General features: G+C 68.8%; 56 protein-coding genes, 1 other RNA gene and 1 riboswitch (2 of these 58 cut by a window edge). Of the genes, 31 read left to right on the top strand and 26 right to left on the bottom strand.

The window, feature by feature from the left end; all coding sequences use genetic code 11:
* On the bottom strand, positions 1 to 534 hold the 5' end (the start) of the coding sequence (locus LKO27_RS08860; RefSeq protein ID WP_227737033.1) for an MFS transporter. Its footprint begins 669 nt before the window's first position; 534 of the gene's 1,203 nt are visible here — the first part of the coding sequence; the start codon lies at positions 532 to 534; the stop codon falls past the left edge of the window.
* A 146-nt stretch (positions 535 to 680) separates the two neighbouring features.
* Here LKO27_RS08860 and LKO27_RS08855 point away from each other — a divergent pair, with 146 nt between their 5' ends.
* Genes LKO27_RS08855 through dapC form a run of 3 tightly spaced genes read left to right on the top strand, consistent with a single transcriptional unit; the run spans position 681 to position 3,867 of the window.
* Positions 681 to 2,405, top strand: coding sequence for a VanW family protein (locus tag LKO27_RS08855; protein ID WP_227737032.1), 1,725 nt, complete (start codon positions 681 to 683; stop codon positions 2,403 to 2,405).
* A gap of 49 nt (positions 2,406 to 2,454) precedes the next feature.
* Positions 2,455 to 2,772, top strand: coding sequence for a ferredoxin (gene fdxA / locus LKO27_RS08850; protein WP_227737031.1), 318 nt, complete (start codon positions 2,455 to 2,457; stop codon positions 2,770 to 2,772).
* 3 nt (positions 2,773 to 2,775) lie between these two features.
* Positions 2,776 to 3,867: a succinyldiaminopimelate transaminase gene (gene dapC, locus LKO27_RS08845; RefSeq protein ID WP_227737030.1), complete on the top strand. Its 1,092-nt coding sequence runs from the start codon at positions 2,776 to 2,778 to the stop codon at positions 3,865 to 3,867.
* On the opposite strand, the gene LKO27_RS08840 is transcribed toward dapC, so the two are convergent.
* The 8 genes from LKO27_RS08840 to LKO27_RS08805 form a co-directional block, all read right to left on the bottom strand.
* Positions 3,857 to 5,023 (bottom strand): serpin family protein, encoded by a 1,167-nt coding sequence (locus tag LKO27_RS08840; protein WP_227737029.1) that lies wholly within the window; start codon positions 5,021 to 5,023, stop codon positions 3,857 to 3,859. The genes dapC and LKO27_RS08840 overlap by 11 nt on opposite strands.
* 214 nt (positions 5,024 to 5,237) lie before the next feature.
* Positions 5,238 to 5,708 (bottom strand): hypothetical protein, encoded by a 471-nt coding sequence (locus LKO27_RS08835; protein ID WP_227737028.1) that lies wholly within the window; start codon positions 5,706 to 5,708, stop codon positions 5,238 to 5,240.
* Positions 5,709 to 5,796: 88 nt separating this feature from the next.
* A complete protein-coding gene (locus LKO27_RS08830; protein WP_227737027.1) occupies positions 5,797 to 7,020 on the bottom strand; it encodes a phosphotransferase in 1,224 nt (407 codons plus the stop codon).
* Positions 7,017 to 7,847 carry a hypothetical protein gene (locus LKO27_RS08825; RefSeq protein ID WP_227737026.1) on the bottom strand — a complete coding sequence of 277 codons (831 nt, stop codon included), beginning with the start codon at positions 7,845 to 7,847 and terminating at the stop codon, positions 7,017 to 7,019. The genes LKO27_RS08830 and LKO27_RS08825 overlap by 4 nt, the downstream gene beginning before the upstream one ends.
* On the bottom strand, positions 7,847 to 8,779 hold the full coding sequence (dapD, locus tag LKO27_RS08820; RefSeq protein WP_227737025.1) for a 2,3,4,5-tetrahydropyridine-2,6-dicarboxylate N-succinyltransferase: 933 nt from the start codon (positions 8,777 to 8,779) through the stop codon (positions 7,847 to 7,849). Before dapD ends, LKO27_RS08825 begins: the two co-directional genes overlap by 1 nt.
* A 40-nt stretch (positions 8,780 to 8,819) precedes the next feature.
* Complete coding sequence (locus tag LKO27_RS08815; RefSeq protein ID WP_227737024.1) at positions 8,820 to 9,671, bottom strand: MaoC family dehydratase; 852 nt, start codon at positions 9,669 to 9,671, stop codon at positions 8,820 to 8,822.
* Positions 9,671 to 11,080: a 3-oxoacyl-ACP reductase gene (locus LKO27_RS08810; protein WP_227737023.1), complete on the bottom strand. Its 1,410-nt coding sequence runs from the start codon at positions 11,078 to 11,080 to the stop codon at positions 9,671 to 9,673. Before LKO27_RS08810 ends, LKO27_RS08815 begins: the two co-directional genes overlap by 1 nt.
* Positions 11,080 to 12,327 carry an acetyl-CoA C-acetyltransferase gene (locus LKO27_RS08805; protein WP_227737022.1) on the bottom strand — a complete coding sequence of 416 codons (1,248 nt, stop codon included), beginning with the start codon at positions 12,325 to 12,327 and terminating at the stop codon, positions 11,080 to 11,082. Before LKO27_RS08805 ends, LKO27_RS08810 begins: the two co-directional genes overlap by 1 nt.
* 92 nt (positions 12,328 to 12,419) lie before the next feature.
* Here LKO27_RS08805 and LKO27_RS08800 point away from each other — a divergent pair, with 92 nt between their 5' ends.
* The 6 genes from LKO27_RS08800 to LKO27_RS08775 all read left to right on the top strand — a co-directional run bounded on the left by LKO27_RS08800 (position 12,420) and on the right by LKO27_RS08775 (position 17,513).
* Positions 12,420 to 13,079 (top strand): TetR/AcrR family transcriptional regulator, encoded by a 660-nt coding sequence (locus LKO27_RS08800; protein WP_227737021.1) that lies wholly within the window; start codon positions 12,420 to 12,422, stop codon positions 13,077 to 13,079.
* Positions 13,076 to 15,028 carry an acyl-CoA dehydrogenase gene (locus LKO27_RS08795; protein ID WP_227737020.1) on the top strand — a complete coding sequence of 651 codons (1,953 nt, stop codon included), beginning with the start codon at positions 13,076 to 13,078 and terminating at the stop codon, positions 15,026 to 15,028. Before LKO27_RS08800 ends, LKO27_RS08795 begins: the two co-directional genes overlap by 4 nt.
* 19 nt (positions 15,029 to 15,047) lie before the next feature.
* Positions 15,048 to 16,133: a succinyl-diaminopimelate desuccinylase gene (dapE, locus tag LKO27_RS08790; RefSeq protein ID WP_227737019.1), complete on the top strand. Its 1,086-nt coding sequence runs from the start codon at positions 15,048 to 15,050 to the stop codon at positions 16,131 to 16,133.
* Entirely contained in the window at positions 16,130 to 16,879 is a 750-nt protein-coding gene (locus tag LKO27_RS08785) for a TIGR00730 family Rossman fold protein (RefSeq protein ID WP_227737018.1), read from the top strand. Before dapE ends, LKO27_RS08785 begins: the two co-directional genes overlap by 4 nt.
* 10 nt (positions 16,880 to 16,889) lie before the next feature.
* Positions 16,890 to 17,264 carry a hypothetical protein gene (locus tag LKO27_RS08780; RefSeq protein WP_227737017.1) on the top strand — a complete coding sequence of 125 codons (375 nt, stop codon included), beginning with the start codon at positions 16,890 to 16,892 and terminating at the stop codon, positions 17,262 to 17,264.
* Between the two features lie 81 nt (positions 17,265 to 17,345).
* Positions 17,346 to 17,513 carry a DUF3117 domain-containing protein gene (locus LKO27_RS08775; RefSeq protein ID WP_227737016.1) on the top strand — a complete coding sequence of 56 codons (168 nt, stop codon included), beginning with the start codon at positions 17,346 to 17,348 and terminating at the stop codon, positions 17,511 to 17,513.
* Positions 17,514 to 17,569: 56 nt separating this feature from the next.
* Here the strand turns inward: LKO27_RS08775 and glgA are convergent, their stop codons facing one another.
* Positions 17,570 to 18,751: a glycogen synthase gene (glgA, locus tag LKO27_RS08770; RefSeq protein WP_227737263.1), complete on the bottom strand. Its 1,182-nt coding sequence runs from the start codon at positions 18,749 to 18,751 to the stop codon at positions 17,570 to 17,572.
* A 95-nt stretch (positions 18,752 to 18,846) separates the two neighbouring features.
* Between glgA and glgC the strand changes: the two genes are divergently transcribed.
* Complete coding sequence (gene glgC, locus LKO27_RS08765) at positions 18,847 to 20,073, top strand: glucose-1-phosphate adenylyltransferase (RefSeq protein WP_227737015.1); 1,227 nt, start codon at positions 18,847 to 18,849, stop codon at positions 20,071 to 20,073.
* A 13-nt stretch (positions 20,074 to 20,086) separates the two neighbouring features.
* Here glgC and LKO27_RS08760 read toward each other — a convergent pair whose 3' ends face one another.
* Entirely contained in the window at positions 20,087 to 20,743 is a 657-nt protein-coding gene (locus LKO27_RS08760; RefSeq protein WP_227737014.1) for an O-methyltransferase, read from the bottom strand.
* An 85-nt stretch (positions 20,744 to 20,828) separates the two neighbouring features.
* Here LKO27_RS08760 and dapA point away from each other — a divergent pair, with 85 nt between their 5' ends.
* The 4 genes from dapA (at position 20,829) to LKO27_RS08740 (ending at position 24,304) form a co-directional block, all read left to right on the top strand.
* Positions 20,829 to 21,707 carry a 4-hydroxy-tetrahydrodipicolinate synthase gene (gene dapA, locus LKO27_RS08755; RefSeq protein WP_227737262.1) on the top strand — a complete coding sequence of 293 codons (879 nt, stop codon included), beginning with the start codon at positions 20,829 to 20,831 and terminating at the stop codon, positions 21,705 to 21,707.
* Between the two features lie 86 nt (positions 21,708 to 21,793).
* Positions 21,794 to 22,390, top strand: coding sequence for an RNA polymerase sigma factor SigE (gene sigE, locus LKO27_RS08750; protein ID WP_227737013.1), 597 nt, complete (start codon positions 21,794 to 21,796; stop codon positions 22,388 to 22,390).
* A gap of 1 nt (position 22,391) precedes the next feature.
* Complete coding sequence (locus LKO27_RS08745; RefSeq protein ID WP_227737012.1) at positions 22,392 to 23,852, top strand: zf-HC2 domain-containing protein; 1,461 nt, start codon at positions 22,392 to 22,394, stop codon at positions 23,850 to 23,852.
* A gap of 29 nt (positions 23,853 to 23,881) precedes the next feature.
* Positions 23,882 to 24,304, top strand: a complete 423-nt coding sequence (locus LKO27_RS08740) for a sec-independent translocase (RefSeq protein WP_227737011.1) — start codon at positions 23,882 to 23,884, stop codon at positions 24,302 to 24,304.
* On the opposite strand, the gene LKO27_RS08735 is transcribed toward LKO27_RS08740, so the two are convergent.
* From LKO27_RS08735 to LKO27_RS08720, 4 genes are read right to left on the bottom strand one after another with little or no spacing between them, the layout of a single operon-like run.
* Entirely contained in the window at positions 24,301 to 25,485 is a 1,185-nt protein-coding gene (locus LKO27_RS08735; RefSeq protein WP_227737010.1) for an Mrp/NBP35 family ATP-binding protein, read from the bottom strand. The two genes, LKO27_RS08740 and LKO27_RS08735, sit on opposite strands and share 4 nt — an antisense overlap.
* Before the next feature lie 31 nt (positions 25,486 to 25,516).
* Positions 25,517 to 25,858, bottom strand: coding sequence for a hypothetical protein (locus LKO27_RS08730; RefSeq protein ID WP_227737009.1), 342 nt, complete (start codon positions 25,856 to 25,858; stop codon positions 25,517 to 25,519).
* Positions 25,851 to 26,360, bottom strand: coding sequence for a DUF1003 domain-containing protein (locus LKO27_RS08725; RefSeq protein ID WP_227737008.1), 510 nt, complete (start codon positions 26,358 to 26,360; stop codon positions 25,851 to 25,853). The genes LKO27_RS08730 and LKO27_RS08725 overlap by 8 nt, the downstream gene beginning before the upstream one ends.
* Complete coding sequence (locus LKO27_RS08720) at positions 26,347 to 27,624, bottom strand: magnesium transporter MgtE N-terminal domain-containing protein (RefSeq protein ID WP_227737007.1); 1,278 nt, start codon at positions 27,622 to 27,624, stop codon at positions 26,347 to 26,349. The genes LKO27_RS08725 and LKO27_RS08720 overlap by 14 nt, the downstream gene beginning before the upstream one ends.
* A gap of 93 nt (positions 27,625 to 27,717) precedes the next feature.
* Between LKO27_RS08720 and LKO27_RS08715 the strand changes: the two genes are divergently transcribed.
* Genes LKO27_RS08715 through LKO27_RS08705 form a run of 3 tightly spaced genes read left to right on the top strand, consistent with a single transcriptional unit; the run spans position 27,718 to position 29,694 of the window.
* On the top strand, positions 27,718 to 28,227 hold the full coding sequence (locus tag LKO27_RS08715) for a general stress protein (RefSeq protein WP_370629993.1): 510 nt from the start codon (positions 27,718 to 27,720) through the stop codon (positions 28,225 to 28,227).
* Positions 28,224 to 28,838 (top strand): cyclopropane-fatty-acyl-phospholipid synthase family protein, encoded by a 615-nt coding sequence (locus LKO27_RS08710; protein WP_227737005.1) that lies wholly within the window; start codon positions 28,224 to 28,226, stop codon positions 28,836 to 28,838. The genes LKO27_RS08715 and LKO27_RS08710 overlap by 4 nt, the downstream gene beginning before the upstream one ends.
* 37 nt (positions 28,839 to 28,875) lie before the next feature.
* Positions 28,876 to 29,694 (top strand): alpha/beta fold hydrolase, encoded by an 819-nt coding sequence (locus LKO27_RS08705; RefSeq protein WP_227737004.1) that lies wholly within the window; start codon positions 28,876 to 28,878, stop codon positions 29,692 to 29,694.
* On the opposite strand, the gene LKO27_RS08700 is transcribed toward LKO27_RS08705, so the two are convergent.
* Positions 29,679 to 31,106, bottom strand: a complete 1,428-nt coding sequence (locus tag LKO27_RS08700) for an aminopeptidase P family protein (RefSeq protein WP_227737003.1) — start codon at positions 31,104 to 31,106, stop codon at positions 29,679 to 29,681. The two genes, LKO27_RS08705 and LKO27_RS08700, sit on opposite strands and share 16 nt — an antisense overlap.
* A 70-nt stretch (positions 31,107 to 31,176) precedes the next feature.
* Here LKO27_RS08700 and LKO27_RS08695 point away from each other — a divergent pair, with 70 nt between their 5' ends.
* Entirely contained in the window at positions 31,177 to 31,917 is a 741-nt protein-coding gene (locus LKO27_RS08695) for a zinc ribbon domain-containing protein (protein WP_227737002.1), read from the top strand.
* Positions 31,917 to 33,356 carry an RNB domain-containing ribonuclease gene (locus LKO27_RS08690; RefSeq protein ID WP_227737001.1) on the top strand — a complete coding sequence of 480 codons (1,440 nt, stop codon included), beginning with the start codon at positions 31,917 to 31,919 and terminating at the stop codon, positions 33,354 to 33,356. The genes LKO27_RS08695 and LKO27_RS08690 overlap by 1 nt, the downstream gene beginning before the upstream one ends.
* Before the next feature lie 3 nt (positions 33,357 to 33,359).
* Here LKO27_RS08690 and rnpB read toward each other — a convergent pair.
* From rnpB to LKO27_RS08665, 5 genes are all read right to left on the bottom strand, one after another.
* Positions 33,360 to 33,721, bottom strand: an RNA gene (rnpB, locus tag LKO27_RS08685) — RNase P RNA component class A.
* Positions 33,722 to 33,759: 38 nt separating this feature from the next.
* The gene (gene map / locus LKO27_RS08680; RefSeq protein ID WP_227737000.1) at positions 33,760 to 34,608 is read right to left on the bottom strand and encodes a type I methionyl aminopeptidase; all 849 of its coding nucleotides are present in this window, start codon (positions 34,606 to 34,608) and stop codon (positions 33,760 to 33,762) included.
* Positions 34,609 to 34,643: 35 nt separating this feature from the next.
* The gene (locus LKO27_RS08675) at positions 34,644 to 35,480 is read right to left on the bottom strand and encodes a DUF2510 domain-containing protein (RefSeq protein WP_227736999.1); all 837 of its coding nucleotides are present in this window, start codon (positions 35,478 to 35,480) and stop codon (positions 34,644 to 34,646) included.
* A gap of 38 nt (positions 35,481 to 35,518) precedes the next feature.
* Entirely contained in the window at positions 35,519 to 36,376 is an 858-nt protein-coding gene (locus LKO27_RS08670; RefSeq protein ID WP_227736998.1) for a DUF2510 domain-containing protein, read from the bottom strand.
* A gap of 5 nt (positions 36,377 to 36,381) precedes the next feature.
* A complete protein-coding gene (locus LKO27_RS08665) occupies positions 36,382 to 37,221 on the bottom strand; it encodes a DUF2510 domain-containing protein (RefSeq protein ID WP_227736997.1) in 840 nt (279 codons plus the stop codon).
* 139 nt (positions 37,222 to 37,360) lie between these two features.
* Here LKO27_RS08665 and LKO27_RS08660 point away from each other — a divergent pair, with 139 nt between their 5' ends.
* Entirely contained in the window at positions 37,361 to 38,653 is a 1,293-nt protein-coding gene (locus LKO27_RS08660) for a glutamine synthetase family protein (protein WP_227737261.1), read from the top strand.
* An 18-nt stretch (positions 38,654 to 38,671) separates the two neighbouring features.
* Here the strand turns inward: LKO27_RS08660 and LKO27_RS08655 are convergent, their stop codons facing one another.
* Positions 38,672 to 39,145 (bottom strand): sterol carrier family protein, encoded by a 474-nt coding sequence (locus tag LKO27_RS08655; RefSeq protein ID WP_227736996.1) that lies wholly within the window; start codon positions 39,143 to 39,145, stop codon positions 38,672 to 38,674.
* A 159-nt stretch (positions 39,146 to 39,304) separates the two neighbouring features.
* On the opposite strand from LKO27_RS08655, the gene LKO27_RS08650 reads away from it, so the two are divergent.
* Positions 39,305 to 40,153: a formate/nitrite transporter family protein gene (locus LKO27_RS08650; protein ID WP_227736995.1), complete on the top strand. Its 849-nt coding sequence runs from the start codon at positions 39,305 to 39,307 to the stop codon at positions 40,151 to 40,153.
* A 24-nt stretch (positions 40,154 to 40,177) separates the two neighbouring features.
* Positions 40,178 to 43,099, top strand: a complete 2,922-nt coding sequence (locus tag LKO27_RS08645) for a bifunctional [glutamine synthetase] adenylyltransferase/[glutamine synthetase]-adenylyl-L-tyrosine phosphorylase (protein ID WP_227736994.1) — start codon at positions 40,178 to 40,180, stop codon at positions 43,097 to 43,099.
* A gap of 12 nt (positions 43,100 to 43,111) precedes the next feature.
* Here the strand turns inward: LKO27_RS08645 and LKO27_RS15230 are convergent, their stop codons facing one another.
* A complete protein-coding gene (locus tag LKO27_RS15230) occupies positions 43,112 to 43,243 on the bottom strand; it encodes a hypothetical protein (RefSeq protein WP_255621900.1) in 132 nt (43 codons plus the stop codon).
* 257 nt (positions 43,244 to 43,500) lie between these two features.
* Between LKO27_RS15230 and LKO27_RS08640 the strand changes: the two genes are divergently transcribed.
* A complete protein-coding gene (locus LKO27_RS08640; protein ID WP_227736993.1) occupies positions 43,501 to 44,166 on the top strand; it encodes a response regulator transcription factor in 666 nt (221 codons plus the stop codon).
* A gap of 7 nt (positions 44,167 to 44,173) precedes the next feature.
* Here the strand turns inward: LKO27_RS08640 and LKO27_RS08635 are convergent, their stop codons facing one another.
* A complete protein-coding gene (locus tag LKO27_RS08635) occupies positions 44,174 to 44,893 on the bottom strand; it encodes a DsbA family protein (RefSeq protein WP_227736992.1) in 720 nt (239 codons plus the stop codon).
* 58 nt (positions 44,894 to 44,951) lie between these two features.
* A riboswitch (FMN riboswitch) is annotated at positions 44,952 to 45,086 on the top strand.
* 76 nt (positions 45,087 to 45,162) lie between these two features.
* Between LKO27_RS08635 and LKO27_RS08630 the strand changes: the two genes are divergently transcribed.
* From LKO27_RS08630 to LKO27_RS08620, 3 genes are all read left to right on the top strand, one after another.
* Positions 45,163 to 46,008, top strand: coding sequence for an ABC transporter permease (locus LKO27_RS08630; protein WP_227736991.1), 846 nt, complete (start codon positions 45,163 to 45,165; stop codon positions 46,006 to 46,008).
* Positions 46,005 to 47,006 (top strand): ABC transporter substrate-binding protein, encoded by a 1,002-nt coding sequence (locus LKO27_RS08625; RefSeq protein ID WP_227736990.1) that lies wholly within the window; start codon positions 46,005 to 46,007, stop codon positions 47,004 to 47,006. Before LKO27_RS08630 ends, LKO27_RS08625 begins: the two co-directional genes overlap by 4 nt.
* Before the next feature lie 209 nt (positions 47,007 to 47,215).
* The gene (locus LKO27_RS08620; RefSeq protein ID WP_227736989.1) at positions 47,216 to 48,583 is read left to right on the top strand and encodes a dicarboxylate/amino acid:cation symporter; all 1,368 of its coding nucleotides are present in this window, start codon (positions 47,216 to 47,218) and stop codon (positions 48,581 to 48,583) included.
* A 137-nt stretch (positions 48,584 to 48,720) separates the two neighbouring features.
* Here the strand turns inward: LKO27_RS08620 and LKO27_RS08615 are convergent, their stop codons facing one another.
* Both LKO27_RS08615 and glnA read right to left on the bottom strand, forming a co-directional pair.
* Positions 48,721 to 49,956 (bottom strand): HNH endonuclease signature motif containing protein, encoded by a 1,236-nt coding sequence (locus LKO27_RS08615; protein ID WP_227736987.1) that lies wholly within the window; start codon positions 49,954 to 49,956, stop codon positions 48,721 to 48,723.
* A gap of 142 nt (positions 49,957 to 50,098) precedes the next feature.
* Positions 50,099 to 51,520, bottom strand: coding sequence for a type I glutamate--ammonia ligase (glnA, locus tag LKO27_RS08610; protein WP_227736986.1), 1,422 nt, complete (start codon positions 51,518 to 51,520; stop codon positions 50,099 to 50,101).
* A gap of 114 nt (positions 51,521 to 51,634) precedes the next feature.
* Here glnA and LKO27_RS08605 point away from each other — a divergent pair, with 114 nt between their 5' ends.
* From LKO27_RS08605 to LKO27_RS15580, 5 genes are all read left to right on the top strand, one after another.
* A complete protein-coding gene (locus tag LKO27_RS08605) occupies positions 51,635 to 52,057 on the top strand; it encodes an RDD family protein (protein ID WP_227736985.1) in 423 nt (140 codons plus the stop codon).
* Positions 52,058 to 52,198: 141 nt separating this feature from the next.
* Entirely contained in the window at positions 52,199 to 53,695 is a 1,497-nt protein-coding gene (locus LKO27_RS08600) for a S8/S53 family peptidase (RefSeq protein ID WP_227736984.1), read from the top strand.
* Positions 53,692 to 54,261, top strand: coding sequence for an RNA polymerase sigma factor (locus LKO27_RS08595; RefSeq protein ID WP_227736982.1), 570 nt, complete (start codon positions 53,692 to 53,694; stop codon positions 54,259 to 54,261). Before LKO27_RS08600 ends, LKO27_RS08595 begins: the two co-directional genes overlap by 4 nt.
* Entirely contained in the window at positions 54,258 to 54,731 is a 474-nt protein-coding gene (locus LKO27_RS08590; protein WP_227736981.1) for a hypothetical protein, read from the top strand. The genes LKO27_RS08595 and LKO27_RS08590 overlap by 4 nt, the downstream gene beginning before the upstream one ends.
* A 1-nt stretch (position 54,732) precedes the next feature.
* Positions 54,733 to 55,361, top strand: partial view of a CHAT domain-containing protein gene (locus LKO27_RS15580; protein ID WP_227736980.1) — the 5' end (the start) only. It continues 1,861 nt past the right edge of the window; only the first 629 of its 2,490 coding nucleotides appear in the window; the start codon lies at positions 54,733 to 54,735; the stop codon falls past the right edge of the window.

Below are 55,361 nucleotides of genomic sequence, written 5' to 3'. Positions count from 1 at the left end.
GGCGAGCATGACCGCGTAGAAGTAGAACGGCGCCTGGTAGGAGATCCCGCCGAGGATGCCACCCAGTGCCGGTCCGGCCATGGAGCCCAGCAGGAAGCCGCCCTGGTAGAGACCCGAGGCCCGTCCCCGGAGGTCCTCGGGCGCCGAGGCGAGCAGGAGGGTGATGGCGGCGATGGTGAACGTCGCTGACCCGACACCACCGAGGCTGCGCAGGAAGATCATCATGGCCAGGTTGGGGGCCAGGGCGGTCGCGACGGTCGAAGCGGCCACGATGAGCATCCCGACGGTGATGGCGTTGCGCTCACCGATCAGGCGGCCGACCCTGGGCGCGAAGGGACTCATCACCAGCCGCATGGCGGCGAACCCGCTGACCACCAGCCCGAGTTGGAAGGTGGAGGCGTTGAACGTGCGTGCGAACGGGGTGAGCACGGGGATGACCACCCCGAACCCAACGGCCACCAGGAAACCGGCTGCGGCGAGGACCCATGTGGTGCGCGGCAGTCCCGTCGCCCTGATCCGATCCCTGAGACCCACTGAAACCTCCTGGAACATGCGCTGGACCCAACGGCAAACCCTACCCCGCGACGGTGGGGACAGCGGCGCGGGGCTTTGGTGGCTGACCACGCCCAACGTAGGATTGGGAACCGAGCGACGGCTGGTCGCGGTGAAGGGATCATGAGTTGAGCAAGAGCAACAAGCCCGGCGGCAGCGCCAGAAAATGGGTTCTGGGGGCAATCGTCGGCCTGCTGGTGCTACTGGCCGGCGCCTACGTCGCCGCGTACTTCATCGCGGGCAACCAGATCCCGGCCAAGGCCGAGGTGGAGGGGGTCGCCATCGGCGGCCTCTCCGCGGCCCAGGCCGAGGAGAAGCTGCGCGCCGAACTGGAGCCGAAGTACGCAGCACCCATCGCCGTGACCGGGCCGGATGACGTCGTGGTGGAACTCCCGCCCCTTGAGAACGGGTTCCGACTCGACTACGAGGGCGCCATCCGCGACGCAGGCGGCGGGTTCAGCTGGAACCCGGCCGACATCCTCAACGTCTTCAACGGCGGAGGCCCAGTCGAGTTGCGCAAGCTGGTGGACACCGAGGTCCTGGACAAGAGCCTCCAGGCGCACGCCGACAAGTTCATGACCGAGGGCAAGGACGCCACGCTCGCCTACGTCGACGGTGAGATCGCGCGCACGGACTCCGTGAACGCCACCGCGCTCGACGCTGCAGCCACGAGTGAGGACGTCGCGGAAGCCTTCGAGAGCCGGGACCTGGAGGTGGAGGCGACGCTGACCGAGACGCCCCCGAAGATCACCACGGAGATGGTCGACGAGGCGGTGGCGACAGTCGCTGCCCCCGCCATCTCCGGCCCGGTGACGATCAAGGCAGGGGAGGGCAGCTTCGAGATCACGCCCGCCCAGATCGCGGAGGTCACCACACTGGCCTTCGACGAGAACGGCGCCTTCAGCCACAGCTTCGACACCGACCGCCTGCTGGAACTGACGCAGGACGCTCGGGCTGAGGCCCTTGACCTGACGGAAGCCAAGGACGCCTCCTACAAGATGTCCGGCGGAGCCATCGTCGTCGTGCCCGCAGTGGACGGTCAGTCCGTCGCCCCGGAGGCGATCGTGGCCGCTTTCGAGGAGACCTTCCTGAAGGAGGGTGACCAGCGCGTCGCCGAGGTCGAGGTCGTCAAACAGGCTGCCGACTTCACCACCGAGGAGGCGCAGGCGGTCGTGCCCAAGGAGGTGATCGGCGAGTTCACCACCAACTACCCCCACGCCGATTACCGCAACACCAACCTCGGCCGAGCCGCGGCGTCGGTCAACGGCACCGTAGTGCTGCCCGACGAGGTCTTCAGCCTCAACGACACCCTCGGCCCGCGGACGGCCCAGAACGGCTACACCGACGGCTACGTCATCAACGGCGGCGTGCTGGTGCGCGAGTCCGGCGGCGGGATCTCCCAGGCCGCCACCACCCTCTACAACGCCGGCTTCTTCGCAGGCCTGGAGGACGTCGAGCACAAGCCACACTCGCTCTACTTCTCGCGCTACCCGGCGGGCCGCGAGGCGACCATCTACTACGGCTCCATCGACATGCGCTTCCGCAACGACTCGGGCAAGCCCATCTACCTGCAGGGCTACATCAACGAGTCCGCGCCCGGCAAGCGAGGCGCCATCACGTTCAAGGTCTGGGGCACCCGGGTCTGGGACCGGGTGGTCTCCACCGAGCTGGTCCGCTCCGATTACTACAACGGCGAGAAGCGTACGGTGACGGCACCGGACTGCGAACCGCAGGCACCCATCCAGGGCTTCACGGTCACCTGGAGCCGGTTGTTCTACAAGGGAGACGCCGTGGCCAAGAAGGAGGACTACAAATGGAAGTACTCCGCGGGCGACGAAATCATCTGTGCCTGAGAACCGCTAGGCTGGTCCGAGCCGAGCCCGCTTCGAAAAGGAGTTCCCCATGACCTACATCATCGGTCTTCCGTGCGTCGACGTGAAGGATCGCGCGTGTGTGGAGGAATGTCCCGTCGACTGCATCTACGAGGGCAACCGCATGCTCTACATCCACCCGGAGGAGTGCGTGGACTGTGGTGCATGCGAGCCGGTCTGCCCTGTGGAGGCCATCTACTACGAGGACGACGTCCCCGCTGAGCAGGCCGAGTACTACGACATCAACGTCCAGTTCTTCGATGAGATCGGCTCCCCCGGTGGTGCCGCCAAGCTGGGCGTCATCGACGCCGACCACCCGAAGGTCGCAGCTCTCCCGCCCCAGGCCTGAGTGATGTCGCTGGCCCGCAGCCTGCCCGACTTCCCGTGGGACTCGCTGCGAGCGGCGCGGCAACGCGCGGCGGAGCACCCCGGTGGCCTCGTTGACCTCTCGGTCGGCACGCCCGTGGACCCCACGCCGGCCCTCGCCCGTGACGCCCTGGCCGCGGCGGCTGACTCACCCGGTTACCCGACGGTGTGGGGGGCGGCCAAGACCAGGGACGCGATCATCTCCTACTTGGAGGGACGCTGGGCGTCGGTGGAGCTGACCGACGAGAACGTGATGCCGGTGATCGGCACCAAGGAACTCGTCGCCTGGCTGCCACAGCTGCTCGCACTCGGACCTGGCAAGGCCGTGGTCTACCCGACGTGCGCCTATCCCACCTACGAGGTCGGGGCCAGGGTTTCCGGCGCCCGCGCCGTCGCGCTGGACGATCCCGCGCAGCTTCCGCCCGACACCGCTCTGGTGTGGATCAACTCACCCGCCAACCCTTCCGGCCGGGTCCTGTCGGCCGACGAACTGCGGGCGTGGGTCGCGGCCACCCGCGCCGCCGGTGCCGTCCTGGCCAGCGACGAGTGCTACGCGGAGTTCGGCTGGGAGGCCGAGGTCTTCTCCGTGCTGGACCCCCGGATCAACGGTGGTGACCTCTCCGGGCTGCTGGCGGTGCACTCCACCTCCAAGCGGTCCAACGCAGCCGGTTACCGTGCCGGGTTCGTCGCGGGCGACTGCGCCGTCGTCGGGGAGCTCATCGCGGCCCGCAAGCACCTTGGGATGATCGTGCCGGCCCCCATCCAGGCGGCCATGCGCGCGCTCCTGGCGGACCAGGCCCACGTCGAGGAGCAGCGCGAGCGGTACCTGTCCCGACGACGCACACTACGGCCGGCGCTCGAGGCGGCCGGCTTCAGGATCGACCACTCCGAGGGTGCCCTCTACCTGTGGGCGACGCGCGACGAGCCGTGCCGCGACACCATCGACTGGCTGGCCGAACGCGGAATCCTCGCCGCCCCGGGAGACTTCTACGGCACCGGGTCACACCAGCACGTCCGCATCGCGCTCACGGCGACGGATGAGCGCATCGCCGAGGCCGCCGCCCGCCTCAGGTCGTGACCGCAGCCGCTGCGTCGTTGACGATCGCCAGGAAGAACGGCCAACCGGTGCGGGTGTCCAGCACGCGCATGATGTAGGGCCGGTCTACGACGAGTTCCATCTCCGTCACGCTGGCGCTCTCCGCGACGGCCACCTCCGTGACGCCGGCGCCGACCGTTCCCTTCGCGGAGACCATGAGCTTGACCTGCTGGCAGAATTGCGCCGCGAACCCGCCGGAGAAAATGCCGTCCAGTTGATCGAACGTCAGCCCCTGTTCGGCCAGCGGCCCCAGCAGGTCCCATTTCGCGGTGAGGTCGCACGGCGGCATGGTGACCGAGACCGAGACCGGAGCGGCTTCGTCGAGGGCCCGCCGGATGTCGTCGAGTTGCTGGGCACTGAGGGAGGCAGGGTCCACGCTCCTGGCGGGCAGGATCACGTCCATGGCGAGGGCATCGTCGTAGGGGAGCCGGACCGCCTCCCAAGCGTCGCCCTCGATGAAGGCGACGTTGAACTCGCCCCGCAACGCCGGCACCGAGGTGAGTCCGTCCGGGCCGTCGAACGGCATCGTGCCCGTGTCGTCGGTGAACACCTCCCGCCAGGCTGCCGCGAACAGGATGGCATCCTGCAGCACCACCTTGATCCGGGGCTCCATGCGGATCCCCGACTCCTCGATGAGACCGGCGGTGTGGGTGCGGGCCCACTCGTCGAGTGCCGCCTTGGCGTCGTCGTAGGCCACGCGCTCGGCCCCGGCGTCGTAGTAGGCGGCCAGGCGCTCGAGGAACCGCTCGCCGACGGGCTTGTCGTCGATGATCACCACTTGGCTGGCCTGGTGGACGACGGGTTCATCGGGCGGGTCGTCGACGTCGACGGAAGCGGGAAGGGAATCGTAGCCGTCCAGCGACTGGCGCAGCGCACCCACCGCTGCGGAGCGCTCGTCCGCTCCCAGTCCGAACAGCGCGTCGAGGCCCGTCAGGGTTTCTCCGGTGGCGCCCTCAGCCAACATCGCGAGCGTGACCCCGAGGGACGACGGCGCGATCACGCGGTTGCGTTCAGCGCCGGCCACCAACAACTCCCAGCCGAGGTCGGCCGTCGTTCGTGCGGCGACGTCGATGCCAGCCGTCGACTCCAGCGGGAGCTCTCGCAGGGAGGCGTCGCTTCGCAGGGACTCGGTTGCCACGGCGCCTCGCGAGCAGGCGCAAAGCCCGACTGCCGCTGCCGCCAGTCCGCCCATGAGTAGAAGTTGACGTCGTGTGAACATTCCCGGGCCCCCCTTGTCGCTGCCTCGAGAGTAGGCTCCGTCGGCGCGCAAATGAACAGTCGGGACACTCTCGTTATCGAATCGACGTCGATCCGTGGGCACCAGCGTTTCCTCGGCCAGGAGACGGGCTGAGTCAGTCGTCGTCACCGTCGGGAGACTGGACCGACTGAGCGGACTGGACGGACTGCGCCGTCTGGACCGTCTGGACCGTCTGGACGGACTGTGTGGTCTGGACGGACTGAGCGGACTGGACGGACTGCGCCGTCTGGACGGACTGTGTGGTCTGGACGGACTGGGCGGTCTGGACGGACTGGGCGGTCTGGACGGACTGGGCGCTGAGCTCGCCAGCCACCTGGGCCAAGGGGCTGTGCAGGGTGGCCTCGCCCATGTTCCCGACCTGCGCGGTGGGGGTGGGGGAGACTGAAGGCGAGGGGGTGGCGGCCGGTGATGAGACGTCCCAGCCGGTGGAGGTCTCAGCGACGGGGCGACGCTCGCTCAGGTCGAGTGGCTCCGGGTTGTTGCCGACGGTGTTGGCGGCCGCGACGCCGATGCCCAGGGCGGACAGGGCGGTGGCTCCGACTGCGATCTTCCAGGTGTTGCTCATGATGTTCCCTCCGGTTGTCGTTGATCCGAGTCTTCCGGGTGGGGATGAGGGGACCCTTACGTCAGGATTAGAGACTTCTCACCGAGGATCAGGCGACGGCATCGGCCGAGTCCAGCCAACCCTCAACCAGGTCCAGGCGGAGGGAGGTCTGCAGGGGCCAGCCGTCCACCTGCGCACGAAACGGGCCCACGGCCAAGGCGAGCAGTCGCGCCGCGACGCGACGTCGCAGGTCCACCGGGTCCAGCTGGCGGTCCCACAACCGCTGCAACTCGAGGGCGTAGGCGCGGACCCTTTGGGGTCGGGATGACATTGCGGACCAGACGCTCAGGTGGGCGAGCATGACGGCGGCGTCGTCCGCGGGCCGGGCCCACCCGACGGTGTCCACGTCGAGCAGACCGACGACGGCGCCGCCGTCGACCAACAACTGGGCCTCGTGGTAGTCGCCGTGCGCGACGACACGCTCGGTAACCAGGTCGCTCCCGATCCGGCCCAGGAGGGAGGTGATGCGATTGTGCTGGGCGGGCAGCAGGTGCGTGAGCAGGTCCGCCATCCGGGGTGCCGCCTCGATCGACGAGGTGACCTCACCCATCCTTGACAGCTCGGGGATCCGACCAGTGAGCCCGACCACCACCTCTGGCGACGGCACCACCTCGCCCGGAGCCTCCAGCGCCTCGCGGAGGGTGGCACCCCGCATGCTGGGCATCACCAGCAGGCCCAACTCGCGCTGGACACCGAGCGGCTCGGGCACGGGGAGGTGGCGGCAGAGTTCGTCGTGACGACGTCGCAGCGACTCCAGCCGATCTGGTTTGACGAGCTTGAGGTAGAGGCGATGGTCTCCCCGTCCGTTGACCTCGATGACGGCGCGACGGGTGGGGCGGTAGGCCTTCAGGTCGGCGCCCGGATCCTCCAGCTCCCCTCCGAGGTCCGCGACGAGTCGCGCGGCCATTCCTGGTGCCAACACCGTCGCCAGGGCGGGCAGGAAGGGGTCGTTCGGGACCTTCCAGACCGTCACCGCCTGGTTGCCGTCACCAACGACCAACGCGCCCGGCGGCGGTTCCAGGGTGGTGGCGACGTACTCGCCGCTGCCCGCGAGCGGTCCGCCCTCGATCTCGGCGAGCCACTGGACGGTGCAGCTTCGCCCGGGCCACCACGTCACCCCTGCCAGGCGGTGGGCGGCGACGGTTCCGCCCGCGGCTGCAGCGGCCGCCGCGAGGGGCCCGGGGATGTCGTCGGTGAGCAGTTCGGCCACGTTCGGCAGCGCTTCGTCCCGGAGAGCCGCCGTCCACTGGGCGCCCGTCCTGGGCGTGATCACTGCCTCAGCCGCAGCTCGGCCACCCCGGGCTGGCCGTCGGGCGAGCCCTCGGTCCAGGCCTGTTCGTTGCCCTGTTCCCAGCGATGCGTCGGGAGTTCGGCTGACACGATTCCGGCGTCGCGGGTGTTCGCCAGCGCGAGGTGGGTGGCGGCCCACAGCGCGGCCTCGTCCTGGGAAGTGAACCTGACCACGTCGCCCTGGACCTCGGTCGACACGCCGGGGACTTGTGCGACCAGCTCCTCGAAGACACCCGGGTCTCCCGGGTTCTCCGTGCGGTCCACGCACACCAACGTCGCCGGCCGCGTGCCGCGCAGGGCACCGGCCACAGCCATGGCATTGGCCTCGTGCTTGCGGTAGGCGTCCGGGTGGCCGCTGCGCTGCACCTGCTGCGCCATCTCGGTGATGTCGCGCTGCTCCCAGTTGTCGAACTTCACCAGTTCCTCGTAGAAGCGCCCCGACGAGTACCACGGGTCCATGAGTTGTTCCTCGGTGCCCCAGCCGTAGGAGGGCCGCTGCTGGAACAGGCCCAGGGAATCCCGGTCGCCGTAGTCGAGGTTGCGCAACCCGGACTCCTGGTACGCGGTGGCCAGTGCAATCACCGCCGCCTGCTCCGGCAGGTCGGCCTTGAAGGAGGCGGCGACGATGATCGCGGCGTTGCGGGACTGTTCCGCGGTCAGGGTGAGGGTTTCCCCGTCTCCCAAGGCCACGTAGCAGCGTTCCCGCACCAGGCGCGTCATCACGTAGTCGTAGCCGAGGTAGGCCCCGATGCCGAGCAGGCCGATCACCAGCAGGACGGCCGTGGTCAGCGCCACCGACTTGCGGCTCATCAGTTGGCGTGCAACTCGGCGTTGAGCTTGACGGGCGCGCCGTGGCGGCTCTTGGCCTGGACGGTGCCCGTGACCGAATCGCGCAGGAACAGCAGGTCGTTCACGCCGGAGAGTTCCCGTGCCTTGACGATCCGGCCGTCGGCGAGGGTGATCTTGGTGCCAGCGGTGACGTAGAGGCCGGCCTCGACGACGCAGTCGTCTCCGAGCGAGATCCCGATGCCCGATTCCGCGCCGAGGAGGCACCGCTCGCCGATGCGGATGACCTCCTGGCCGCCGCCCGAGAGCGTCCCCATGATGGACGCGCCGCCCCCGATGTCGGAGCCGTCCCCGACGACCACCCCGGCCGAGATCCGGCCCTCGACCATGGAGGTCCCGAGCGTGCCGGCATTGAAGTTGACGAAGCCCTCGTGCATGACGGTGGTACCGGCGGCAAGGTGCGCCCCGAGGCGGACCCGGTCTGCGTCGGCGATGCGCACGCCGGTGGGCGTGACGTAGTCCACCATGCGCGGGAACTTGTCCAGGCCGTAGACGATCAGCTGTTCGCCGCGGGCGCGGAGGATGGCGCGCACCCGGTTGACGTCCTCGGGCCGGACGGGGCCACGGCTGGTGAACGCGTTGTTCGGCAGCTTGCCGAAGATCCCCTCGAGGTTCAGCCCGTGCGGCCTGACCAGACGATGGCTCAGCAGGTGCAGGCGCAGGTAGGCGTCCTCGACGCTCGTCGGCGGCTGGTCCAGCGTGATGGCGGTGCGGACCACCTTCGTCTCCACCTGGCGGATGTCGTCGTCGAACTGCGCCTCCACGAGCGCCGACGGCGCGTCGTCGGGGGCGTCGTCGCCGAGCTGCGGCTTCGGGTACCAGGTGTCCAGGACGGCGCCGGTGCTGTGGATGCTGGCGAGGCCCCAGGCGGAGGCGGTGCGGTTCTCGTCTGTCATGCGTCCGATTCTAGGTGACCCGTCCGACGGGGCCACTGCGTCAGGACGTCACCCGGCCCAGCAGATAGGACTTCGTCTCGTCCGAGTTCAGCACCGCGAACGCGAGGTCCCGGTCCGCGGCGAAGCGCACCCTGCCGGGCAATGCGATCGGCTTGGTGAACGCCACCTCGACCGTGTACGCCTCCGGCAGCCGACGCCCCAGTCCGGCCAGCGCCCGCGCGTGGGTCCACATGCCGTGGATGATCGGCCTGTCGAACCCGAAGGGCATGGCCGTCAGCCGGCTCAGGTGGATGGGGTTGGTGTCCCCGGAAACCTTGGCGTACTGCCTCCCCAGGTCCGCAGGCAGCCGCCACTGCTGGCTGGCGGCCACCGCCGGCGCCTCCAGCCGTGGCGTCTGGACCGGCTCGCCGGGCAGCGACTTGCCGACTGCCAGGTAGTTGCTCGTCCCGGACCACACGAGTTCGTCTCCCACCCGGATCTCGCCCAGCAGGTCGAAGGCGACCCCGCGCTTGTGGGGGAGAGCGTTGGCAGAACTCACCTGCAGGCGCAGCACCTCGTCGGCGGTCACCGGCCGGTGGAGCCTCTGCTGGTTGCTGACGTGCACGAGGCCGGCCAGTTGGTACGGGAAATCGGGCTGCGCCATCAGGTACGCGTGCAGGGGGAAGGTCTGGACGTGCAGCCAGGTTGCCGGGACGGCGTCGCGGATGCCGAAGCCGGTGAGCCGCGCGTATTCGGCCAATCGCTCACGATCCTGGTGGAGCGCGCCGACGACGACGCTGCGGTCCGGGAGTCCCGCCGTCGGACCCGGGCGCGAGAGGCTGTTGGCGAGCGCCTTGGCGAACAACCCGCCCAGCCCGGGCAGGGCAGCGAGTTCACGGGTCTCGTGGGCCATCACGCACCCACCAGGTTCTGGCCGCAGACGCGGATCACCTGTCCGTCGACGCCTCCCGAGGCCGGGTCGGCCAGGTACGCGATGGTCTCGGCCACGTCGACGGGCTGTCCGCCCTGTCCCAGTGAGTTCGAGCGCCGGAAGATCTCCCGGCTGACGAAGGGGATGGCCGCCGTCATCTCGGTCTCGATGAAGCCTGGTGCAACGGCGTTCACCGTGACGGGGCGGTCCGAGAGCTCGGCCGCCTCGGCCCGGACCAGTCCCATCACGCCGGCCTTCGAGGCGGCGTAGTTGGTCTGGCCCTTGTTGCCCGCGACGCCGGAGGTGGATGCGATCCCGACGATCCGCGAGTTCTCCGCGAGCCCACCGGGCAGTGCCTGGTCAAGCAGGATCTCGTTCATCCGCAGTTCCGCGGCGAGGTTGACCTCCAACACCTGTGCCCAGCGCTGTTCGTCGAGATTGGCCAGCAGCTTGTCGCGCGTGATCCCGGCGTTGTGGACGATGGCCCAGATCTTCGCTCCGGATCCGTGCGTGCGCACGACGTGCTCGGCGATCCGCCGGCCCGCGTCGGCGACGGTGATGTCGAGTTGGAGGGCCGAGCCGCCCACCTCGTTCGCCACCCTGGCCAACGACTCGCCGGCTGCGGGGATGTCGACGGCCACCACCTTCGCACCGTCGCGGGCGAACGTGGCGCTGATCGCGGCGCCGATCCCGCGCGCGGAACCTGTCACCACCACGATCCTGCCCTCGAAGGGGCGTGACCTGTCGAAGTCCTCGCCGACGGCGTCGCCCGGCTTGCGTGGCCCCACCCGCCAGGTCTGCCCCGAGACGAATGCGGAGCGGCCCTGCAGCAGGAAGTCCAGCGTGGAGTGCAGGTCGGCCGCCCTCGTGCCCTCCCGCAGCAGGACCAGGTTGGACGTCGATCCGCCCCGCAACTCCTTGCCGACGGTCCGGTTGATGCCGTCGATGGCCTGGGCGACGGCGTGGGCCTCCAGCCCCTCGACGGCGGAGGCGTCGGTGGCCACGATGACGATGCGTCCCGAGCGGTCCAGGCCCTTCATCGCGGGGCGCAGCACCTGCCGGAGCAGTTCCAGGTCAGTGATCCTGCGCAGCGCGGTTGCGTCCACCACCAGGGCAGCCGGCCGCGTCTGGTAGGCGGGCGGGACTTCGCGACCCCTGTCGTCCTTCGTCCGGTTCTCCGGCAGGTCGAGCAGGGCGGGCGCCGGTGTGATGCCCAGCTCCGACAACGCCGTGGCGACGACCCCGCCGCCGGACAGCTCGGCCAGCGCCACAGGGCGGAGGTCCACCCGGCCGCGCCGCAGCTTGGGTGGGTCGGCCAGGCCCGCGCGGCGCGCCAGGGCGCGTCCCGGGCCCGTGTTGTAGAGCGTCTCCAGAATGTTGCCGCTGGACATCAGCAGGCCTCCAGGATCGCGGTGACGCCCTGGCCACCGGCTGCGCAGATGGAGATCAGGCCCTTTGACCCCGGACCCTTGGCCGCCAGCAGTTTCGCCAGCGAGGCGACGATGCGGCCCCCGGTGGCAGCGAACGGGTGGCCGGCGGCGAGCGAACTACCGTTCACGTTGAGTTTCGAACGGTCCACGGTCCCCAGGCCCTGCTGTTCCAGGGACTTGATGGTGGCCAGCACCGTCGATGCGAAGGCCTCGTGGATCTCCAACAGGTCGAAGTCGTCGAGAGCAAGGCCGTTGCGCTCCAGCAGCATCGGGATGGCGCGAGTCGGTGCGAGCAGCAGGTCCTCCTCGCCGGTCACGTAGTCGGCGGCGGCCACCGCGCTGTCAACCACCCGGGCCAGCGTCGGCCAGCCCATGGAGCGGGCGTGGCCCTCCTCTGCCAGCAGCACCACGGCCGCTCCGTCGCTCAGTGCGGTGGAGTTCCCGGCGGTCATGCTGGCGTCGGCACCCTTGCCGAAGACGGGCCTGAGTTTCGCCAGCTTCTCGAGCGTGGTGTCCGGCCGCAGGACGGTGTCCTTGGTGACTCCGAGGAACGGCGTGACCAGGTCGTCGAAGAACCCGGAGTCCCACGCCTTCGCGAGGTTCTGGTGTGAAGCGTAGGAGAGTTCGTCCTGGGCCTCGCGCGAGATCTCCCAGCGCTTCGTGGTCAGGGCTTGGGACTCGCCCATGGAGAGGCCGGTGCGGGCCTCGTTCACCGTCGGGGGGACGGGGAGCAGGTCGGCGGGCTTCAAGGTGCCGAAGGCCATGATCTTCTCCGGCAGGGAGCGGGCGGTGTTGGCCTTCAGCAGCGCGCGGCGCAGGCCTTCGGTCACGACGATGGGCGCGTCGGAGGCGCTGTCTGCACCGCCGGCCATGCCGGTGTCGATCTGGCCCAGTCGGATCTTGTTGGAGACGTAGATGACCGCTTCCAAACCGGTGCCACACGCCTGCCCCAGGTCGCACGCCGGCGTGTGGGGAGAGAGGGCGGACCCGAGGACCGCCTCCCGGGTCAGGTTGAAGTCGCGCGAGTGCTTCAACACCGCACCGGCGACGACTTCGCCAAGCGTTTCCCCCGCCAGTCCGAACCGGGCCACGAGTCCGTCGATGGCCGACGTGAGCAGGTCCTGGGCGGAGGCTGTGGCGAACTTCCCGCCGGCCTTGGTGAACGGGGTGCGGTTGCCGCCGACGATCACGGCGCTGCGGCTATCCATGGACATTGCCTCCTGGGGAGCGGTTCTCGGCGTTGAAAAGTGTCTTGCACCGAGAGTAGCAGGTACTCAGAGTTTGGGGTACTCTTGCTCACATGAACACGACGACGGCGTCCGACGGCAGAGCCACGCGCTGGGAGGGTCACAACCTCCAGCGCCGACGCGAACTGGTCGAGGCGACGCTGCGCGCCATCCGCAAGCACGGCCCCGGCGTGGGCATGGACGAGGTGGCGGCCCAGGCCGGCACCTCCAAGACCGTCATCTACCGCCACTTCGGGGGGCGCACGGGCCTCTACACCGCCGTGGTCGAGTCCGTTCAGGACTTCATCCGCTCCAAGCTGGCACCCAGCCTGGATGCCGCCACTGACATCGACCCGTCACGCCTCGTGCGGCAGCTGACCGACACCTACTTGTCGGTCGTCGAGCGGGACCCCGAGATCTACCAGTTCGTCGTCACCCGTCCGCTGGGCACAGACCCCGTCGTGGATCCCGTCACCGGGATCACCGGCAGGATCGGCGACGAGGTGTCTGCGGCCTTCCGGGTCTGGCTGAAGGCCAATGACCTGGACCCGCGGGCCGCCAACACCTGGGGCCACGGCGTGGTGGGCTTCGTCTGGGCCATCGCGGACAAGTGGATCACGACGGGGCACCAGCGGCCCCGGGCAGACATCGTCGAGTTCACCGCACGGCTGTTCGAGCCGGCGTTCGGCAACCAGCGACCAACACCGCGAACCACGGAAGGCAGTACCTCATGATCACCCCTACCGGCCAGGCCCTGAAGGTTGCCCTCGACGGGCGCTTCCACGCACTCAAGGAGAACTGGCGCACGAACGTCACGGCCGAGGACGTCGTCCGCGACCCGTCGCAGCCGATGGCCGAGGCACGCGAGTGGGCGCTGGAGAAGTTGAAGGCCCTGGCGGCGCGCAACTTCGCCGTCGCGGGTTTCCCGAACCATCCCGGTACCGTCGCGGAATCGATCGCCCACTTCGAGATGCTCGCCCTGGGTGACCTCTCGCTCAACATCAAGTCCGGCGTCCAGCACGGCCTGTTCGGAGGTGCGATCACCAACCTCGGGAACTCCTGGCACCACGAGACCTTCATCGACGGCGTCATCGACTGCTCGATCACGGGGTGCTTCGCCATGACCGAACTCGGGCACGGCTCCGACGTGCAGTCGGTGGAGACCACCATCACCTACGTACCGGAGACCGACGAGTACGAGGTGCACTCGCCCACGCCAACCGCGCGCAAGGCCTACATCGGCAACGCGGGCCTGCACGGAAAGATGGCAGTGGTCTTCGGCCAGCTCATCGTCGCGGGCGAGAACCAGGGCGTCCACGCCATCCTCATGGACATCCGCGACGACGACCTGCGCGACCTGCCCGGGGTCGAGACCGGGGACCAGGGGCACAAGGGTGGGCTGCTGGGCGTCGACAACGGGACGATCCTGTTCGACCACGTCCGGGTGCCGCGCCGCATGCTCCTCAACCGCTATGGCGGGGTCAATGACGAGGGGGTTTACGAGTCCCGGATCGAGAGCAAGAACGCCCGGTTCTTCACCATGCTGGGGACCCTCGTGCGCGGCCGCATCTGCGTGGGCAGCGGAGCTGCGATGGCGACCCGGAAGGCCCTGACCATCGCCACCCGCTACGCGCTGCAACGCACCCAGTTCCGGCGTCCGGGGCTGGGGGAGGAGATCGCCCTCCTAGAGTACCAGACGCACCAGCGCAAGCTGATGCCCAACATCGCCCGCGCCTACGCCTACGGCTTCGCGGTCAACGAGGTGGCGGACCAGTTGCAGCGGGTCCACGACGCCCAGGGGTCCGACCCGACGGCGGCCCGCGAGCTGGAGACCAGGGCCGCCGGGCTGAAGGCGACGCTCACGCGCTGGACCAACGACACCTTGCAGGTCTGCCGCGAGGCCTGCGGCGGAGCCGGGTACATGTCGGGCAACGGCCTCACCATGCTGCGCCAGGACGCCGACGTCTTCGCCACCTTCGAGGGTGACAACACCGTGCTGATGCAGTTGGTGGCCAAGGCGCTCCTGCTGGACTACAAGCGCACGTGGGGTGAGATGGACCTCGTCGGTACCGCGCAGGCGGGTGCCAAGCTGCTCGGCGACCGCTTCATGGAACGCACCACCGCCGGATCGACCATCAGCCGGCTGATCTCCAACGCCAGCCTCAAGCCCGAGGCCAGGCAGTTGAGGGCGCGCGGCTGGCAGATCGAGATGCTCGAGTTCCGCGAGCGCCACGTCGTGGCCGCTCTGGCCCGCCGGATGCGGGAGGCGGGCAAGGCCGACGGCGAGGCGGCGTTCCAGGCGGTCAACGCCTGCCAGGAACACATGCTCGAGGCCGCCAGGGCACACACCGACCGCGTGATCCTGGAGGCGTTCGTGGCGGGGATCTCCTCGGTCACCGACGAGTACGTCCGCTCCCTGCTGATCAAGGTCTGCGACCTCTACGCGCTGGGCGTGATCGAGGCCAACCGCGCGTGGTTCATGGAGCACAACGGGTTCGACGGCGGACGCAGCAAGGCGATCAGCGCCGCCGTCGATGACCTGTGCCGCGAGCTGTCCGACAAGGCGCTGGAACTTGTGGAGGGCCTGGGGGTCCCGGAGGAGTGGCTCAACTCGGAGATGCTCCGCCCCGAGCCGCAGCCCGTCCACGACCGGGCGCCGGTCACGAGGGTGTCGGCTGCCTGATCCCGCTAGGCTTCCGGGCATGAGTCTCGACCTTTCCACCGACCTCGTCACGCTCCTGCGCACGATCACCGACGTGGAGAGCGTCTCGGGGGACGAGCAGGAACTGGCGGACCTCATCGAGGAGGCCCTGCGTGCGCTCCCGCACCTGGAGGTGCACCGCGACGGCGACGCCGTCGTCGCCCGCACCAACCTCGGACGCACGGAGCGGGTCGTCATCGCCGGGCACATCGACACCGTTCCGGTGGCCGGCAACCTCCCGAGCAGGCTGGAGGAGGGGGAGCGCGGGCTGCACGTCGTGGGCAGGGGCACCTGCGACATGAAGGGCGGCGTGGCCGTCCAGTTGAAGCTCGCCGCCGAACTAACCGAGCCGAGCCGGGACATCACCTGGATCTTCTACGACAACGAGGAGATCGGCGCCGACGAGAACGGCCTGGGCCGCGTCGCGGACAACTCACCCGAGCTGCTGCACGGCGACTTCGCCGTCCTGATGGAGCCCACCGACGCCCAGATCGAGGGCGGCTGCCAGGGGGCCTGCCGGATCCTGGTGACCGTGCCCGGCAAGGCCGCCCACAGCGCCCGCTCCTGGCTGGGGGTCAACGCCATCCACGGCCTGGCGGAAGTGCTCAACCGACTCAACGCCTACCAGGCGGCGGAGGTCGAGGTGGACGGGCTCGTCTACCGCGAGGGACTGAACGCCGTCATGGTGTCCGGGGGGGTGGCGGGCAACGTCATCCCACCGTCGGCACGGGTGGAGATCAACTATCGCTTCGCTCCCGACAAGCTGCCCGAGGATGCGCTCGCCGAGCTGCGCCGGGTGTTCCACGGCTTCCAGTTCGACGTCACGGACATGTCGCCCGCCGCGCGGCCGGGCCTCGACCAGCCGCTGGCGCAGGACTTCGTGGCCTCCGTCGGTGTCGAGGCCAAGCCGAAGTACGGCTGGACCGACGTCGCGCGCTTCGCCGCCCTCGGGATCCCCGCGGTGAACTACGGTCCGGGTGACCCGGCGCTGGCGCACACCGACCATGAGTACTGCCCGGCCGATCAGCTCGACGCCTGCGCCGAGGGGCTGCGCCGCTGGCTCGGGCACGAGGAGGCGAACCGATGAACGACAGGCGCAGACAAGGTGCGGTAACGCGAAGGGGCCGGGAGAAGAACGCCCCGACCACGGACGAGGCACTGCTGGGCAAGTCCGGTCCTGACTGGATCCACAATGACCCGTGGCGGGTGCTGCGGATCCAGTCCGAGTTCGTCGAGGGCTTCGAGGCGCTCGCCGGGGTGGGGCCGGCCGTGAGCCTGTTCGGTTCCGCCAGGACCAAGGCTGACCACCCGATGTACGCAGCGGCGGAGGAGATCGCAAAGGGTTTGGTCGAGGCCGGTTTCGCGGTCATCACCGGAGGCGGTCCCGGCATCATGGAGGCCGGCAACAAGGGGGCTGCGGAGGCGGGTGGCCACTCCGTCGGACTGGGCATCGAACTGCCTTTCGAACAGGGGCTCAACCAGTACGTACACCTGGGCGTCGACTTCCGCTACTTCTTCGCCCGCAAGACCATGTTCCTGAAGTACTCCCAGGGCTTCATCACCCTTCCGGGCGGCTTCGGGACCCTCGACGAGTTGTTCGAGGCCCTGACGCTGATCCAGACCGGCAAGGTGACGCACTTCCCGGTGGTGCTGTTCGGCAAGGACTACTGGGGCGGTCTGGTCAACTGGGTGGAGGACACCCTCGCAGGGGGAGGCTACGTCTCCGACAAGGACCTGCGGTTGCTGACCCTCACCGACGACGTCGAGGAGGCCGTGGCCGCGATGGGGAGGCCCGGGGCGCCGTCGACGGTTCCCGAGTCCCCGAGCAGCTAGGCTTCGCCTCATGGTTTGGGTGATCGTGGTGCTGGCCATCGTGCTGCTCTCCCTGGGTGCTTGGGCTGGGGCCGGCCGGCTGGGGGAGATGCCCCCGGTGGTCAACGACCGCCCCAAGGGGCGCATCCCGGATGGGCAGGTGGACCAGAGGTTCCTCGACGGGCTGGTCCTGCCGCGGGCCAGTTCTGGTTACGCCCCCTCCCAGGTGGACTCCTTCCTCCAGGGGGTGGCCGAGGGCGAGCACGCCACGGCGGCCGATGTGGTCTTCGACGTCGTCGCCGGCGGCTACGACATGCAGGCGGTCGACGCCGTCCTTGACCGCATCCCCGGCGCACACCAGGCCGCTCCTGTGGAGGAGCCTCCGGCTGAGGAGTCGGAGGCCTGAGGACTGGTCCGCGTGCCCTCAGCGCCAAAGTGCGGAATAATAGGGGACAACCACGCAGAACTCCAAGGATCGAGGTTGGCAATGGCAGCGATGAAGCCACGCACGGGTGATGGCCCCATGGAAGTCACGAAGGAGGGCCGCGACATCGTGATGCGAGTACCCGTCGACGGCGGTGGCCGCCTGGTGGTCGAGATGAACGCGACGGAGGCAACCGCCCTGCTCGATGCTTTGAAGGAAATCGTCGGCTGACGCATCCCAGACTCTGATCGAGCCGCCCCCCGGTGATCCGGTGGGCGGCTCCTTTTTCATCGCCCGGCCAGCGCCGCCTCGTAAACCGCAACCGTCTCGCGCGCGATCTTGGCCCACGAGAACTCCGCGATGCAGCGTTCGCGGCCGGCCCTGCCGTAGCGGCTCGCCAGTTCTGGGTCGCGGGTCAGCAGGTTGACCCGGTCGGCGAAGACCGACTCGAAGTTCTCCACGAACTCCGGGTCGTCGGCGCGGGCCGGGTCGTAGGGGACCAGCAGTCCGGTCTGGCCGTTCATGACCACCTCCGGGATGCCGCCGACGGCGCTGGCGACGACGGCCGTCTCACAGGCCATCGCCTCGAGGTTCACGATGCCCAGGGGTTCATAGATGCTCGGGCAGGCGAACACCGTGGCATGGGTCAGGACCTGCCGCACCGAGGCCCTCGGAAGCATCTCGTTGACCCAGATCACAGGGGCGCTGCGCTGGCGCTTGAGTTGCGCGAAGGCCTCGTCGAACTCCGCTGCGATGGCGGGCGTGTCGGGTGAACCGGCCAGGAGCACAAGCTGGGTGTCCTCGTCGAACTGCGAGGCCGCCCGCAGCAGGTGGACCAGTCCCTTCTGGCGTGTGATGCGGCCGACAAAGACCACCGACGGGCGGTCCGGGTCCATTCCCAGCCCCTCGGCGACGTTGCGGGCGGGATCGGGGCGGAACTCGTCGGTGTCGATGCCGTTGCGAACCACGTGGACCCGTTCAGGGTCCAGGTCCGGGTAGCTCGCGAGCACGTCCTCGCGCATGCCTGCGCTCACCGAGATCACGGCGGCGGCCGCCTCGTAGGCGGTCTTCTCCGCCCACGAGCTGATGGCGTAGCCGCCCCCGAGCTGTTCGGCCTTCCACGGACGGTGGGGTTCCAGCGAGTGCGACGTCACGACGTGCGGCACGCCGCGCAGGAGCCCTGCGAGGTGGCCGGCCATGTTGGCGTACCAGGTGTGGGAGTGGATGATGTCGACGTCGTCGCCCACCGCCGCGGCCATGGAGAGATCCGCGCCGAGCACCCGCAGGGCCGGGTTCGCGCCCGGAGGATAGTCCTCGGCGTGAGCGGTGGCGCCCTCCCTCGGCTCTCCCATGCAGTGCACCTCGACGTCGATCAGCTTGGCCAGTTGGGGCACCAGTTGCGCGACGTGGACGCCCGCGCCTCCGTAGATGGAGGGCGGGTACTCGCGGGTCAGGAGGGACAGCTTCAGGCTCATGGCCCGATCGTGTCACAGTTCGATTTCGCCGGTGGCGTGTTTGTCCCGAACTGGTTGTGAGCGGCATGTCGATGCAATAGGTTCAGGGCATGGCCGCCCGCCCGAAGATCCTGTCCATCGTCCTCGCTGGTGGCGAGGGCAAGCGGCTGATGCCGCTCACCGCAGACCGCGCCAAGCCCGCCGTGCCGTTCGGTGGCACCTACCGCCTGATCGATTTCGTGCTCTCGAACCTGGCCAACTCGGGGCTGACCCGGGTGGCCGTTCTGACGCAGTACAAGTCGCACTCGCTGGACCGGCACATCTCGATGACGTGGCGGTTCTCCACGCTCCTTGGTGCGTTCGTCACGCCGGTGCCGGCGCAGCAGCGGCTGGGGCCGCGCTGGTACCAGGGGTCGGCCGACGCGATCTTCCAGTCGCTGAACCTGATCCGCGACGCGGACCCGGACTACGTCGTGGTCTTCGGTGCCGACAACATCTACCGGATGGACATCTCGCAGATGGTGGAGGCCCACATCGACTCGGGACTGGGGGCCACCGTCGCCGGCATCCGGGTGCCCCGCAGGGAGGCGAGCGCGTTCGGGATCATCGACGCGGCCGCCGACGACAAGATCAAGAACTTCCTGGAGAAGCCCGCGGACCCGCCCGGCCTGCCCGACTCCCCGGATGAGTCCTTCGCGTCGATGGGCAACTACATCTTCAGCCGCCGCGCGCTGGTGGAGGCCCTGCGCGCCGACGCCGAGAACCCCACCGCCAAGCACGACATGGGTGGCGACATCGTGCCCTGGTTCACAGAGCAGGGGCAGGCGCAGGTCTACGACTTCCGCGACAACGTCGTGCCGGGGGCCACGGAGAAGGACATCAACTACTGGCGTGACGTCGGGACCATCGACGCCTACCACGAGGCACACATGGACCTGGTCTCGGTGGATCCCGAGTTCAACCTGTACAACTCCGAGTGGCCCATCCTGACCAACCAGCCGCCCGCGCCGGGCGCCAAGTTCGTGATCCGCGGCCGTGCGGAGGACTCCATCGTCAACCCCGGCTGCATCATCTCCGGCGGCGAGGTGGACCGGACGGTGCTTGGTCCCAACGTCCGCATCGAGAAGTGGTCGCAGGTCGCGGACTCCGTGCTGATGGACGGGGTGCGAGTGGGCCGTGACTGCGTGGTCCGGCGCGCCATCCTCGACAAGTTCGTGACGGTCCCCGATGGCGTCCAGATCGGGGTGGACCATGACCACGACCGCGCGCGGGGGTTCCACGTGTCTGCCGAGGGCGTCGTCGTCATCGGCAAGGGCGTCGAGGTCCCTCGGGACTAGCCCGTCTGCGGGCTCAGTTCTTGACGGCGACCAGCAGGCCGTTGCCGACGGGCAGCAGGGTCTGCTGGTAGGCGTCGGAGTCGCTGACGGCTTGGAGCGCCTCGCGGATGATGATGGCTTCGTCGCCCTCGTTGTCGGGATCCGCCACTTGGTTGTGCCACAGGACGTCGTTGACGACCAGGAGACCGCCACTGCGCAGCAGCCGTTCGGCATTGGCGACGTACTCCACGTACTCCAGCTTGTCGCCGTTGACGAAGACGATGTCGTAGGCCCCGCTGTTCAGTTTGGGAAGAACCTCGAGCGGGTTGCCGGCGATCAGCCGGAAGCGCGACGACGTGTACCCCGCCTCGGTGAGGAGCTTGCGGGCGGGCAGCTGGGCGTCGGTCTCGGCGTCGATGCTGGTCAGGACCCCGCCGTCGGCCATCCCCTCGAACAGCGCCAGCGCTGAGGCGCCCATGGCGGTGCCGATCTCCACCACGAGCTTCGCCTGCGTGGTGGCGGCCAGGACCGTGAGCGTGGCGGCGACGCCGGGGCTGATGGGAGTCAGGCCGCTCAGGGTGGCCTCATCCCGGGCGAGGCGGACACCCTCGGTCAGGGGGACGTAGTCCTCGGCGAACTCCCAGCTCTGCTGGCTCGGTGCTCCGGTGGATTCGGCAGGTGTGCTGTTCACAGGGACACCCTACCGATTGTCCTAGGATGAATGCATGAGCCATGACGCAACCGTCGACACGGGAGACCCTGCTGCGGAGGGCCACATGCCCGTTTTCGGACGGCTGCTGACCGCAATGGTCACCCCGTTCGGCGCCGACGGCGGGGTCAACCACGACGAGGCAGCCAGGCTGGCAGCCCATCTGGTGGACGACCTGGGCCACGACGGGCTCGTGATCAACGGAACCACCGGAGAATCGCCCACCACCTCCGACGAGGAGAAGGCAGCCCTGTTGCGCACCGTCGTAGCGGCGGTCGGGGACCGGGCCAGCGTGGTCGCCGGTGTGGGGACCTTCTCCACCGCCCACACCATCCGGCTCTCGCACGAGGCGGCCGACGCGGGGGCCGACGGCCTGCTCGTCGTCTCGCCGTACTACTCCAGGCCCCCCGTCGACGCGCTGGAGGCCCACCACGTGGCGGTCGCAGACGCGGCGGAGTTGCCGATCATGCTCTACGACATCCCGCACCGCGTCGGGCTGCCGATTCCCGAGGACCTCCTCATCCGGCTCGCCGGGCACCCCAGAATCGTCGCCGTGAAGGACGCCAAGGGAGACGTCGTGTCCTCATCAGCGGTCATCGCAGCCACCGCGCTGGACTACTACGCGGGCGACGACGGCATCATGCTGCCGCTGCTGGCGGTGGGTGGTGCGGGTGTCGTCGGGACGTCCACCCACTTCAGCGGCCGCCAGGCGAGGGCCCTCATCGACGCCTTCGTCGCGGGCGACTCCGCCCGGGCGTTGGCCGCGCACCGGGCCGCGCTCCCGGTCTTCCGCGGGGTCTTCGCCACCCAGGGCTGCATGATGGTCAAGGCTGCGCTGAACGCCAGGGGCTGGAACGTCGGCTCCTGCCGTCCGCCGATGGGTCGGGTGGCCCCCGACAGCCTGCAGCGGTTCCTCGACACCGTGGACCAGCTGCTCGACGCCTGACACCGGGAACATTCCGGGCGCCCGGATCGTTGTACTTGGGTACGGACTCACAGGTTGTTCACAGACAGACCTGTCAGACTTGGACGATGGAGGCGCGACGGGTGTTCAGGGGCAAGGGCAGGAACGCGGCTGCGGAAGCGGCCGGCTGGACTGCGCCCACCTGGTCCGAACTCGTCCGGGACCACTCCGCCAAGGTCTACCGCCTCGCCTACCGGTTGACCGGCAACCAGCATGATGCCGAGGACCTGACACAGGACGTCTTCGTGCGCGTGTTCAGGTCCATCCACACCTTCAAGCCCGGCACCCTCGAGGGCTGGCTCCACCGCATCACCACCAACCTCTTCCTCGACGGGGCGCGCCGCAAGCAGCGCATCCGCATGGACGCGCTGAGCGTCGCTCCGGACCATGTCTGGGGTTCGGCCACCAGCGCCGGAGACCTCCATGCCGACGGGATCCTGGACGCCGACGTCGCCGAAGCGCTGGCCGCCCTGACCCCCGAGCAACGGGTGGCGGTGGTCCTGTGTGACATCGAGGGTCTCAGCTACGAGGAGATCGCCGACGTCCTCGACATCAAGCTGGGCACCGTCCGCAGCCGCATCGCGCGTGGCCGTTCCCAGTTGCGGGAGTCACTGGCCCACCGGGCCCCGGTGGAGGGCCACGAACGTTACCTAGGGGTGTCCTGACGTGACGCAGGCGCATCCACGGGCCGGTTGTGAGAAGTACCGCAAGGACCTCTCGTCGTTCGCCGACCACACCCTGCCTGCCAAGCGGTGGCACCAGGTCGGGTACCACCTCGCGGGATGCGCGCACTGCAGGGACGAATTGGCCGCCATCAAGCGCGTCTGCAGCACCCTGAGCGGTAGCTGCGCCGCGCCGACGTCGGCCACCCCTGACTCCCTGGCCGCACGGCTGGAGCGCATCGCTGGGGAGGCGTCCGACGCGCCGCTGTACATGCCGGCAGGTCCGGGCGGGGCGCTCCCGACGAGGCGCACGGTGCGCCGCAGGCGGATCGGCCAGGGCAGCGTGGCCGCCATCTCGGCCCTGGCCTCCATGTTCGTGCTCGCGCTCCTGTTGGCCCCTGATCCGCCTGCCGTGGCGAATCCGGTGCACCTGGCGCGGGAGGAGTTCTCGCTGTCCATCACCGCGATCAGCGTGAACGAGGCGCTGGGAGCCGTGTTACTGGCACACGAGCGCGGGGCGGTCCTCTCCGATCCCGTGGACCAGCGCCCGCGCAGCAGCATCGTGAGCGCCCCGCGTCGGATCTCTCCCGAATTCGCCGAGCAGGCTCTCTCGGCCGCTCTACGGGCGGACCTGACGTATTCAGGCGTGCAGCGGGTCTGGATCTCCGACGGCGCCGGGGCCTTCTACGTCAACGACGTGCAGATCGACGAGGTCGCAGGGGAGGGTTCCACCCTGCAGGTGTTCGACGCCGCAGGGGACCGTTTCCAGTCCTGGTTCGTTCCGAGCACCGGGTGCTGCGCCTCCAAGAGCCCCGCAGAGTGGAGCTTCCACGAGTACCGGGGCATGGACCAGGTGGCCGGACGCTGGGCGAAGGTCATCGAAGCCCGCGACGGCGACGGTCACAAGGTCTCCCGGTGGTGGGTCGACACCGCCAACGGACTCGTCCTGTGGAATGAGCGTTACGACACCTACGGGCTGCCCACGCTCATCTCCGGTTTCGTGGAGCTGGACCTGGACGAGGCCGACCTCGCGTCCGAGGGGACCGAGCTCATAGTCATGAACTCGACCGCCTCCGCCATCGGCTCGGATCCCAGCTGGTGCATCGGTCTTGAGCATTGTCCCAGCACCCTCGCGGGCATGCCGTTGGTGGCCCATTCCTCCTCCGACGCCGGTGGCCGCGACACGCTCCGCCTGGTCTACTCCGACGGCTTTCGCAGCGTCAGCGTGGGCTGGACCCAGGGGCTGCTCGACGCCGACGGCGCCACCCGCGTGCGCGACGACTCCCGCGGGATGCCAGAGGTCGAGGTCTGGCAGTCGGGCGACGGCGTGGTGTCCGTGGCGACCAACGGCGGACTCGCGGTCCTGAACGATGCCGTGGCCGGCCTCCCGGGCGAGCAGGCCTGGGAACCGACCCTCATGGACCGGTTGTCACAGGGTCTGGCCCGCATGGCCGGGATTAACTGAAACTTCGGCCAGCCGGTAGCCTGATCCACGTGTTTGGCATTGACGCAGTTGAGCTCGTGGTGCTCATCGCGCTTGCCGTGATCCTCTTCGGTCCGGAGAAGCTCCCGCAGTTCTCCCGCAAGGCCGCACGCGTGATCGTCTACCTGCGCGGGATCGCGAACAACGCCCAGACCCAACTGCGCTCGGAGCTCGGTCCCGAGTTCGCGGACCTGGAGATCAAGGACCTCAATCCGAAGGCGTTCGTCGCCAAGCACATGAGCGCGGAGATCCAGGCCATCGAGGAGGCCCGCAAGGACCTCGCCGACGCCAAGAGCACCGTCGCCTCCGCGGGAAGCCTGGCCAAGCGGGAGACGGCCACGGCAACGAGCGAGGCCCAGAAGGCCATCAAGGACAAGGGGTCGCTGTCCACCAAGGAGGACAACCCACCCCCGTTCGACGTCGAGGCGACCTAGTTCGTCGACAGCGGCAGACGCGCGCCGACGAGGCTGCGCCGTCGGCTGCCGAGGGTACGGGCCAGCTCCACCAGGGCCCTCGCGGCGGGATGGTCCGGCGCGGAGACGACGATGGGCTCGCCCCTGTCCCCACCCGCGAGGAGTGCCTCGTCGAAGGGGATCTGCCCGAGCATGGGCACCTCGTACTGGACCCGGTCGGTGAGGGCCTCGGCCACCTGGACGCCACCGCCGGAGCCGAACAGCTCCATGCGGTGCACGTCTGCGCAGTTGGGGCAGGTGTGTTCCAGCCAGCTCATGTTCTCGACGACTCCGATGACCCGCTGCTCCAGGATGTGGGCCATCGTGCCCGCCCGCTCCGAGACCTCGGAGGCCGCCTGCTGGGGAGTGGTCACCACGAGGAGCTCGGAGTTGGGGATCTTCTGGCCGAGGCTCATGGCGACGTCTCCTGTTCCCGGGGGAAGGTCCAGCAGCAGGTAGTCGAGGTCACCCCAGTAGACGTCGGCCAGCAGCTGCGTCAGGGCCCGGTCCAGGATCGGGCCGCGCCAGGCGACCACCTGGTCGCGGCTGGGTTTCAGCATGCCGATGCTGATGACGGCGACGTCGTGGGTGACCTGCGGATCCGCCTCGGAGGGGATCACGGCGGGGACCGGCATGATCATGTCGTCCACCACGGTGGGACGGGCGTCGCCGAGGCCAAGCAGGTCGGGGATGGAGTGGCCGTAGATGTCGGCGTCCAGGATGCCCACCTTGCGGCCCTGGCGCGCCAGCGCCACCGCAAGGTTGACCGTGACCGACGACTTGCCGACACCGCCCTTGCCGGAGGCGACGGCGATCACGTGGGTGAGGTTCCCGGGCTGGGCGAACGGGATCAGCCGCTCCAGCTGGCCGCCGCGCAGCAGCTGGCGCATGGCGTCGCGCTGTTCCTGGGTCATCACACCCAGCTCGACGTCCACCGCAGAGACGCCCTCGACGGCCTGGACGGCGGTGGTGACACGCCCGGTGATCTCGCTGCGCATCGGGCAGCCTGCGACGGTAAGCAGCACGCGCACGAAGACCCGGCCGTCGTCGGCCGCGGTGAGCTCGTCCACCATCCCCAGCTCCGTGATGGGCCGCCGGATCTCCGGATCCTCCACCTCGTGGAGCGCAGCACGGACAAGGGGGAGCAGGGGGTTCTCAGTCACACCCCGTGTCTACGCGGTCGGATCGGCCAAATCAAGTTCGCAGGCGCGAGCGTTCGTTGAGGGCGTCGCACATGATGGCGACGCTCAGCGCCACCAGCGCGGGCAGCCACAGCGATGCGAGGCTGGCCAGGACGACCACCGCCGGTCCCAGCACCAGGTTCAGGGTGAGCCGCTCCTTGTAGCCGAGGCGTCGGGGGGAACCGGGGGCGAGCAGCAGGAGCCAGCTCACGCAGTAGGCCAGGACGAAGACGCCGGCCACGACGGCTCCGAGCCACCAGCCGCCGGCAATCCGCCACAGGGACAGGGCGCCGATCACGACGAGCGCCAGCTGACCGATGAACAGGACGACGGCGTACCAGCGCAGCTCACTCATCGGTCTCGCCGACCTTCTGCAACCGTGCTTCGAGATCACGCAGCTCATTTCGCAGCTCGCCGCGGACGAAGTCGCGCGTCGCCAGTTCTCCGAGGCTCATCCGGATGGCAGCGATCTCACGGGCCAGGAAGTCCATGTCGGCACGGGACTGGCGGGCCACCTCGCGGTCCTCGTCGAGACTCAGCTTGTCGCGCACCTCCTGCCGGTTCTGCGCCAGCAGGATCAACGGCGCCGAGTACGAGGCCTGGGTGGAGAAGAACAGGTTCAGCAGGATGAAGGGGTAGGGATCCCAGCGGAGGCCGAACAGCCCGATCAGGTTGATCAGCACCCACACGATGACGAAGATGGTCATGTAGAGCAGGAACTTCGCCGTTCCCATGAAGCGGGCGAAGGACTCCGCGAACTTGCCGAAGGTCTCCGAGTCCAGCTGGACCGTCGGGAACCAGGAGCGCCGGCGGCCGGGAACCGACAGCAGGTCACGCTCCCGCTCAGGCCCTGCCATCGGTGACCTCCGCCGCGCGCTGGTCGTCCATCAGGACGCCGCGCCAGTCGTCGGGCAGCATGTGGTCCAGCACGTCGTCGACGGTGACAGCACCCACGAGTTGTCCCTGGTCGTTGACCACAGGGGCGACCACGAGGTTGTAGGTGGCGAAGAAGCGGCTCACCTGCGCGAGCGGCGTCGACGGGGACAGCGGCTCCAGGCTCTGGTCCAGCATGGTGGCAACCTGCAGGGTGGGTGCGGAACGCAGCAGTTGCTGAGTGTGACAAGCGCCGAGGTAGCGCCCCGACGGCGCCTCGAGCGGCGGCCGGGTGACGAACACCATCGAGGCCAGGGCCGGGGTGAGCTGTTCCTCACGGCAGCGTGCCAGCGCCTGCGCCACCGTGGCGTCAGTGTCGAGGATCACCGGCTCGGGCGTCATCATGCCACCGGCGGTGAACTCGTCGTAGACCAGCAGTCGGCGGACGTCGGAGGCCTCGTCGGGCTCCATCCTCTGCAGCAGGTCCTCGGCCATCTCACCCGGCAGTTCCCTGATGAGGTCGGCGGCGTCGTCGGGGTCCATCTCCCCGAGGACGTCAGCGGCGCGCTCGTTGTCCAGCACCGAGATCAGTTCGATCTGCTCGTCCTCGGGCAGTTCCTCCATGGCTTCGGCGAGGGTCTCGTCGTCGAGCGCCTGCACCACGGCCGCCAGCCGGTCGGGATCCAGGTCATGGAGTTCCCGGGCGACGTCGGCGGCCTTCATGTCGGAGAACTCGGCGACGAAGTGCGCGGGCGTGCGCCCCTTCGCCAGCACCAGGTCCGGTACCTCGTCCCAGCGGACGACCTCGGTGGTGCTGCGCCCGCCAAAACCGAAGCGTCCCACCTTCGTGCGGCTCTGGAGGGCGACTGAATGGATCTCCCACTCCCGGCTGCGCACCTGCACGATGGACACGTCGTAGATCTTGGTCGGGTTCTCCCGCGGCACGGGCCGATCGAACAGGTCACCGTCGACCAGGAGTTCGGTGTCCCGCTTCTGGAACTTGCGGGTGTCCACCTGGCCGAGGATCGAGACCTGGTTCGCGGTGATCGCGTGCACGCGGATCATGGGTACGAAGATGCGCTGCCGCGCGAAGAGTTCCACCAGCAGGCCGCGGACCCGGGGAGCCAGGGTGCCGGTACGCAAGTGGAAGATCACGTCCTTGACGCGCCCAACCTGGTCCCCGGCGGCGTCGACGAGTGGGAGGCCGATGACGCGTGAGACATAGACCTGCGTGTCCTTGGCGTTCATGGAGCGAAATCTACACGCTCAGACCTCCGGCGAAGGTGGGCGGCGCGGGCGTAGAGTCGGGGCAGGAACCGTGCCTTTGGACCCGAGGAGCAGATCATGAGTGTGAACCCACCACCCGCCGGACTCGGCCTCGAGCTCGAATACCCCCAGCACCTGGCGGAGTTCAGGACATATGCGGAGGCGCAGGAGGCGGTGGACTACCTGGCCGACCAGAAGTTCCCCGTGGAGAACCTGGTGATCCTCGGCACCAACCTGCGCACCATCGAGCGGGTCACCGGGCGCAAGACCTGGGGCAGCGTCCTGGTCAACGGGGCCGTTTCGGGCCTTGGAATGGGCGTGTTCGTGTCCCTGATGCTGTGGCTGTTCTACCGCGGGTTCGCTGCGTTCTGGTTCATGCTCCTGATCGGCCTCGTGATGGGTGCGGTGTTCGGGCTGATCACGGCTGCCATCGGCTACGCCGTCACCGGGGGAAGGCGTGACTTCGACTCCATGCGTCAGACGGTGGCCACGGCCTACGAGTTGCAGTGCGAGCACAAGGTGGTGGAGGAGGCGCGCAGGCTCCTGGCACAGCGCCCCGGTACCCGGGCAACCGCTTTCGAATGAGTCAGGGCCCCGACTTCTGGGACCAGCGCTATTCCCACCCCAACTACGTCTTCGGATACAAGCCGAACGACTTCCTGGCTGCCAATGCCAGTTTCCTGAGGCCGGGGTCCCGGGTGCTGTGCCTGGGTGACGGAGAGGGCCGCAACGGCGTGTTCCTGGCGTCCAGGGGTCACCACGTCGTAAGCCTTGACTTCTCCGCCGTTGCGCTGACAAAGGCCAGGCAACTCGCCTCGGAGAAGGGCGTCGAGCTCGAGACGTGGCACCTTGACCTCGCTGACTGGGTCGGACAGCCGGCACCGGAGCAGCCCTGGGACGCGATCGTGTCCATCTTCTGCCACCTCCCGCCCGACCTGCGCGCCGAAGTGGCGCGGACTGCGACCGCCCAGACCCGTCCGGGCGGGATGCTGCTGCTGGAGGCCTACACCCCGGCGCAGCTGGCGCTCGGCACCGGCGGGCCGAAGGACCCCGACCTGCTCCTCACGCGCCCGGCGGTCCTTGCCGACTGGCAGGGCTGGACGCTCGACGTCAGGCTCCTGGAACGGAGGATCTTCGAGGGGATGGGCCATCAGGGACTCTCCAGCGTGGTGCAGGTGCTGGGAAAGCGGACCTGACGGCGCGTCTGCACACGTCGCCCGGTAGTTTGGCGCCATGAAGCTGACGTTCGACACCTACAACCCGAACGATCCCGCCAAGCGCGTGCTCGTGCTTGGCCCCAGCCTCGGCGGCAACGCCCAGCACCAGTGGACGGCGGTGGCGGAACGGTTGCGCTCGGAGGCGCGCGTGGTCTTCGTCGACCTCCCCGGGCACGCCCTCACACCGGTCTGGGACGACGCCGACGAGCCCACCCTCGATACGGTCGCGGAGGCCGTGATGGAAGTGGTCCGGGAGGTGAGCGAGACCAACGACGGCCTGCCGGTCTTCTACGCGGGGCTCTCCATCTCCGGTGCCGTCGGGCTGCACCTCGCCCGGGACCACGAGGAGGAACTCGCCGGAGTCGCCGTCGCGTGCTCCGCCGCCACCGTCGGGGAGCCGACGGCGTGGCGCAAGCGTGCCGAGGCCGTCGAGGAGCGCGGTACCCAGCACCTCGTCGACGAGACGAGGAAGCGCTGGTTCACCCCGGACTTCCAGGCCCGCCAGCCCCACACCGTCGACACGATCATGGAGGGTCTCGCCGTAACCGACGACCACTCCTACGCCCAGCTGTGCAGGGCGCTCGCCGTGCACGACGTACGCGGGGACCTGGAGAACATCCGGACGCCGCTGCTGCTCATCGCGGGGGAGCGGGACTCCTCGACGCCGATCGGCAACGTGGAACTGGTGGCCAGCACGGTGCCGGGAGCCGAACTGCGGATCATCCCGGAGGCGGCACACCAGGTGACGGTGGCCGAACCCCGGGAGGTGGCCGCGGCCCTGGCGGCGTTCATGAACCGCGTCGAGCGCCCCAGGAAGCCCTACCTGGAGGACTGACCAGCCAGCCAGGCCTCCACGTCATCGGCCGTGCGTGGCAGCGAGGCGCTCAGGTTTTCCGGGCCTTCGGCGGTGATGAGGATGTCGTCCTCGATCCGCACGCCGATGCCGCGGTACTCCTCCGGCACCAGCAGGTCCCCGGCCTTGAAGTAGATGCCGGGCTCGACGGTGATGACCATGCCCTCGGCCAGCGTCCCGTCGCGGTAGACCTCACGGCGGGCCTCGCCGCAGTCGTGCACGTCCATCCCGAGGTGGTGCGAGGTGCCGTGCACCATCCAGCGACGGTGGTAGCCACCCTCGGTTGCCAAGGTCTCGGTCACCGTGCCCGGGAGGATGCCCAGCTCGTGGAAGAACTCGGCCAGGACCCGGATGGCGGCGTTGTGGGGGGCCATGAACGGCGCGCCGGGACGGCAGGCCCGGATCCCCGCCTCCTGCGCTGCCAGCACCGCCTCGTAGACGCGCCGCTGTGGGGGCGTGAACTTGCCGCTCACCGGCAGGGTGCGGGTGACGTCGGCGGTGTAGAGGGACTCCACCTCCACGCCCGCGTCGAGCAGCAGGAGGTCGCCGTCGGCCAGCGCGCCGTCGTTGCGGATCCAGTGCAGCGTGTTGGCGTGGTCACCACCGGCGGCGATGGTGTCGTAGCCGACGGCGTTGCCCAGGTGGCGGGCATGTAGTGCGAACGTGCCCTCCACCCAGCGCTCGCCACGGCCGCCCGCGACGGCGTTGGGCAGTTCCCGGGCCACCGCCTCGAAGCCGACGCGGGTGGCGTCGCAGGCCCGCCGCAGCTCGTCGACCTCGAACGCGTCCTTGACCATGCGGAACTCGGCGATCACGCGCGCCAGGTCGGCGTCGCCCTGTTCCTCGCCGGTGCCGCGGAGCTCGTCGACGATGGCCGTGATGCCGGGATCCGCGTCGCGGACCACCAGGAGCTTGCCGACCGAGGAAAGATCTTCGCGGAGGTTTCGGATGTCGGCCACCTGCAGGCCGGCGCGGGCCCGCATCTCGGCGAAGGAGTCGCGCTTGCCGACCCACATCTCGCCGTAGCGGGCATCGGCGTAGAACTCCTCGTCGGTGCGGGGCGCCCGTGGCCGGAAGTAGAGGGTGGCCACGGCGTCGGGTCCCAGCACGAGGGCGGCGTCCGGCTCCCGGTCCTCTCCCAGGCCGCTCAGCCACGCGAAGGCCGTGTGGGGCCGGAACCGGTAGTCGGTGTCATTGGAGCGGACCTTCAGCGGGCCGGCCGGGAGCACCAGCGTGGCGTCCGGGAACTCGGCGGCCACCTTCACCTGCCTGGCCTGCACCCAGTCGGCCGCGGCGAGGCGTTCGACGGAATCCTCGGATTCGGGGGCCCAGCCCTGCACGATGAACTTCTTGAAGGTTTCCGAGTAGGGGGGCTTGCGATTGTCCGAGGTCATGGGTCCGAGTCTAGGCTGGGTGGATGCTTGTAGATTGGCCCCCAGGACAACTCAACTGGAGGACACGCTGATGCAAGCCGAACCCGCCGACCAGCAGCGACTGCTGCAGCTGGCCGACCTGGACCAGGAGCTGGGGCGCGTCCAGCACACGGCGAAGTCGCTGCCCGAGCACAAGCAGATCAACGAACTCATGGCCGCGCGGCAGCAGGTGACCGACGCACTGGTCTCAGTGACCACCGAGGTGGACGACCTCCAGGTGGGGGTGCGTCGTGCCGAGAACGACCTGGTGCCGGTGAAGGCCAGGCTCGAGCGGGACTCGCGGCGGATCGAGGACGGCTCGGTGACCGACTCCAAGACCCTGCGCGGCCTCATCGACGAGGTGGAGCACATCAAGCGGCGCATCGGCACCCTGGAGGACGAGCAGCTCGAGGTGATGGGGCAACTTGAAGCCGCGGAGGCACGCCAGGCCGAGATCACGGCTCGCAAGGCGGAGATCGAGGCCAAGCTGCGCGAGTTGGTCGCGGCCCGCAACGAGAAGGTCACTGCCCTGCAGGCGGAGGCCGGTGAGCTGGGTACCTCGCGCGCCGCCGTCGCGGCCCAGGTGGCCCCCGATCTGCTCAAGTTGTACGAACGGATCCGGGAGCAGCGCGGGCTGGGCGCCGCCCGGCTGGCCCGGGGCCGCTGCACCGGTTGCCAGCTGGAGATCACCGTCTCCGACCTGGACGACTACCGGCGCGCCCCCGCCAACCAGGTGCTGCGCTGCGTCGAGTGCGACCGGATCCTGGTGCGCACGCCGGAATCGGGGCTGTGATGCCGGCACGCCACATAGAGATCCTCGACGTACCCGACGAGGTACGAGCCGGCCTGCAGCGCCTGCGCCAATCGCTGGAGATCCCCGAAGCCTTCCCCGACGACGCGCTCGCGCAGGCCGAGGCGCTCGCCGCGACCCCGCCGTCGTTCCCCGACCACCGGGACATGACCGACGTCGAGTTCATCACGATCGACCCGCCGGACGCCATGGATCTCGACCAGGCGCTCCACATCCGTCGCGACGGCGACGGCTACCGCGTGCACTACGCGATCGCCGACGTCGGCGCCTGGGTCGAGCCCGGCTCCGCCATCGACCGGGTGGCACATGAGCGCGGCCAGACTCTGTACGCACCCAGCGCGAAGGTACCCCTCCACCCCAAGGCGCTCAGCGAGCAGGCCGCCTCGCTGCTCGCCGACGGCGTCGCCCGCCCCGCGATGGTCTGGACCCACAACCTTGATTCCCGTGGCCTGGTGACGTCGACCACCTTGGTCCGCGCGATGGTGCTCAACCGCGCCAAGCTCAGCTATGAGGGCATCCAGGCAGATCTCGACGCGGGCAACGCCAACGAGACGGTGCGGTTGCTCGCCGAGGTCGGCCCGCTGCGCGAACGGATCGAGGCCGAGCGCGGCGGCATCAGCCTCAACCTGCCGGACCAGGAGATCGTCACCGACGGCAACACCTGGCTGCCGGTGTTCCGCAAGCTTGTGAAGGTGGAGGACTGGAACGCCCAGATCTCACTGATGACCGGGATCGCGGCGGCGCACCTGATGCTCGAGGCGAAGGTGGGGATCCTCCGCACGCTGCCGCCGGCCGAGGACCACGCGGTGGAGAAGCTCCGCCGGGCAGCCCGGACGCTCGGCGTCGAGTGGCCGAAGGGGCAGAGCTACCCGGACTTCGTCCGCAGCCTCGATCCCGCGGACCCGAGGGAACTGGCGGTGCTGGTGAAGTGCACCATGCTCTTCCGAGGCGCGGGCTACCTGGCCTTCGACGGCCGGGTCCCCGACGAGAACGTCGAGCACTCCGCGCTCGCGACGCCCTACGCGCACACCACCGCACCGCTGCGCCGGCTGGTGGACCGCTTCGTCCTGGAGATCTGCCACAGCATTTCCAACGGGCTGGCCGTGCCGGAATGGGCCACCGCCGCCCTGGCGAACCTGCCCCAGCAGATGGCTGACTCCGGCCGCAAGGCCAACTCCTACGAGCGGGGTGTGGTGGACCTGGCCGAGGCGCTGGTGCTCAGCGACCGGGTGGGGGAGATCTTCGACGCCGTGCTGATCGACGTCTATCCGAAGAACAGCATGGGGACCGTCCAGATCAAGGAACCCGCCATCGAGGCGCAGCTCAAGGCCGACCAGCGCGACGTCGGCCAGGAACTCCGGGTGCGGCTCGACAAGGTTGACCTCGTGAAGGGTGAGCTGACCTTCAGCCACCCCAACTGAGGAGGGACGAGCCGGCCGGTAAGCCGGATTCTGTCGAGGATGATCATCCATCTGGGCCCGCCGTTGCCGACGGGCTCGGTGCGACCTACCCGGACACCTCGCGCGAGCAACGCTCAGACGGTGTCCGCAGCCAGCGAGCTGGCCTTCTTGGTCTTGCTCCGGGTGGGGTTTGCCTAGCCACGCAGGTCACCCTGCGTGCTGGTGGTCTCTTACACCGCCGTTTCACCCTTACCCGGCTCTCACCGGGCGGTCTGTTTTCTGTGGCACTTTCCCGCGGGTCACCCCGGGTGGGCGTTACCCACCACCCCGCTCTGCGGAGTCCGGACTTTCCTCAGCGCAAGCGCCGCGATCATCTGGCCGACTCGTCCACCAGCCAGTCTACCGCCGCCTGCGGGTGGGTGCCTCACGGGAGGGTGAGGATCTCCGCCCCGGTCTCCGTGACCACGAGCGAGTGCTCGAACTGGGCGCACCAGGAGCCGTCGAGCGTGACGACGGTCCAGTCGTCGTCCCAGACCTCGGACTCCGGTGCCCCGAGGGTGAGCATGGGCTCGATTGTGAACGTCATGCCCGGTTCCATCACGGTGTCCAGACGCGGCTCGTCGTAGTGCAGGACCACCAGTCCCGAGTGGAAGGCAGTGTGCACGCCGTGGCCCGTGTACTCCTTCACGACGCCGTAGCCGAAGCGTTTCGCATAGGACTCGATCACCCGCCCGATCACCGAGATCGGCCGGCCTGGGCGGACTGCCTTGATCGCGCGGTTCAGCGCCTCCTGGGTGCGCTCGGTCAGCAGGCGCGCCTCCTCGGAGACGTCACCGCAGAAGAAGGTGGCGCAGTTGTCGCCGTGGACACCGTCCTTGTAGGCAGTGACGTCGATCTTGACCAGGTCGCCGTCCTCGAGGGGCCGGGCGTCGGGTATGCCGTGGCAGATGACCTCGTTCACCGAGGTGCAGATGGACTTCGGGAACGCGCGGTAGCCCAGTGCCGACGGGTAGGCGCCGTGGTCCAACATGTACTCGTGCGCGACCGCGTCCAGCTGGTCCGTCGTGACCCCGGGGGCGATCGCCTTGGCCGCCTCCTGCATGGCGTTGTGAGCGATCCGCCCCGCCTCCCGCATTGCCTCGATGACCTCGGGCGGCTGCACGTGCGAGCCCCGGTAGGGCTTCGGGGCCGGCTGGTCGACGTATTCGGGCCGCGCAATCGACCTGGGGACGTCGCGGCGGGGGCTGATGCGGTGGGGGGTGATACGGCTCACGCCTGCCAGTCTAGTTCGCTCCCGACGGCGCGGGCTCAGGCGAAGCTCAGGTCCTGCAGCGCTGCGTCGACCAGGTCGTAGTCGGATTCGGCGCTGTCCGGGACCACAGCCACGGCGATGTGCAGCACGCCGTCGCGTTCTGCCGTGACCACCGTCAGCCAATCCTGCGTCACATCTTCGATGCCGGTGACGTCGATGTCGACGTCCAGCCAGGTGACCTCGTTCTGCGGCTGGCTCTCGATGGCCAGGACAGTGGCCTGTGAGAGGGCATCACCGTAGAAGACGGACCCGATCAGGCATCGGGCGAACCTGACCGCCGCCGCCTCGTGGCCGGCGAAACCCTCGGACTCCTCGAGGTGACCGACGGTCACGCTGGCCATCCACTGATTGTCGTAGTACTTGACCTGGGAGTTGGAGCCGTGCACCCACGGGTACTGCACGTCGTTTGGCTGGAACCCCGGGACTGCGGGAAAGCTGAGTCCGGCAGCGGACTCGTAGCGCCCCCCGGCGTTGGGCTCCCCGGTGGCGTCGACAGCGTTGCCGACGCAGTCCAGGGGGGCCAGGACGTCGCCCTCGGTGACGGCCGGTTCGCTGGGGCTGGGGCTGGGGCTCGCAGCCGGGGTGGTGTCCGGGGTGGTGCTGGTGGTGCCGTCGCGGAAGAACAACAACCAGGTCCCAAGCCCGATGATGAGCGCCACTGAGACCGCCAGCGCGATCCACAGGCCCAGGTTGCTCCTGTCGTGGGGAGGACCCGACGTCGGGGATTCGCCTTGCATCTCCCAGGCGGCGGTGTGGTCGGTCCACCGCGCGCCGTCCCAGAAGCGGAGGCCGGGTCCGCCACGGGGGTCGGGGTACCACCCCGGAACTGACATGGCAGCCATGCTATCCACGCCACGCGTCGACGGGGGCCTCAGCCCACGCGCAGCGACTCCGTGGCCGCGGCCACCTCGGAGAGGTTGTCCCGGTCGTCGATGGTGGCACACGAGATGAACACGGAGAACCTGTCCGCCTCGCCCAGGTCGAGGACGATCACGTCGACGACGTCGCCCCTGATCGGTCCCTGGTTGTCGACGTAGACGTTGGCGGTGATCCGCCAGCCCTGGGCGCCGTCGAGGCTGAAGGCCTCGTTGCTGAGGTCCTCCCTGCCGGTGAACCCGTCGTAGAGCAGGGAGGTGGACATGCAGGACATGATGGACTCCGCGCTCTGGCGGGGCGACGTGAACCCCTCCTCCTTGAGCACCGCCCCTACGCTCAGGTTGCTCATCCAGGTGCCGGTGATGGACCTGGTCTGGGAGTTGTGGTCGTAGAGCCAAGGCAGATACACCGGGATGTTCCGCCAGTCGCGCACCGCCTCGAACGACAGCCCGCCGCCGTGGATGCGTCCGTCGGGTCCGATCTGGGACCTGTCATCGGTGCTGTTGCGGGGACAGTCGATCAGCTCACCCCTGCCGGTCGCGTCAGGGTTCGTGGGCGACTCGGTCGGTTCCAGCTCGTTCCACTGGCTGCCGGTGGGCCTGGCCGAGTTCGTGTCCTCGGGGGTGGTCGAGAAGGGCGATCCGGGCCGCCACAACAGGGCGACCACGACCGCCACGACGACCACCAGTGCCAGCCCGAACCAGAGCCACGGCGGTCGCCGACGGGGCGCGCCCGGGCCCGCCTGCCCGACCGCGGGTCCGCTGGTGGTGTGACTGGTCCAGGCGGTGCCGTCCCAGTAGCGCAGGCCGCCGTCGTTCGAGGCGGGGTCGGGATACCAGCCGGGCGCGGACATGCTTCTCAATTCCTGCTGAGCGAGTTCAGGGCTTCGGCCACCAGGTCCTTGCGGCGCTGGTCGTCGATGGGGGCCTGCGAGTGGAACAGCGTCAGGGAATCCGGGTCACCGGAATCGACCACGACCACGACGATCTCGTCACCGATGACGGGCTGGTCGGGGATGTTCCAGAAGTTCTGGCGGATGAGCCAGCCGGACACCCCGTCGGCGGTGGTGAAGGGCTCGTCCTCCAGAGTCTCCCGGTGGTCCAGGGTGCTGTAGTAGTACGACGTGGACATGCAGTCCGAAAGTTGCTGCGCGGCCGTGCGCGGGTCGGAGGAGAAGTCCTCCTTCGAGACCTGCCCGATGGCGGTGATCGCCACCCACGTGGCAGCGACGCTGTCGACCTGCCCCGACCGTTCGGAGGCGAAGTCGAGCGTCCAGCCGCCGCCGTCGTCCCAGCCCGGGACGGCCCGGAACCGCATGTCGCCGGAGACGTACCAGTCGCCCTGCGGAGTGAGGTCGAACTCGTCCACGTAGGGGCACGCGACGGGCCGGCCCTCACCGTCGGTGGGTTGGGGCGAGGTCGGGGTCTCGGTTGGCTCCACCTCGTTCCACTGGCTACCGGTGGGCTTGGCGCTGTTGGTGTCCGTGGGCATCGCGAACGGGTCCGGGCTCCAGGGCCGGAGGATGATCAGGGCAACCACGAGCCCCACTCCGACGATGGCCGCCAGCACCGCGTAGAGCGCCTTGTGGCTGCTCCCACGGGCGCCCTTCTCCTGCGGGAGCGGGGCCCACGCCCGCCCGTCCCAGTAGCGGGGTTGGCCTGAACCACCGGGGTCCGGGTACCAACCTGGCTGACTCATGGCTCCCATTATGGCCAGACACCCGGCCAGGCCCCGAATGGGCGGACGCGCCGCGTCGCCGGGCTTTGTCACACGACTGTCACACAGAATCGGGCACACTTGGCACATGGATAGGCAAACGGAGTACGTCCTGCGTTCGATGGAGGAGCGGGACATCCGCTTCGTGAGGCTCTGGTTCACCGACGTGCTCGGTTCGCTGAAATCGGTGGCCATCGCCCCGGCCGAGGTCGAGGGCGCCATCTCGGAGGGCGTGGGCTTCGACGGCTCCGCCGTCGAGGGGTTCGCGCGCGTGTTCGAGTCGGACATGGTCGCGCACCCGGACCCGTCCACCTTCCAGGTCCTCCCGTGGCGTCAGATGGAGCGTGGGACCGCGCGGATGTTCTGCGACATCAGCCTCCCCGACGGGTCGCCGAGTTTCGCCGATCCCCGCTACGTCCTCAAGCGGGCCCTCAAGCGGGCCGCTGACATGGGCTTCACCTTCTACATCCATCCCGAGGTCGAGTTCTTCCTCCTGCGCGAGCAGATCCCCCCGGTGCCGCTGGACCAGGGCGGCTACTTCGACCACACGACCCTGGGCGACGGGACGGACTTCCGCCGAGACGCCATCACGATGCTCGAGCAGATGGGCATCTCGGTGGAGTTCAGCCACCACGAGGCCGCCCCCGGCCAGCACGAGATCGACCTGCGCTACGCCGACGCCCTCACCATGGCCGACAACGTCATGACCTTCCGGGTCGTGATCCGGGAAGTGGCCGTGAACCAGGGGATCCATGCCACGTTCATGCCCAAGCCCTTCTCCGAGCACGCAGGTTCCGGCATGCACACCCACATGTCGTTGTTCGAGGGCGATACCAACGCCTTCTACGACGGCGCGGATGAGTACCGGCTGTCCAAGACTGCCCGCCACTTCATCGCAGGGCTCCTGAAGCACGCCCGCGAGATCACCGCGGTCACCAACCAGTGGGTCAACTCCTACAAGCGCCTCAGCGGCGGCACGGAGGCCCCGACGTATGCGTGCTGGGGCCGCGCCAACCGGTCCGCACTGATCCGCGTCCCCCAGTTCTCCCCGGGCAAGTCGTCCTCGGCGCGCATCGAGTACCGCGCACCGGACTCCGCCATGAACCCCTATCTGGGGTACGCACTGATGCTGAACGCCGGGCTGGCCGGCATCGAGAACGAGTACCCACTCCAGGAGGAGACCGAGGACGAGGTCTGGCGCCTCTCGGACAAGGAGCGCCGATCCCTCGGGATCGAGGCGCTGCCACGCAACCTGGACGAGGCGCTGCGCGTGATGGAGGAGAGCGAGTTGGCCGCGGAGACCCTCGGCGAGCACGTCTTCGAGTACTTCATGCGCAACAAGCGCGAGGAGTTCGAGATCTACCGGGCACAGGTCACCCCTTGGGAACTCGAACGCCACATCCGCGTCCTCTGAGGGACCGCGCAGGTCTGGTCAGAGCGGGAACGCCTGAGCCGCCTCGGACGCGTGCGCTCCGGAGACGCTGAGCCGCGCGGTGGCCGACTCCCAGGCGGTGAGGCCCGTGACCAGTCCGAGGAACACGTCGGCCGGCATTTCCACGACGTTGGGTGGCGTTCCCCGCGTGTGTTTCGGCCCGGACTCGAAACCGATCTGGACCGCGGCGTAGGGCGGCACCCTCACCTCGATCGAGGCGCCAGGATGACGCTCGCCCAGCAGGGCGCAGGCGGCGCGGGTGCTGGCTGCCGTGAGCACGGGACCGAGGTCGAGGCCATTCTCCTGGGCGGCCCTCGTCAAGGTGATCAGCGCGCGGGTCAGATCCGGGCGCCGATGGCGGAGATCCGCGTGGAGGAGAAGCCGCTGGCTGGCGGCGAGTTCCGGGTCCCGCTCCGCGAGCGACGAGATCAACTCGCCCAACTGGTCGACCACCGCGGCCGTCGGCTTGTGCATGCCCCAACCCTAGTTCCGGTTCCTCACCGGTGATCAGCGGCACTTGTGAGGAGATCGCTGCAGGGACGTAACCGTGCGAGCGATCCGGCGAAACGGGGCTCCGTGAGTCTGGAGGAAGCCCAGTCAGGGCCCTCGTCCAACGTCAGTGGAGGTCCTCCAGTGTCCTATGTCAAGCCCGCCGAGCTCGTCCGCCGCATGGTCGACGCCGGCCACTCCAAGCTCCTCATGTCCACCCGCGACATCCTCATCCGCGCCTTCATGGGTGGCGCGATACTTGCCCTGGCCGCCTGTTTCGCCGTCACCGTCTCCGTCCAGACCGGCCAGCCGATCCTCGGCGCAGTGCTGTTCCCCGTCGGCTTCGTCCTGCTCTACCTGATGGGCTTCGACCTGCTCACCGGCGTGTTCACACTGACTCCGCTGGCGCTGCTCGACAGGCGCCCGGGAGCGACCGTCCGGGGCCTGTTGCGCAGCTGGGGCCTGGTGTTCGTCGGCAACTTCGCAGGCGCGTTGGTGGTGGCCGTGCTGATGGCCATCTACTTCACCTACGGTTTCGCCACCGACCCGGGCGCGGTGGGTGCGGCCATAGCCGAGATCGGTCACGGCCGCACCCTCGGCTACGCGCAGTACGGTGCGGCCGGCATGCTGACGCTCTTCGTGCGCGGCGTGTTGTGCAACTGGATGGTCTCCACCGGGGTGGTCGCCGCGTTCATGTCGGACAGCGTCGCAGGCAAGGTGATCGGGATGTGGCTGCCGATCATGCTGTTCTTCTACATGGGCTTCGAGCACTCCATCGTCAACATGTTCCTGTTCCCGTCTGGCCTGCTGCTGGGTGCGGAGTTCACGTTCCTGGACTACCTGCTGTGGAACGAGATCCCGACCGTGGTCGGCAACCTGGTCGGCGGGGTGACCTTCGTCGGGCTCACGCTCTACACCACCCACGGCCGCACCGGCGCGCCGCGGATCCCCAGCTCCAAGCCCCAGGAGATGGAGAAGGTCCCGGCGTGGTGACGGGGCGCTAGTAGTGTGACAAGCGTGAGCAGGGTGCAGTCCGCCGTCGGTGAATTCGCCAGACGGGGCTTCGAGTCCGCCAGCGCTGCCGCCAAGGTGTGGCAGCGCTGGCTGGACGCGCTGGACGGCGCCACCCCGCCCGTTCCCCTCGACGCGCTGGAACCGGCCGCCAGCAGGGACCAGGCGCTCGAATCCCTCGCGCGGATGTGGGAGAGCGCCCCGGAAACGGTGGAACGGTTGGCCGCCGACGAGGGCTGGCTGCGTCGAGTCGTGCTCGTGCTCGGGGCCTCCAGCGCGCTGGCCCGCTTCCTGGTGCGCCACCCGTCTGAGACGGAGTTGCTGCGCGTGCCCGGCGGCCATCGCAACGAGGAACAATGGCGGGAGTTCTTCGAGGGCCGGTGTCACGTCGACGGCGTGGTGGCCGCCGGCGACGCCGACGCCCTGCGTCGCGCCAACTACGCGGCCCTGTGCGAGATCGCGGCCCGGGACCTCTCGGCCCCGGAACCTGCGGCCGTCGTGCACAAGGTGTCCCGGGAACTCAGCGCGGTGGCGGACGCGGTGCTCGACGTGGCCCTGGCCCACGCCCGCGCTGAGGTCCCCGGGTGGGAGAAGGTTCACCTGGCCATCCTCGCCATGGGAAAGACCGGCGCACAGGAGCTCAACTACGTCTCCGACGTCGACGTCATCCATGTCGCCGAACCCGCTGAGGGGGTCGGCGCCGACGAGGCGATGGCCGTCGGCGCGAGGCTCGCCGCAGCCGTCGCACGGATCTGTTCCGCGCACACCGGTGAGGGGACCATCTGGCCCGTCGACGCGGCGCTGCGTCCCGAGGGAAAGGCCGGACCCCTGGTGAGGACTCTCGACTCGTGTCGCATCTACTACCAGAAATGGGCGAAGAACTGGGAGTTCCAGGCCCTGATCAAGGCCCGCCCGGCGGCCGGTGACAAGGAGCTGGGCCAGCGGTTCTGCGACATGGTGGCGCCGCTGGTGTGGCAGGCGGGTGAACGTGAGGGATTCCTCGCGGAGGTGCGGGCCATGCGGCAGCGGGTGATCTCGCTCATCCCGCCCAAGCACGCTGACCGCGAGATCAAACTGGGTGCAGGCGGTCTGAGGGACACGGAGTTCTCCGTCCAGTTGCTCCAACTGGTCCACGGGCGGGCCGACGAGCGAATCCGGGGGCGCGGCACCTACGAGGCCCTCCGCTCCCTCGTCGCAACCGGCTACATCGGCAGGGCAGACGGGCTCGAACTCGAGGACAGCTACCGGTTCCAGCGCGTCCTGGAACACCGGGTACAGCTGCGGCAGCTTCGCCGCTCCCATCTGGTTCCCGACGACGAGGCGGCCCTCAAGCAACTGGCGCGGGGACTGGGCATCACCGCTGAGGAACTGACCGGCGCGTGGCGGGCAAGCGTGCGCAGCGTGCAGCGACTCCAGCAACGGATCTTCTACTCGCCGCTGCTGGACGCCGTCAGCTCCATCTCCGCGGAGACCCTGAAGCTGTCCGACAACGCCGCCCAGACGCGAATGCGTGCCCTCGGGTTCCTGGACCCGCGCTCGGCCCTCGGTCACATCAAAGCCCTCACCACCGGGAGTTCCCGCAGCGTCGAGATCCAGCGCCAGTTGCTGCCCGCGATGCTGGACTGGTTCGCCGAGGGCCCGAACCCGGACTTCGGTCTGCTGGCGTTCCGGCAGCTGTCCGAAGCCCTCGGCAGCACCAGCTGGTACCTGCGGGCGCTGCGTGACGAGGGCTGGATGGCACAGCGGCTGGCCCGGATCGCGTCCTCGAGCCGCTACGTCGTCGACCTGCTCAAGCGGGCACCGGAGACCGTCCAGATGCTGGCGGACCGCGAGGAGCTCAGGCCCCGGACCGCCTCGGAACTGTCCAGCGCCATGACCCGGGCGGCGGCCCGCCACGACGACAGGGATCGGGCCATTGCGTCGGTGCGTGCCCTGCGCCGCTCCGAGCTGTGCCGGATCGCTCTCAGTGACGTCCTCGGCGACGTCGACCTGGACACGGTCGGGCTCGGCCTGTCCAACCTCGCAGCCGCGTCCATGGACGCCGCCCTCGCCATCGCAGCGAGGGATACCGACGCCCCGCCCGTCGGAGTCATCGCACTCGGCCGCTGGGGAGGTCGGGAGATGAGTTACTCCTCCGACATCGACGTGATGTTCGTCGTCGATGACGGGAGCGACGCCGACGCGATCGATGCGGCCACGCAGGTGGTGCGGACGGCGTCGGACATCCTGGGCAGACCCGGACCGGATCCCGCGCTCGCGGTGGACAGTGACCTGCGGCCGGAGGGCAAGGACGGACCTCAGGTGCGCACCGTTTCGTCGTACCTGAGCTACTACGAGAAGTGGTCCGCCACCTGGGAGGCCCAGGCCATGGTCCGGGCCCGGGCCGGTGCGGGAGATCGGGAGCTGGCCGCCCGGGTGGTGGACGGTATCGAGTCCCTGCGCTACCCCGAGGGCGGACTCAGCAGGGCCCAGCTCTTCGAGATCCGGAAGCTGAAGTCCCGGATGGAGGCGGAGCGGATCCCCCGTGGCGTGCCGCGGGAGCGCCACCTGAAACTCGGTCAGGGGGGCTTGTCCGACGTCGAATGGACCGTCCAGCTGCTGCAGTTGCAGCACGGTCACGAGCTGGAGGCGCTGCGCACCACCTCGACGATGCAGGCGCTGGCCGGGCTTCAGGCGGAGAAGGTGCTGACACAGCGGCAGGCAGCCGACCTGCGCGCGGCCTGGCAGCACGCCAGCCGCCTTCGCAACGCGATCATGCTGGCCCGTGGCCGCGCCAGCGACTCCCTGCCGGCCGACTATCGGGAACTGGCCACGATCGCCACCCTGATGGGGGACCACTCCGGCCAGACGTCCCACCTGCTCGAGGAGACCCGCCGCCTGATGCGACGGGCCTCGCAGGTGGTGGACAAGCTCTTCTGGGAGTCCTGAGCACGCCGGCCCTCACCGGGACGGGCGGAACGGGTCCACGGCATGCAGCACCGAATAGATGAGGCCACCGCAGGTGATCCGCAGCACGCTCTGCAGGACGTCGGGCAGGTCCTCGAACCCACCCATCCGGCTCAGCGAGATCATCGCAGTGAGAGCCAGCGCGACTGTCCCCGGCCAACACAGGACCCGAGCCGCCCCGGGACAGGCCTTAGCGTCTTCGTGGTAAACCGGCTGGGCAGGACCGTTTCCGGGGCGCCCGGCTCCCGGCTGGGACTCACGGGGATGGCCGAGCGGGTCAGACTGGCGGGCGGGCGGCTGGACGTCGGCCGCCGGGGCGAAGATTTCGTCGTCGACGTGTGGTTGCCGTGGCCGCGCAATTCCGGGAAGTCGGAGGTGGCGAGTTGAGTCCGCAGCGAGAGCCCACCAGGGTCGTGGTGATCGACGACGACGCCTTGGTGCGCACCGGCTTGAGGATGATCCTGGGCGGGGCTCAGGGCGTTGCAGTGGTGGGGGAGGCCGACGACGGGGATGGGGCTGTGGAGCTGGTTGCCCGTCTGGAGCCCGACGTGGTCCTGATGGACATCCGGATGCCCCGGCTCGACGGGTTGAGCGCCACCCGCGAACTGTTGCGCAGGTGGCCGGGGCTGCGGGTGCTGGTGCTGACCACGTTCGACGCCGATGAGCTCGTGATCGAGGCGTTGCGCGCCGGCGCCCGCGGATTCGTGCTCAAGGACACCGCCCCCGAGCGCCTGGTTGCGGCGGTCCATGAGGTCGCCTCGGGCGAGCACGCAGTGTCACCAGCCGTGCTCGCCCTGCTGGTGGGGCAGGTCACCAGCGGCCCGACGGACGATCGCGCCGCCCACGCCCGTGCCCGCCTGGGGCTGTTGACCGAGCGTGAGGCGGAGGTGGCGAGAGCCGTCGCGCGCGGCGCGTCCAACCGTGAGATCGGACGCGACCTCTACCTGTCGGTTCCGACGGTGAAGTCGCACGTCTCCCGGATCCTCACCAAGCTCGCACTCGACAACCGCGTCCAGATTGCGATGCTCGTGCACGACGCCGACGACTGACCCGGCCTCAGGCGCACCCCTCCGGGCCGCACGCGGGCGCGTTCTGGGTTCCCGGGATCGTGATGAACGAGGGCTGGCTCGGGCGGATCTCCTCCCAGACCTGTTCCAGCGCATTCGAGAAGACCTCGGTGGGCTGGGCGCCCGACACGCCGTACTTGTCCTGGAAGACGAAGAATGGCACTCCGTTCACACCGATCTGGCGGGCCTGCTGGATGTCGGCCTCCACGGCGCCGGCGAGCTCCGGATCCGTCAGCGCGGAACGGGCGGCTTCCTCGGTCAGCCCGTTCTCGGTGCCGATACGAACCAGCAGGGAGTCGTCGGTGATGACCTCGCCCTGCTCGAAGTGGGCCGCCAGGAGGGCCTCCTTGACGGCGCCGACGTCGAGTCCGGCGCGTTTGGCCGCGTGGAGGAGCTGGTGGGCCTTGCGGGAGTTGGCCGGCACGAGCGCGTCGAAGTCATATTCCAGGCCCTCGCCGCGCGCCACCTCCGTGACCTGCCCCAGCATGGAGTCCACCTGCGGGGCCTGCAGTCCCTTGACCTTGGAGAGGTAGTCGCGCTCGGAGAGCTCGGAGCGTTCGGGGAGCGTGGGATCCAGCTGGTAGGAGTGCCAGGTCACCGAGACCTGGTCCTTGGCCTCGAAGGACTCGAGTGCCCGCTCGAAGCGCCGCTTTCCGATGAAGCACCACGGGCAGGCGATGTCGGACCAGATGTCGATGTTCAATGTCATGCCACCAGTGTAGTTGCAAAATCAACTAACTTCTTGGTGTAGTGTTTCTAGCACACGAAGCGTGTTCCGGGGTCGGTGAAAGTCCGAACCGGCGGTTACAGCCCGCGACCCTCCCACCGCCGCAAGGCACCGGGAGGTTGACTCGGTGGAACTCCGAGGCCGACAGTCAGAGTCTGGATGGGAGGAGCGCGTGGGCTGCGGCCGTGCCTGCATTCGGGCGGCCGCTGCTTTGCGAACCCCGGGACCTGACAGAAGGGATCGGGGTTTTCTTGACCGTCCAGGAGCGCAACCGCGCCCGGGCCTTCGCGCGGCTCGGGGTCTGGTCCGCCTATCCGGCGCGCACGAGGCCGGCGCGCGGCACGCAACGCTGGTTGCCGGCGAGCGTCGCAGCGGCCCTGCTGCTCGGCATCTGGCTGCTGGTCACGCGCGGGGAGGTGGTCGACGCCGTCTTCCTGCCGGACCCGGTGGCCGTCTGGGACAGGATCGTGGTGTGGACCGGCAACGGCACCATCTGGCGCTACCTGTGGCCCACCATCCTGGCCGCGGTCCTCGGATCGGTTCTCGCCGTGGTCACGGCTCTCGTCCTGGGCATCCTGATCGCGCACTCGCGGTTGCTGTCGGCCATGATCGAGCCCTTCGTCGCCTTCTCCCAGACGATCCCCCTGGTGGCGATCGCCCCGCTGCTGGCGCTGTGGATCGGCTACGGGCTGGTCCCCATCGCCGTCCTGTGTGCCATCGTCGCGTTCTTCCCCATGGTCACCACCACCATCGTCGGGTTCCGGAGCCTCGACATGCGCATCGTGGAGAACGCGTGGCTCGACGGAGCAGGGGCCGGGGAACGCCTGTGGCACATCGAACTCCCGATCGCCGCGCCCGCCATCCTCGCGGGCATCAGGGCCGGTTTCGTGCTCTCGATGACCGGCGCCATCGTGGGCGAGTTCGTCATCGGCGGCGCCGGACTCGGAACGCTGCTCACCATCTCGCGTGAGGCCACCGACACCGTCGGGGTCTTCGCCGTCCTGATCTGGATCGCCGCCGTGGCGCTGGTCCTGCAGGGCATCATCCACGCCGCGGAACGCGCCAGTGTCCGCCGTCTGCAAGGAGAAACAACATGAACCTCAGCCGTCGCAACCTGCTCTGGGGAGCCGCGCTGGTCCCACTCGGACTTGCCGCCTGCTCGCCCGACGTTCAGCCGCCAGCGGCAAGCACGTCGCCGGAGGTCGAGGTCCAGGACCTGACCGTCGGTCTCACCTACATCCCGAACGTCCAGTTCGCGGCGTTCTACGTCGGGGTCAGTGAGGGCATCTTCGACTCCGCCGGACTCAACGTCACCATCCGCCACCACGGTGCGCAGGAGGACGGCTTCGGCGCCCTGCTCTCGGGCGAGGAGGACGTGGTGTTCGCCTCCTCCGACGAGGCCGTGGTGTCCTCCCTGCAAGCGCCCGAACTGCGCACCTTCGCCACCGCCTACCAGCAGTTCCCGGGCGTGGTCATCGTTCCTGCGGAGGCCGGGGTCACGTCGCTGGCCGACCTCAAGGGCCTGCGCATCGGCATTCCCGGCCATTTCGGATCCACCTACTACGCGGCGCTGGCGGCGCTGCACAACGGCGGTCTGACCGAGGACGACGTCGAACTCACCGACATCGGCTACACCCAGGTTGCCGCGCTGACGACGGGGAAGGTGGATGCTGTCGTCGGCTTCACCAACAACGAGACGGTCCAGTTCGTCATGTCCGGGGTGGACGTGGTGGAACTGCCCGTGCAGCCGGCGGAGGAGGCCTCCCTCGTGGGACCCGGCCTGATCACCCGCGAAGGACACCTCCCAGACGACGTCCTGAGCCGCTTGGCCGAGGCCATGAGGACCGCCGAGCAGCGGATAATCGAGGACCCGGAGCTCGCCATCACGGCCACGGCGGAGCACGTGCCGACCCTCGCCGACGACGCCCAGAAGGCCGCCGCGGAGGCGGTCCTGGAGGCGACGACGAAGCTGTGGCTCCGCGACGGTGAGGTCAGCGTGGCCGTCGACGAGGCCGCCTTCGAGCGGATGGGTCGTTTCCTCGTCGACGTGGGCATCATCGACACCGAGCCCGCCGAGACGACGATCAGCTTGTGACCGCCGGTTTGCCATCGGGATCGGGAAGTGCTGGGATACGCACATGGACCTGATGCTCGTGACCCGCGCCTGGGTCGACCTGCGCCGTCAGGCCTCCGCCGCCTGTTGAGTTGAGCTCCAGGACGCACCACCCGCCCGCCGTCCCGCAGGGCACCATCAGCCTGCCGTCGCAGTCCGACGCGCGCTCCACCCACCCGTGAAGAAGGATCATGTCCGCAACCCGTGAGGTCTCCGCCGAAGAGGCGGGCCAGAAAACCAGTCCCTCCAAGAACCCGCTTTCCAAGTTCAGCGTCCAGGTCGTGCTGGGCCTCGTCGCAGGCGTCGTGCTGGGCGCGCTCGCCGTCGTCCTCGGCCCTTCGGGCGAGGGCGAACCCAACTGGCTCACCGCCACCCTCTCCGAGGTCGGCGGCGCCTACGTCAGCCTCCTGAAGCTGCTCGTCGTCCCCTTGGTCTTCACTGCGGTGATCAGTTCCATCGCACGCCTGCGGGAGGTGGCCAACGCCGCCCGCCTTGCCGTCCAGACCCTGATCTGGTTCGGCATCACCGCCTTGGCGTCGGTGATCATCGGCATCCTCGTCGGCGTCGTCTCGAGCCCATGGCTGACCGCCGGGGTCTCCGGTGACGCCGCGGCCGAGCCCAGCCGGGTCGGTTCGTGGACCGCCTTCCTCACAGGTCTGGTCCCCACCAACTTCCTCGGCCTGGAGGTGGGTGTCCGGGGCACTGCGGAGACCGGATTCACCGGGAGTGTCGGCTTCAACGTCCTGCAGATCATCGTGTTGTCCATCGCCTTCGGTGTCGCGGCCCTGAAGGTGGGGGAGAAGGCCGCCGGCTTCATCGCCTTCACCGAGTCCGCGCTCGCCGTGGTCCAGAAGGTGCTGTGGTGGGTCATCCGCCTGGCGCCGATCGGCACTGCAGCGCTCATCGGCCGGGCGATCGTCACCTATGGCTGGGACTCCCTGGCCTCGCTGGGAGCGTTCGCGATCGCGCTCTACGTCGGTCTGCTGCTCGTGTGGGTGGTCGTCTACCCGGTGATCCTGCGCCTCCACGGACTGTCGGTGCTCCAGTTCTACCGGAACGTCTGGCCAGTCACCACGCTGGGATTCGTCACGCGCTCATCCATGGGCGTGCTTCCCGTCACCGAGCAGGTGACCGAGCGCAACATGGGCGTGCCACGCTCCTATGCCAGCTTCGCCGTGCCGCTCGGCTCCACCACCAAGATGGACGGCTGCGCCGCGGTCTACCCGGCGCTCGCCGCCATCTTCGTTGCCCAGTTCTACGGCGTCGACCTGCAGATCACGCACTACCTGCTGATCGCTTTCGTGTCCGTCCTGGGGTCCGCCGCAACGGCCGGCACCACCGGCGCGACGGTGATGCTGACCCTGACCCTGTCGACCCTCGGCCTGCCGCTCGAAGGAGTCGGCCTGCTGATCGCCGTCGATTCCATCGTCGACATGGGACGCACCGCCCTCAACGTCACCGGTCAGGCGCTCGTGCCGACCATCGTGGCCAAGCGGGAGGGAATCCTCGACGAGGACACCTACAACGCCGTGCCTGAGTTCGAGGGCATCAAGATCTGACCCGCTGGGGAACCCGGCCGCGAGCGTTGGCAGCCTGATTGAGCGCAACAAAGTGCCTGGGTGCCGGGCGCCCGTTCGCGAACCGCCGGATGGAAACCACGCTCGCCTGAAACCGACAGCGCAGTGCCGCTCGAACTCTAGGCGGCAGGCCGGTGGGGCGAGAAGAAGATGCAGCTGGTGTCCATGGGCCAGCCGCGGGTGGGTTGCTCAACGGGCGGGTCGTGGCTGGGCCGAGGGATGTGCTCGGGGATCTGGGGAGCGATCTCCCAGCCGCCGTGGCCACGGAAGACGAGGCCGTCGGGTGTGGCGGGACTCCCGGTGATGGAGAAGAAGCCCTGGTGGTGCTGCGAATGGTGCCGGGGACACAGGGATATCACCGTGTCCATGTCTGTGGTGCCGCCCTTCCTCCAGTGCTGGAGGTGGTGGTTCTCAAGGAAACCGGTGGCGGTGCAGCCGGGGAAGCGGCAGCCGCCGTCGCGGTCCTCGACGAGGGTGCGGGTGCGTGCGGGCACGATCCGCATCGAGCGGCCCACCGAGACGGGTGAGGCGCCGTCCAGCCACACGGGGCGGAGGTCGCCCTCGCAGGTGAGCTTGTCCACGAGGTGCTGGGGGAGGGCGCCGCCTCCCTTGTTGATCCAGCCGCGACCGTCGGCGCTGAGGTGGACCATCACCTTGTACTGCTCGCGGCGGGAGTCCGACTCCACGGACTTCAGCGATCGTGAGGCGATGAGGAGCATCGCGTCGGACAGGGTGGCGGTTACGTCGCCGTCGTTGAACAGGGTGTCCTTCGCCTCACGCAGCGCCTGCTCCACCAGGGCGCCGTCGAGCGGGTTTGCCTCGAACTTCAGGTGGAAGCGGCCGTCGGTGGTGCCCATTGACACCACCGGGTCGTCGTGGCGGATCTCGGCGGTGCCGTCCTCTGGCGCGACTTGGGCTGGTCCGGGCGCGTCGGCGTCGGGGAGCTCGAACTGGTACTTGCCCAGCACCCGGCGAAGCTGTGGGACCGTCGCGGCGGGCACGAAGGTGGTCACGGACTCGGCGTACTCGGCAGGGACATGCTTGGCGACCACTGCGAGCTGGTCCACGCTGATCTGACCAGCCTCGAACTCGTCGACGAGTTCCGGGAAGTCGGACCGACGCCGGGCGATCGTGACGATGTCCTTGGCCCGTGCAGGCGACATGGCCGCCACGACGCAGAGCCAGTGCTCCGGGGTCTTGATGCCGTCACCGGCCCAGGCGCCACTGGCCACGACGTCGACCATCAATTCCACGAGGTCTGCGTGCAACTGGGCGAGCTGCCCCGCGATGAGACCGGCGCGCTCCACCGCAGGCTGCCAACGTTCGGCAGGTGGGAGGGTGGTCAGCGCATCCATAGGCTAATAGTACACCAGTTCGAATCCAGCGCCAAGGGGTGTACCGAACCTCCCCCACGGAGACATTCTCGAGCACCCCCCTGACAACAACCCGGCCCCCGACCAGTGCTGGTCGGGGGCCGGGTGGCGCACTCGAGAACGATCAGAGTGCGTAGTACAGCTCGAACTCGTGCGGGTGGGGCCGCATCTGGATGGCCTGGATCTCGGCCCGCTTGAGCTCGATCCAGGTCTCGATCAGGTCAGGGGTGAACACGTCGCCGGCGAGCAGGAACTCGTTGTCCGCCTCGAGGGCGTCGAGGACGGCGTCGAGCGTGGTCGGGACCTGCTCGACCTCGGCGTGCTCCTCCGGCGGCAGTTCGTAGAGGTCCTTGTCGATCGGGGTGGGCGGCTCGATCCGGTTCTGGATGCCGTCGAGGCCTGCCAGGAGCATGGCTGCGAACGCCAGGTAGGGGTTCGACGACGGGTCCGGGCAACGGAACTCGATGCGCTTGGCCTTCGGGTTGGACCCGGTGATCGGGATGCGGATGCAGGCCGAGCGGTTGCGCGAGGAGTAGACCAGGTTCACCGGGGCTTCGAAACCGGGGACCAGACGGTGGTAGGAGTTGACCGACGGGTTGGTGAAGGCCAGCAGGGCGGGAGCGTGCTTGAGCAGGCCGCCGATGTACCAGCGGGCGAGGTCCGAGAGTCCGGCGTAGCCGTTCTCGTCGTAGAACAGGGGCTCGCCGCCGTCCCAGATGGACTGGTGGCAGTGCATGCCCGAGCCGTTGTCCCCGAAGATGGGCTTGGGCATGAATGTCGCGGTCTTGCCCGCCTCCCAGGCGGTGTTCTTGACGAGGTACTTGAACTTCATCACGTTGTCCGCCGACTTCAGCATGGTGTCGAAGCGCCAGTTGATCTCGGCCTGTCCGGCGGTGCCGACCTCGTGGTGGGCCCGCTCGACGATGAGTCCGGAGTTCTCCATGTGGCGCACGATGTCGTCGCGCAGGTCACCGAAGTGGTCCACCGGAGCGACGGGGAAGTAGCCGCCCTTGTACTTGACCTTGTAGCCGCGGTTGCCGCCGTCCTCGACGCGGCCACTGTTCCACGCGCCCGCCTCGGAGTCGATGTGGTAGTAGGAGCTGTTGGCCGTGGAGTCGAAACGGATGTCGTCGAACACGTAGAACTCGGCCTCGGGGGCGAAGTAGGCGGTGTCGCCGACGCCGGTGGAGGCGAGGTAGGCCTCCGCCTTGCGCGCGATGTTGCGCGGGTCCCGGGAGTAGGGCTCCTTGGTCAGCGGGTCATGCACGAAGAAGTTGAGGTTCAGCGTCTTCGACTTGCGGAAGGGATCGACGAAGGCGCTGGTCGGGTCGGGCATGAGCGCCATGTCGGACTCGTGGATCTTCTGGAACCCGGTGATCGATGAGCCGTCGAAGGCCAGGCCGTCGGTGAACACCTCCGGCCCGAATGAACTGGCCGGAACGGTGAAGTGCTGCATGACGCCCGGCAGGTCGCAGAAGCGGCAGTCGACGGTCTCGATGCCTTCTTCCTTGATGTAGGCCAGGAGATCTTCTGCGCCGTTGAACATTGCTTGGTTTCCTCCATTTTGACTTGGGACAGTCGTGATCCTATTGGGCCGCCATTGCTCCGCAGTTGCGCGGGCGTAACAGCCACGTTACACACGGCTCGATATTGTTCTGGGGTGACTGACACCACTGACTACCCCGGCAGCACCCTCGGTCTGCCTGCCTCCGGCCGCGGTTCGCTCGCCGGGTGGTGGCCCAGGATCGGGGCGCTCGTCGGTGACTGGGCGGCGAGCATGGTGGTGGCCGTCGCCCTGTTCGGGGTGCAGGTGATGACGGGTGGCGGGTGGCGCTCCTTCATGATCCTCGCGGTCTACTTCGTGCAGGCCAGCATCCTCACCACACTGACCGGCGGGTCCTTCGGGCAGTTGATCGCCCGGATCGGCGTCGTTCGCCTCGACGGCGAGCCGCTCGGGTTCTGGCGCCCGGTGCTTCGCACTTTCATGAAGTGCCTCGTGATCCCGCACGTGGTGGTGGGGGCGGAGCGCCGCACCCTGACCGACATGCTGCTCGGAACCGCGGTGGTCAACCGCCGGGACTGAGGTTGCCTCCCCTACGACGGCTGAGTGCGCGGTTGCGGGATTAGCATTCACGCAGGGGAGCCGCATTGTGGCGGGGATGTATCAGCGCCGGGCAGGTGCCCTCATTGAAATTGCGAGCAGTTTCCATCGAGAGGACCAAGCATGTCGCCTGATGATCCCGTCCTGAACCCCTACCCACAGTTCGACCCCTACGTCGCGGCTGCCTGGGGTGTCCGCGTGGCAACCACCGAGGAGGGCCGTGCCGTCGCCTACGTCGAGGACTCGCTGCTGGTCACCGCCGAGGTCGGGCGTCTGGCGGGTCTGCTCGATGAGGTCGCTTCCGTGGCCAAGGAGCTGGGACTGGGCGTCGAGCACTCCGAACTCGGCGTGCCCGCGCGCCACGACCCTCCGGTGGAGGGCCTGAACCCCGAGACCGGGAAGGTGACCCTCGACGGCGTGACCGGCACCGTCGATGCCCTGACCGTGCTGCAACGGATAGGACGGGGCAAGGGACTCGCGCTCGACCACATCATGGTCGCGACGCCCTACTACGCCGGGGTGCCCTACTACGCGGGCGTCCCGTACTACGCAGGTGTGCCCTACTACGCTGGCGTTCCCTATTACGCAGGCGTCGGAGCGCCGGTCACCAGCTACGGCGCCCCGGGCATGGGAGGCCGGGCGCCCGTGGCCGTCGTGCTCCCGGACCCTGCCGAACGCAGGCGGGAGCTGAAGCGGGCCCCCGTCGTCGTCATCCCGGACACGGGACTGGAGAAGCATCCGTGGTTCGCCGACGCCAGCCTTGCCACGGCGGAGGTGTACGTCGACGGCCAGCTTCTGGGCCGCTTCGGATCGGTCCCGGGATCCGCCACTCCGGAACCGCCCCGCAACCCGCTCGACGGGACAGTGCCTCCGTTCGCCGGCCACGGGACGTTCGCCGCGGGCCTGGTGCGTCAGCTGTGCCCCGAGGCGCGCATCCTGGGGATCCCGGTGATGACCGACGACGGTGTGGTCGCGGAATCGTGCCTGCTGGCGACGCTCCAGTCGCTGCGCGCCCGCCAGCTGGGGGCACTTTCGGCCGACGACGAGTCCGAGCTGATCGACATCATCTCCCTTTCGCTCGGTTACTACCACGAACAGCCCGCCGACGCGCTCTCGGACGGACCGTTGCGGCTGCTGCTGGAGGATCTTGGGCGTCTCGGCGTGCTGGTGGTCGCGGGCGCCGGGAACAACTCGACCACGGCACCGATGTTCCCGGCCGGGTTCGCGTCGGGCCCCGCGACGGGGGAGTGCCTCCCGCTCATGGGCGTCGGTGCCCTGAACCCCGAGGGCACCGTCGCCTACTTCAGCAACGCCGGCCCGTGGGTCAGCTGCCACCGCGCAGGGGCTGCCGTGGTCAGCACCATGCCGGTGGACACGGGCGGTGACCGCCAGTCGATCGCGGCCATGGAAGTGGCCGCGCAGCGTCGCGGCACCATCGACACCGACGACTTCTCCGGCGGCTTCGCAACCTGGAGCGGGACCTCCTTCGCCGCGCCCGTGCTGGCCGGGGAACTGGCCAGGCGGCTCGCCGAGGACGAACGGCCCGGCAATCACCTGGCGGAAGCCCTCGACAAGGGCTGGGACGCCATCGCCCACGAACTCGGATGGGAGCGGCCATGACCCAGACCAGCCTGGTCGAGCGGGCCACGACGTTGTTCGAGGACTTCCGCGACGGGCAACCTCACGGTTTCGACCAGCTCGTGGAGTTGCTGACCCCCACGCTGTGGCACATCGCCAGGTCCTGCGGACTGGACCGCTCCGACGCCCAGGACGTCGTCCAGACCGCCTGGCTACGGTTGGTGGACAAGCAGGCCACGTTGGAGAACCCGCAGCTGGTCCTCGCGTGGCTGGGCACCACCGTGCGCAGGGAGGCTTGGCGGGTGCGCAGGCAACAGCAGCGCTCGACATCCTGGGAGGAGCCCCCGGAGCAGGCGGATTCCGCCCCGGATCCCGCGGAACTCGTAGCGCTCGGGCAGACCAGGGAGATCCTCTGGCGCCATTTCTCCACATTGTCACCGCGGTGCCGCGCCCTCCTGCGTGTGATCAGCAGGGGAGGCCCCCCCGACTACGCGGTCCTGGCCGAATCCCTTGGCATGCCCGTGGGCTCCATAGGCCCAACCCGCGGTCGGTGCCTCGCGACGTTGCGCAAGGCGCTCAGCGACGACCCCATCTGGAGTGCATCATGACCGAAGCCTGGCAGGAGCCCATCGACGAGCTGGACCTGGGCATCCTCGCACAACTGCAGGACCTGTTCGACACCGTGGACCCGCCGCCGCCCCACCTCTCCGATGAGGTGGTCTTCGCCGTCTCGCTGGCAGCGCTCGATGCCGAACTGGCGACGCTGAAGGCCCAGTCGGAGTTGTTGCTGCGCAGCAGCGGTGCGGCCTCCACCGACGCCGTCACCTTCACCAGTTCGGCGCTGCAGCTGATGGTTTCCGCCTCCGACGACGACGGCGAGACCCTGCGCATCGACGGCTGGGTCACAGGTGGCGGCATCGAGGTGGAACTGCTGCGCGGCTCCGAGGCCGTCGAAGCCATCTCCGACGCGCACGGCCGGCTCGTGTGGAGGCGTGTTCCGCACGGGCCGGTGCGGTTCCTCATCCATCCGTCCACCGCCGGGTCCCGGCCTGTACTGACGCCGGTGATAGAGCTGTGAGGTGACAGCCGCCGATCCGCTGGGACAGGCCAGGGAGGCCTACCAGGAAGCCAGGACCGCCGTCGCGCAGTACCGCCTGCCGGATGCGCGTCGCTGCCTGAGGCGTGCCCGGGAACTGCTCGCCACTGCCGAGACCGGCGCGGACGAGCGCTTCGAGCTGGGTCTGCGGATCCAGCTCACCGGTTCCTGGGTGACCTGCGATGACCACGGGCTGGGCCGGGCGTTGGACGAGGTCAGGGCGGCCGGACGCAGCGCCGAAGCGGCCGGGCGGCGGGACCTGCTGGCGCTGGCCCACGTCCAGGCGGGAGTGTTGAGGGCGAGGGCGGGCTTCGTCGAGGACGCACTTGACGAACTCCGCCCGGCCGTCGCCCTCTCGGACGCGCTCCCGGTGGATGATCGCGTTCGTCTGCTGATCAACAAGGGCACCATGGGGTCGGAGGCGGGTCATCTCGACGAGGCGGCAGCAGACCTCGCGACGGCGGCGGAGCTCGCCGCGGAGCTGCCCGAGTACGCCTTCATGGCCCGGCACAACCACGGGTTCGTGGAGTACCTGCGGGGTGACCTCCCCGCCGCGTTGCGGTCCATGCACGCCGCCGACGAGATGGAGGTCCAGGTGGACCGCGCCGTCTC

The organism is Tessaracoccus sp. OS52 (assembly GCF_020687685.1).
GTDB lineage: Bacteria > Actinomycetota > Actinomycetes > Propionibacteriales > Propionibacteriaceae > Arachnia.
Note: the sequence above shows the minus strand (reverse complement) of the source record. Positions and strands in the feature narration are given on the sequence as shown.

Excerpts from the sequence above, each read along its gene's own strand:
- fdxA (WP_227737031.1), top strand. The coding sequence starts at position 2,455 with ATGACCTACATCATCGGTCTTCCGTGCGTCGACGTGAAGGATCGCGCG.
- dapC (WP_227737030.1), top strand. The coding sequence starts at position 2,776 with ATGTCGCTGGCCCGCAGCCTGCCCGACTTCCCGTGGGACTCGCTGCGA.
- LKO27_RS08835 (WP_227737028.1), bottom strand. The coding sequence starts at position 5,708 with ATGAGCAACACCTGGAAGATCGCAGTCGGAGCCACCGCCCTGTCCGCC.
- LKO27_RS08825 (WP_227737026.1), bottom strand. The coding sequence starts at position 7,847 with ATGAGCCGCAAGTCGGTGGCGCTGACCACGGCCGTCCTGCTGGTGATC.
- dapD (WP_227737025.1), bottom strand. The coding sequence starts at position 8,779 with ATGACAGACGAGAACCGCACCGCCTCCGCCTGGGGCCTCGCCAGCATC.
- LKO27_RS08815 (WP_227737024.1), bottom strand. The coding sequence starts at position 9,671 with ATGGCCCACGAGACCCGTGAACTCGCTGCCCTGCCCGGGCTGGGCGGG.
- LKO27_RS08810 (WP_227737023.1), bottom strand. The coding sequence starts at position 11,080 with ATGTCCAGCGGCAACATTCTGGAGACGCTCTACAACACGGGCCCGGGA.
- LKO27_RS08805 (WP_227737022.1), bottom strand. The coding sequence starts at position 12,327 with ATGGATAGCCGCAGCGCCGTGATCGTCGGCGGCAACCGCACCCCGTTC.
- LKO27_RS08800 (WP_227737021.1), top strand. The coding sequence starts at position 12,420 with ATGAACACGACGACGGCGTCCGACGGCAGAGCCACGCGCTGGGAGGGT.
- LKO27_RS08795 (WP_227737020.1), top strand. The coding sequence starts at position 13,076 with ATGATCACCCCTACCGGCCAGGCCCTGAAGGTTGCCCTCGACGGGCGC.
- dapE (WP_227737019.1), top strand. The coding sequence starts at position 15,048 with ATGAGTCTCGACCTTTCCACCGACCTCGTCACGCTCCTGCGCACGATC.
- LKO27_RS08785 (WP_227737018.1), top strand. The coding sequence starts at position 16,130 with ATGAACGACAGGCGCAGACAAGGTGCGGTAACGCGAAGGGGCCGGGAG.
- LKO27_RS08780 (WP_227737017.1), top strand. The coding sequence starts at position 16,890 with ATGGTTTGGGTGATCGTGGTGCTGGCCATCGTGCTGCTCTCCCTGGGT.
- LKO27_RS08775 (WP_227737016.1), top strand. The coding sequence starts at position 17,346 with ATGGCAGCGATGAAGCCACGCACGGGTGATGGCCCCATGGAAGTCACG.
- glgC (WP_227737015.1), top strand. The coding sequence starts at position 18,847 with ATGGCCGCCCGCCCGAAGATCCTGTCCATCGTCCTCGCTGGTGGCGAG.
- dapA (WP_227737262.1), top strand. The coding sequence starts at position 20,829 with ATGCCCGTTTTCGGACGGCTGCTGACCGCAATGGTCACCCCGTTCGGC.
- sigE (WP_227737013.1), top strand. The coding sequence starts at position 21,794 with ATGGAGGCGCGACGGGTGTTCAGGGGCAAGGGCAGGAACGCGGCTGCG.
- LKO27_RS08730 (WP_227737009.1), bottom strand. The coding sequence starts at position 25,858 with ATGAGTGAGCTGCGCTGGTACGCCGTCGTCCTGTTCATCGGTCAGCTG.
- LKO27_RS08725 (WP_227737008.1), bottom strand. The coding sequence starts at position 26,360 with ATGGCAGGGCCTGAGCGGGAGCGTGACCTGCTGTCGGTTCCCGGCCGC.
- LKO27_RS08720 (WP_227737007.1), bottom strand. The coding sequence starts at position 27,624 with ATGAACGCCAAGGACACGCAGGTCTATGTCTCACGCGTCATCGGCCTC.
- LKO27_RS08710 (WP_227737005.1), top strand. The coding sequence starts at position 28,224 with ATGAGTCAGGGCCCCGACTTCTGGGACCAGCGCTATTCCCACCCCAAC.
- LKO27_RS08705 (WP_227737004.1), top strand. The coding sequence starts at position 28,876 with ATGAAGCTGACGTTCGACACCTACAACCCGAACGATCCCGCCAAGCGC.
- LKO27_RS08700 (WP_227737003.1), bottom strand. The coding sequence starts at position 31,106 with ATGACCTCGGACAATCGCAAGCCCCCCTACTCGGAAACCTTCAAGAAG.
- LKO27_RS08695 (WP_227737002.1), top strand. The coding sequence starts at position 31,177 with ATGCAAGCCGAACCCGCCGACCAGCAGCGACTGCTGCAGCTGGCCGAC.
- LKO27_RS08690 (WP_227737001.1), top strand. The coding sequence starts at position 31,917 with ATGCCGGCACGCCACATAGAGATCCTCGACGTACCCGACGAGGTACGA.
- LKO27_RS08675 (WP_227736999.1), bottom strand. The coding sequence starts at position 35,480 with ATGTCAGTTCCGGGGTGGTACCCCGACCCCCGTGGCGGACCCGGCCTC.
- LKO27_RS08670 (WP_227736998.1), bottom strand. The coding sequence starts at position 36,376 with ATGTCCGCGCCCGGCTGGTATCCCGACCCCGCCTCGAACGACGGCGGC.
- LKO27_RS08665 (WP_227736997.1), bottom strand. The coding sequence starts at position 37,221 with ATGAGTCAGCCAGGTTGGTACCCGGACCCCGGTGGTTCAGGCCAACCC.
- LKO27_RS08660 (WP_227737261.1), top strand. The coding sequence starts at position 37,361 with ATGGAGGAGCGGGACATCCGCTTCGTGAGGCTCTGGTTCACCGACGTG.
- LKO27_RS08655 (WP_227736996.1), bottom strand. The coding sequence starts at position 39,145 with ATGCACAAGCCGACGGCCGCGGTGGTCGACCAGTTGGGCGAGTTGATC.
- LKO27_RS15230 (WP_255621900.1), bottom strand. The coding sequence starts at position 43,243 with ATGATCTCGCTGAGCCGGATGGGTGGGTTCGAGGACCTGCCCGACGTC.
- LKO27_RS08635 (WP_227736992.1), bottom strand. The coding sequence starts at position 44,893 with ATGACATTGAACATCGACATCTGGTCCGACATCGCCTGCCCGTGGTGC.
- LKO27_RS08625 (WP_227736990.1), top strand. The coding sequence starts at position 46,005 with ATGAACCTCAGCCGTCGCAACCTGCTCTGGGGAGCCGCGCTGGTCCCA.
- LKO27_RS08620 (WP_227736989.1), top strand. The coding sequence starts at position 47,216 with ATGTCCGCAACCCGTGAGGTCTCCGCCGAAGAGGCGGGCCAGAAAACC.
- LKO27_RS08615 (WP_227736987.1), bottom strand. The coding sequence starts at position 49,956 with ATGGATGCGCTGACCACCCTCCCACCTGCCGAACGTTGGCAGCCTGCG.
- glnA (WP_227736986.1), bottom strand. The coding sequence starts at position 51,520 with ATGTTCAACGGCGCAGAAGATCTCCTGGCCTACATCAAGGAAGAAGGC.
- LKO27_RS08600 (WP_227736984.1), top strand. The coding sequence starts at position 52,199 with ATGTCGCCTGATGATCCCGTCCTGAACCCCTACCCACAGTTCGACCCC.
- LKO27_RS08595 (WP_227736982.1), top strand. The coding sequence starts at position 53,692 with ATGACCCAGACCAGCCTGGTCGAGCGGGCCACGACGTTGTTCGAGGAC.
- LKO27_RS08590 (WP_227736981.1), top strand. The coding sequence starts at position 54,258 with ATGACCGAAGCCTGGCAGGAGCCCATCGACGAGCTGGACCTGGGCATC.